At 68.4% G+C, this 54091-nt stretch carries 55 protein-coding genes (1 of these 55 cut by a window edge); 31 read left to right on the forward strand and 24 right to left on the reverse strand.

Annotation, left to right across the window (positions count from 1 at the left end):
* Nucleotides 1-197: 197 nt before the first annotated feature.
* From ACFQ4G_RS09720 to ygfZ, 5 genes are all read right to left on the reverse strand, one after another.
* Nucleotides 198-482: an exodeoxyribonuclease VII small subunit gene (locus tag ACFQ4G_RS09720; protein WP_238202187.1), complete on the reverse strand. Its 285-nt coding sequence runs from the start codon at nt 480-482 to the stop codon at nt 198-200.
* 163 nt (nt 483-645) lie between these two features.
* Complete coding sequence (locus tag ACFQ4G_RS09725; RefSeq protein WP_238202189.1) at nt 646-1158, reverse strand: tyrosine phosphatase family protein; 513 nt, start codon at nt 1156-1158, stop codon at nt 646-648.
* Complete coding sequence (locus ACFQ4G_RS09730) at nt 1109-1723, reverse strand: HD family hydrolase (protein WP_238202531.1); 615 nt, start codon at nt 1721-1723, stop codon at nt 1109-1111. Before ACFQ4G_RS09730 ends, ACFQ4G_RS09725 begins: the two co-directional genes overlap by 50 nt.
* Nucleotides 1724-1752: 29 nt before the next feature.
* On the reverse strand, nt 1753-2373 hold the full coding sequence (locus ACFQ4G_RS09735; protein ID WP_238202191.1) for a DNA-3-methyladenine glycosylase I: 621 nt from the start codon (nt 2371-2373) through the stop codon (nt 1753-1755).
* A 45-nt stretch (nt 2374-2418) separates the two neighbouring features.
* Complete coding sequence (gene ygfZ, locus ACFQ4G_RS09740) at nt 2419-3270, reverse strand: CAF17-like 4Fe-4S cluster assembly/insertion protein YgfZ (RefSeq protein WP_238202193.1); 852 nt, start codon at nt 3268-3270, stop codon at nt 2419-2421.
* Between the two features lie 88 nt (nt 3271-3358).
* Between ygfZ and ACFQ4G_RS09745 the strand changes: the two genes are divergently transcribed.
* Nucleotides 3359-4693 (forward strand): dihydroorotase, encoded by a 1335-nt coding sequence (locus tag ACFQ4G_RS09745; protein ID WP_238202194.1) that lies wholly within the window; start codon nt 3359-3361, stop codon nt 4691-4693.
* 114 nt (nt 4694-4807) lie between these two features.
* On the opposite strand, the gene ACFQ4G_RS09750 is transcribed toward ACFQ4G_RS09745, so the two are convergent.
* From ACFQ4G_RS09750 to ACFQ4G_RS09775, 6 genes are all read right to left on the reverse strand, one after another.
* Entirely contained in the window at nt 4808-5062 is a 255-nt protein-coding gene (locus ACFQ4G_RS09750; protein WP_019903771.1) for a hypothetical protein, read from the reverse strand.
* Between the two features lie 167 nt (nt 5063-5229).
* Nucleotides 5230-5664, reverse strand: coding sequence for a TIGR02301 family protein (locus ACFQ4G_RS09755; RefSeq protein WP_238202532.1), 435 nt, complete (start codon nt 5662-5664; stop codon nt 5230-5232).
* A gap of 68 nt (nt 5665-5732) precedes the next feature.
* On the reverse strand, nt 5733-6215 hold the full coding sequence (locus ACFQ4G_RS09760) for an NUDIX hydrolase (protein ID WP_238202196.1): 483 nt from the start codon (nt 6213-6215) through the stop codon (nt 5733-5735).
* A gap of 13 nt (nt 6216-6228) precedes the next feature.
* Nucleotides 6229-7455 (reverse strand): hypothetical protein, encoded by a 1227-nt coding sequence (locus tag ACFQ4G_RS09765; protein ID WP_238202198.1) that lies wholly within the window; start codon nt 7453-7455, stop codon nt 6229-6231.
* On the reverse strand, nt 7448-8170 hold the full coding sequence (locus tag ACFQ4G_RS09770; RefSeq protein WP_238202534.1) for an SDR family NAD(P)-dependent oxidoreductase: 723 nt from the start codon (nt 8168-8170) through the stop codon (nt 7448-7450). Before ACFQ4G_RS09770 ends, ACFQ4G_RS09765 begins: the two co-directional genes overlap by 8 nt.
* A gap of 327 nt (nt 8171-8497) precedes the next feature.
* Nucleotides 8498-8884, reverse strand: coding sequence for a winged helix-turn-helix transcriptional regulator (locus ACFQ4G_RS09775; RefSeq protein WP_238202200.1), 387 nt, complete (start codon nt 8882-8884; stop codon nt 8498-8500).
* A gap of 154 nt (nt 8885-9038) precedes the next feature.
* Here ACFQ4G_RS09775 and ACFQ4G_RS09780 point away from each other — a divergent pair, with 154 nt between their 5' ends.
* Genes ACFQ4G_RS09780 through ACFQ4G_RS09790 form a run of 3 tightly spaced genes read left to right on the forward strand, consistent with a single transcriptional unit; the run spans nt 9039 to nt 10398 of the window.
* Nucleotides 9039-9428, forward strand: coding sequence for a DoxX family protein (locus ACFQ4G_RS09780; protein ID WP_238202203.1), 390 nt, complete (start codon nt 9039-9041; stop codon nt 9426-9428).
* A gap of 35 nt (nt 9429-9463) precedes the next feature.
* Nucleotides 9464-10207 carry an SDR family NAD(P)-dependent oxidoreductase gene (locus ACFQ4G_RS09785; protein WP_238202210.1) on the forward strand — a complete coding sequence of 248 codons (744 nt, stop codon included), beginning with the start codon at nt 9464-9466 and terminating at the stop codon, nt 10205-10207.
* Between the two features lie 5 nt (nt 10208-10212).
* Nucleotides 10213-10398, forward strand: a complete 186-nt coding sequence (locus tag ACFQ4G_RS09790; protein WP_238202212.1) for a hypothetical protein — start codon at nt 10213-10215, stop codon at nt 10396-10398.
* Here ACFQ4G_RS09790 and pdxH read toward each other — a convergent pair.
* Nucleotides 10389-10931, reverse strand: a complete 543-nt coding sequence (gene pdxH / locus ACFQ4G_RS09795) for a pyridoxamine 5'-phosphate oxidase (RefSeq protein ID WP_238202536.1) — start codon at nt 10929-10931, stop codon at nt 10389-10391. The two genes, ACFQ4G_RS09790 and pdxH, sit on opposite strands and share 10 nt — an antisense overlap.
* 285 nt (nt 10932-11216) lie before the next feature.
* Here pdxH and ACFQ4G_RS09800 point away from each other — a divergent pair, with 285 nt between their 5' ends.
* The 4 genes from ACFQ4G_RS09800 to ACFQ4G_RS09815 all read left to right on the forward strand — a co-directional run bounded on the left by ACFQ4G_RS09800 (nt 11217) and on the right by ACFQ4G_RS09815 (nt 14863).
* Entirely contained in the window at nt 11217-11672 is a 456-nt protein-coding gene (locus ACFQ4G_RS09800; RefSeq protein ID WP_379040133.1) for an RT0821/Lpp0805 family surface protein, read from the forward strand.
* A 180-nt stretch (nt 11673-11852) separates the two neighbouring features.
* Nucleotides 11853-12776 carry a DnaJ C-terminal domain-containing protein gene (locus ACFQ4G_RS09805; protein WP_238202539.1) on the forward strand — a complete coding sequence of 308 codons (924 nt, stop codon included), beginning with the start codon at nt 11853-11855 and terminating at the stop codon, nt 12774-12776.
* Between the two features lie 114 nt (nt 12777-12890).
* Nucleotides 12891-13736 carry an enoyl-ACP reductase FabI gene (fabI, locus tag ACFQ4G_RS09810; protein ID WP_238202216.1) on the forward strand — a complete coding sequence of 282 codons (846 nt, stop codon included), beginning with the start codon at nt 12891-12893 and terminating at the stop codon, nt 13734-13736.
* An 86-nt stretch (nt 13737-13822) separates the two neighbouring features.
* Nucleotides 13823-14863: a hypothetical protein gene (locus ACFQ4G_RS09815; protein ID WP_238202224.1), complete on the forward strand. Its 1041-nt coding sequence runs from the start codon at nt 13823-13825 to the stop codon at nt 14861-14863.
* Between the two features lie 9 nt (nt 14864-14872).
* Here ACFQ4G_RS09815 and ACFQ4G_RS09820 read toward each other — a convergent pair whose 3' ends face one another.
* Together ACFQ4G_RS09820 and ACFQ4G_RS09825 are read right to left on the reverse strand one after the other, a co-directional pair.
* Nucleotides 14873-16027, reverse strand: a complete 1155-nt coding sequence (locus ACFQ4G_RS09820; RefSeq protein WP_238202226.1) for an AAA family ATPase — start codon at nt 16025-16027, stop codon at nt 14873-14875.
* A 124-nt stretch (nt 16028-16151) separates the two neighbouring features.
* Nucleotides 16152-17171: a polyphosphate kinase 2 family protein gene (locus ACFQ4G_RS09825; protein ID WP_238202228.1), complete on the reverse strand. Its 1020-nt coding sequence runs from the start codon at nt 17169-17171 to the stop codon at nt 16152-16154.
* Nucleotides 17172-17351: 180 nt separating this feature from the next.
* On the opposite strand from ACFQ4G_RS09825, the gene ACFQ4G_RS09830 reads away from it, so the two are divergent.
* From ACFQ4G_RS09830 to ACFQ4G_RS09845, 4 genes are all read left to right on the forward strand, one after another.
* Entirely contained in the window at nt 17352-17936 is a 585-nt protein-coding gene (locus ACFQ4G_RS09830; RefSeq protein ID WP_238202230.1) for a histidine phosphatase family protein, read from the forward strand.
* A 154-nt stretch (nt 17937-18090) separates the two neighbouring features.
* Nucleotides 18091-22242 carry a Pls/PosA family non-ribosomal peptide synthetase gene (locus ACFQ4G_RS09835; RefSeq protein WP_238202232.1) on the forward strand — a complete coding sequence of 1384 codons (4152 nt, stop codon included), beginning with the start codon at nt 18091-18093 and terminating at the stop codon, nt 22240-22242.
* A 64-nt stretch (nt 22243-22306) separates the two neighbouring features.
* Nucleotides 22307-22519, forward strand: a complete 213-nt coding sequence (locus tag ACFQ4G_RS09840) for a DUF5397 family protein (protein WP_238202234.1) — start codon at nt 22307-22309, stop codon at nt 22517-22519.
* A complete protein-coding gene (locus ACFQ4G_RS09845) occupies nt 22516-22797 on the forward strand; it encodes a virulence factor (protein ID WP_379040129.1) in 282 nt (93 codons plus the stop codon). The genes ACFQ4G_RS09840 and ACFQ4G_RS09845 overlap by 4 nt, the downstream gene beginning before the upstream one ends.
* Nucleotides 22798-22929: 132 nt before the next feature.
* Here ACFQ4G_RS09845 and ACFQ4G_RS09850 read toward each other — a convergent pair whose 3' ends face one another.
* Entirely contained in the window at nt 22930-23586 is a 657-nt protein-coding gene (locus ACFQ4G_RS09850; protein ID WP_238202236.1) for an alpha/beta hydrolase, read from the reverse strand.
* A 266-nt stretch (nt 23587-23852) separates the two neighbouring features.
* Here ACFQ4G_RS09850 and ACFQ4G_RS09855 point away from each other — a divergent pair, with 266 nt between their 5' ends.
* The 7 genes from ACFQ4G_RS09855 (at nt 23853) to ACFQ4G_RS09885 (ending at nt 30993) form a co-directional block, all read left to right on the forward strand.
* On the forward strand, nt 23853-25028 hold the full coding sequence (locus tag ACFQ4G_RS09855; protein ID WP_238202238.1) for a cysteine desulfurase family protein: 1176 nt from the start codon (nt 23853-23855) through the stop codon (nt 25026-25028).
* Between the two features lie 74 nt (nt 25029-25102).
* Entirely contained in the window at nt 25103-26572 is a 1470-nt protein-coding gene (gene sufB / locus ACFQ4G_RS09860; protein WP_238202240.1) for a Fe-S cluster assembly protein SufB, read from the forward strand.
* A 38-nt stretch (nt 26573-26610) separates the two neighbouring features.
* The gene (locus tag ACFQ4G_RS09865) at nt 26611-26871 is read left to right on the forward strand and encodes a DUF1640 domain-containing protein (protein WP_238202241.1); all 261 of its coding nucleotides are present in this window, start codon (nt 26611-26613) and stop codon (nt 26869-26871) included.
* Between the two features lie 56 nt (nt 26872-26927).
* Nucleotides 26928-27680, forward strand: coding sequence for a Fe-S cluster assembly ATPase SufC (gene sufC, locus ACFQ4G_RS09870; protein WP_238202243.1), 753 nt, complete (start codon nt 26928-26930; stop codon nt 27678-27680).
* Between the two features lies 1 nt (nt 27681).
* Nucleotides 27682-29004 (forward strand): Fe-S cluster assembly protein SufD, encoded by a 1323-nt coding sequence (sufD, locus tag ACFQ4G_RS09875; RefSeq protein ID WP_238202245.1) that lies wholly within the window; start codon nt 27682-27684, stop codon nt 29002-29004.
* A gap of 217 nt (nt 29005-29221) precedes the next feature.
* Entirely contained in the window at nt 29222-30511 is a 1290-nt protein-coding gene (locus tag ACFQ4G_RS09880) for a cysteine desulfurase (RefSeq protein ID WP_238202246.1), read from the forward strand.
* Nucleotides 30512-30612: 101 nt separating this feature from the next.
* Nucleotides 30613-30993 (forward strand): SUF system Fe-S cluster assembly protein, encoded by a 381-nt coding sequence (locus ACFQ4G_RS09885; RefSeq protein ID WP_238202248.1) that lies wholly within the window; start codon nt 30613-30615, stop codon nt 30991-30993.
* A 7-nt stretch (nt 30994-31000) separates the two neighbouring features.
* Here the strand turns inward: ACFQ4G_RS09885 and ACFQ4G_RS09890 are convergent, their stop codons facing one another.
* Nucleotides 31001-31594 (reverse strand): Uma2 family endonuclease, encoded by a 594-nt coding sequence (locus ACFQ4G_RS09890; RefSeq protein ID WP_238202256.1) that lies wholly within the window; start codon nt 31592-31594, stop codon nt 31001-31003.
* Nucleotides 31595-31753: 159 nt separating this feature from the next.
* On the opposite strand from ACFQ4G_RS09890, the gene ACFQ4G_RS09895 reads away from it, so the two are divergent.
* Nucleotides 31754-32131, forward strand: coding sequence for a HesB/IscA family protein (locus tag ACFQ4G_RS09895; RefSeq protein WP_238202258.1), 378 nt, complete (start codon nt 31754-31756; stop codon nt 32129-32131).
* A 30-nt stretch (nt 32132-32161) separates the two neighbouring features.
* Here ACFQ4G_RS09895 and ACFQ4G_RS09900 read toward each other — a convergent pair whose 3' ends face one another.
* Nucleotides 32162-33223, reverse strand: coding sequence for a GGDEF domain-containing protein (locus ACFQ4G_RS09900; protein ID WP_238202259.1), 1062 nt, complete (start codon nt 33221-33223; stop codon nt 32162-32164).
* 115 nt (nt 33224-33338) lie between these two features.
* Nucleotides 33339-34940, reverse strand: coding sequence for a DEAD/DEAH box helicase (locus ACFQ4G_RS09905; protein ID WP_238202261.1), 1602 nt, complete (start codon nt 34938-34940; stop codon nt 33339-33341).
* A gap of 322 nt (nt 34941-35262) precedes the next feature.
* Between ACFQ4G_RS09905 and ACFQ4G_RS09910 the strand changes: the two genes are divergently transcribed.
* From ACFQ4G_RS09910 to bchE, 6 genes are all read left to right on the forward strand, one after another.
* Entirely contained in the window at nt 35263-36765 is a 1503-nt protein-coding gene (locus ACFQ4G_RS09910; RefSeq protein WP_238202263.1) for an NCS1 family nucleobase:cation symporter-1, read from the forward strand.
* A gap of 17 nt (nt 36766-36782) precedes the next feature.
* The gene (locus ACFQ4G_RS09915; RefSeq protein ID WP_238202265.1) at nt 36783-37511 is read left to right on the forward strand and encodes an aspartate/glutamate racemase family protein; all 729 of its coding nucleotides are present in this window, start codon (nt 36783-36785) and stop codon (nt 37509-37511) included.
* A 100-nt stretch (nt 37512-37611) separates the two neighbouring features.
* Complete coding sequence (locus ACFQ4G_RS09920; protein ID WP_238202267.1) at nt 37612-38223, forward strand: hypothetical protein; 612 nt, start codon at nt 37612-37614, stop codon at nt 38221-38223.
* The gene (locus tag ACFQ4G_RS09925) at nt 38216-38599 is read left to right on the forward strand and encodes a transcriptional regulator (RefSeq protein WP_238202269.1); all 384 of its coding nucleotides are present in this window, start codon (nt 38216-38218) and stop codon (nt 38597-38599) included. Before ACFQ4G_RS09920 ends, ACFQ4G_RS09925 begins: the two co-directional genes overlap by 8 nt.
* A 38-nt stretch (nt 38600-38637) precedes the next feature.
* Nucleotides 38638-39342: a di-trans,poly-cis-decaprenylcistransferase gene (locus ACFQ4G_RS09930; RefSeq protein ID WP_238202272.1), complete on the forward strand. Its 705-nt coding sequence runs from the start codon at nt 38638-38640 to the stop codon at nt 39340-39342.
* A 27-nt stretch (nt 39343-39369) separates the two neighbouring features.
* Nucleotides 39370-40908: a magnesium-protoporphyrin IX monomethyl ester anaerobic oxidative cyclase gene (bchE, locus tag ACFQ4G_RS09935; protein ID WP_238202274.1), complete on the forward strand. Its 1539-nt coding sequence runs from the start codon at nt 39370-39372 to the stop codon at nt 40906-40908.
* A 9-nt stretch (nt 40909-40917) separates the two neighbouring features.
* On the opposite strand, the gene ACFQ4G_RS09940 is transcribed toward bchE, so the two are convergent.
* Nucleotides 40918-41115 carry a hypothetical protein gene (locus ACFQ4G_RS09940; protein ID WP_238202276.1) on the reverse strand — a complete coding sequence of 66 codons (198 nt, stop codon included), beginning with the start codon at nt 41113-41115 and terminating at the stop codon, nt 40918-40920.
* A 134-nt stretch (nt 41116-41249) separates the two neighbouring features.
* Between ACFQ4G_RS09940 and ACFQ4G_RS09945 the strand changes: the two genes are divergently transcribed.
* Nucleotides 41250-43238 carry a PhoX family protein gene (locus tag ACFQ4G_RS09945; RefSeq protein ID WP_238202278.1) on the forward strand — a complete coding sequence of 663 codons (1989 nt, stop codon included), beginning with the start codon at nt 41250-41252 and terminating at the stop codon, nt 43236-43238.
* 429 nt (nt 43239-43667) lie between these two features.
* Nucleotides 43668-45773, forward strand: coding sequence for a DNA topoisomerase IV subunit B (gene parE, locus ACFQ4G_RS09950; RefSeq protein ID WP_238202280.1), 2106 nt, complete (start codon nt 43668-43670; stop codon nt 45771-45773).
* Between the two features lie 233 nt (nt 45774-46006).
* Here the strand turns inward: parE and ACFQ4G_RS09955 are convergent, their stop codons facing one another.
* Nucleotides 46007-46834, reverse strand: a complete 828-nt coding sequence (locus ACFQ4G_RS09955; RefSeq protein ID WP_238202282.1) for an outer membrane protein — start codon at nt 46832-46834, stop codon at nt 46007-46009.
* A gap of 512 nt (nt 46835-47346) precedes the next feature.
* Between ACFQ4G_RS09955 and ACFQ4G_RS09960 the strand changes: the two genes are divergently transcribed.
* Entirely contained in the window at nt 47347-47667 is a 321-nt protein-coding gene (locus ACFQ4G_RS09960) for a hypothetical protein (protein WP_238202283.1), read from the forward strand.
* 81 nt (nt 47668-47748) lie between these two features.
* Here ACFQ4G_RS09960 and ACFQ4G_RS09965 read toward each other — a convergent pair whose 3' ends face one another.
* The 4 genes from ACFQ4G_RS09965 to ACFQ4G_RS09980 are packed head-to-tail and all read right to left on the reverse strand — an operon-like array spanning nt 47749 to nt 52280.
* A complete protein-coding gene (locus tag ACFQ4G_RS09965; RefSeq protein WP_238202285.1) occupies nt 47749-48546 on the reverse strand; it encodes a formylmethanofuran dehydrogenase subunit C in 798 nt (265 codons plus the stop codon).
* The gene (gene fhcD / locus ACFQ4G_RS09970) at nt 48543-49499 is read right to left on the reverse strand and encodes a formylmethanofuran--tetrahydromethanopterin N-formyltransferase (protein ID WP_238202294.1); all 957 of its coding nucleotides are present in this window, start codon (nt 49497-49499) and stop codon (nt 48543-48545) included. The genes ACFQ4G_RS09965 and fhcD overlap by 4 nt, the downstream gene beginning before the upstream one ends.
* 52 nt (nt 49500-49551) lie before the next feature.
* Nucleotides 49552-51195 carry a formylmethanofuran dehydrogenase subunit A gene (locus ACFQ4G_RS09975; protein ID WP_238202296.1) on the reverse strand — a complete coding sequence of 548 codons (1644 nt, stop codon included), beginning with the start codon at nt 51193-51195 and terminating at the stop codon, nt 49552-49554.
* A complete protein-coding gene (locus ACFQ4G_RS09980) occupies nt 51195-52280 on the reverse strand; it encodes a formyltransferase (protein WP_238202297.1) in 1086 nt (361 codons plus the stop codon). The genes ACFQ4G_RS09975 and ACFQ4G_RS09980 overlap by 1 nt, the downstream gene beginning before the upstream one ends.
* Nucleotides 52281-52732: 452 nt before the next feature.
* Here ACFQ4G_RS09980 and ACFQ4G_RS09985 point away from each other — a divergent pair, with 452 nt between their 5' ends.
* Together ACFQ4G_RS09985 and ACFQ4G_RS09990 are read left to right on the forward strand one after the other, a co-directional pair.
* A complete protein-coding gene (locus ACFQ4G_RS09985; RefSeq protein WP_238202299.1) occupies nt 52733-53734 on the forward strand; it encodes a beta-ribofuranosylaminobenzene 5'-phosphate synthase family protein in 1002 nt (333 codons plus the stop codon).
* Between the two features lie 142 nt (nt 53735-53876).
* Nucleotides 53877-54091, forward strand: partial view of an NAD(P)-dependent methylenetetrahydromethanopterin dehydrogenase gene (locus tag ACFQ4G_RS09990; RefSeq protein ID WP_238202301.1) — the 5' portion only. 679 nt of this gene lie beyond the right edge of the window; only the first 215 of its 894 coding nucleotides appear in the window; it begins with the start codon at nt 53877-53879; the stop codon falls past the right edge of the window.

Raw genomic sequence — 54091 nt, forward strand, 5'->3', positions numbered from 1 at the left:
ACGGCGTCCGCAACACCCTGAAGCGCGCTCTCGGGAAGCAGACGAAGCGATGACGGTTCGTCAAGCCCGTCGAGGATCGAGGTTTCTATCCGTGACACCGAAGCAACCTCACGCCCGGAGATAAAGACATGCGCGCAAATCCCTGCGGCAGATGAATATTCTTGAGAAAATCAAGCCTCATCGCACCTCTCTACGACTCAGCCGACATCAAGGGGAGCGACACCTGAAGCACGCCCGTCGGGCCCCAGAGTGATCGTCTGGATCCGTGCCTCGGCCTTGCGCAGCAGGCCCTCGCAATGCCGCTTCAGAGCCTCGCCGCGCTCATAGATTGCGACTGATTCGTCGAGGGGTACATCCCCCTTCTCAAGACGTCGTACGATCTCTTCGAGCTGTTCGAGTGCCTTCTCGAACGGCAGGTCAAGGCTCTCCTCGGAAGCCTCTGAATCGGTTTTCGCCGCCACGGCAGATCGCGCTGCGGTCATCCCACGTTACCCCTCATTCTGCCGGTCTAAGCCTGCGCGCGCCTACCCGACAAGCCCAAGGGACCGTGGGCTGCCCCATCCATCAGCACTTCGTCAAGGGTGGCGTCGTTTCGGCCACACTGAACCCATCTTAATTATAACCTGCATTGCGTGGCCCGTAGCTTCACGCCAGCGCGAGCATGAATGGAGCTCCTTCGAACGCGTCGGCTCCGCGGCCGATCGCTGCGATCGCAGCGGTCATCCGCCCGTCGCGTCGGAGAAGTCGATCGGCTATGTCCACGAACAGCGCATTGGGCGTCGCCGAGGGCGATGCGGCCCGCAAGACGCGCGCGATCTCGGCTTCGCCCCGCTCGGGCGCCAAGGCGCAGGCGGCAATGAAGGCAGCAGCCGTCGAACGGCTGATCCCGGCATAGCAGTGGATCAGGAGCGGCCGGTCTCGGTCCCAAGCCTCGGCAAAATCGAGAATCCGGTGGACATGGACCTCCCCGGGCAGGACGTGGCCGTCGAGGGGGGAGACGATGTCACTGACCTCGACGACGCAGTGGTGCCCCTCGGCGATGGCATCCGGGCGACCGATCGCCGTCCCCACTTTCATGAGCGTCATCAAGTGACTTGCGCGGGTCCGCTCAAGCGTTGTGGGAAGTTGTGATAGGGGACAGACATGGATGGTCGGCATGCAGGCGTCCGGAGATGAGGGCGTGAAAGCGGACGAGAAACCGGGTCTGCGCCTCAGCGGTGGACCAGGGCTCAATCAAGCTCAAGGCGTGACGTCCCACGGCATCCGGCACGCCGAAGATCGTGCCGGCCTCCTCTGTCTCGAAGCCGGCGAGCCGCGTCGCCTCGTGATAAGCCGCCATCGCGTCGGCGCGCTTGACGAAGTGGGCCTCCTCGTCGGACGGAGTCGGCAAGCCGAAACGCAGGCGTATCGCCGCCATCAGGCGCAGCTCCACCGCCTTGTACGACTGGCCGATCACCGCCTTGAACGGAGAGATGATGTCGCCGATCACGTATTCCGGTGCGTCGTGGAGCAGGAACTCGAGGCGCTGCGACCAGCTGGCCTCCGGAACGAGATCGGCACCGATCGCTTCGACTAGAAGCGCGTGTTGGGCAACGGAGAAGACGTGCGGTCCAGCCGTCTGACCGTTCCAGCGGGCGACTCTGGCGAGGCCGTGGGCGATGTCGGCAATCTCGATGTCCTGCGGCGAGGGATCGAGGAGATCGAGGCGGCGGCCCGACAGCATACGCTGCCAAGCGCGAGGAGCGGGCGGGCTCAACCTTCCGCTCCGAGTTCCGCGCACGGCGCGTGGCGGTGACAGCCCACCAAGTGATCGTTGATCATTCCCACCGCCTGCATGAAGGCGTGGACGATGATGGGGCCACAGAACGTGAATCCCTCCGCCTTGAGCGCCTTCGAGATCACCCGCGAGACGTCCGTCTCGGTGGCGATGCCGGACCGGTCCCGGGCGGTGCCCTGGATCGGCGCGCCGTCGACGAAGTCCCATAGGAACCGAGAGAAGCCCGGCCCCCGCTCCTCGATGGCGAGCCAGGCGCGGGCGCCGACGATGGCACCGACGATCTTGGCACGATTTCGGATGATCCCGGTGTCCTGCATCAGCCACTCGACATCCGCGTCGGTGAGGCGGGCCACTGCCTCCGGCTCGAATCCAAGGAAGGCGCGGCGAAAGCCTTCGCGGCGGCGCAGGATCGTGATCCAGGACAGGCCGGCCTGGAACCCGTCGAGGATCAGCTTTTCGTAGAGGGCCCGGCCGTCACGCTCGGGCACGCCCCATTCGGTATCGTGGTAAGCGACGTAGACCGGGTCGAGCCCGGCCCACCTGCAGCGTGGACAGCCGTCGGGATGGTGGATCAGGCCGGTCGGATCATCGGACATGACTGAAGTTTATCTGGAACAGATCAGGAACACCAGCGACCCCTCTCATCCGGCCGGCACCACTTCGGGAAAGGGGAAGGTGGCGTAGGACGGCTTCTCGACACCGAGGATCACGCTGTGTGCCCGCACCGGCTCGCCAGCGGCAACGGCATCTGCGAGCCGATCGAGCCGCAGCGTGGCGAGGCCACGCGATCCCGAGACGCTGCCGATGGTGCCGAGTCCGCGCGGGCCGGCAGTCACCTCTGAGCCGGACACCAAGGGCTCACCCCCGACCGAGACCACGGGAACGATGCGGGTCCGTGCGGTGCCGCGATGCTGCATGCGCGAGACCACCTCCTGGCCGACGTAGCAGCCCTTGCGGAAATCGATCCCCCCCAACTGGTCCATCATCGCCTCGTGCGGGAAGGCGTCGCCATAGGCGAAGTCACGTCCGCCCTCGGGGATGCCGTGAATGATTCGATGGGCATGATAGTCGGCCTCCGTAACGTCGGCCGAGAAGGCGCCTTCGATGAAGACGAGGCGCTCCCCCAGGGCCGGGAGGCGCCCGTCGCTCAGGCGCTCGGTCTCGGCGGCCGTTTCGGCCCCGTCCCAGGCGGCGGCGACGCCCAGGGCCGGATCGAGCGTGATCGTCACCTTGGCACGCAGGCGGTAGAGGGTGAGGCGCTTGGCCAGGGCAGAGGCATGCTCGGCCGGGCAGTCGAGGCGGAAGCCCTCATCCGCCCGCGAGATGAGAAAGTCGAACAGGATCTTGCCCTGGGGCGTGAGGAGGCAACCGAGACGCGCTTCGCCCGGCTCCAGCGTTTCGACGTTGCAGGTCACCACGCTCTGGAGAAAGTTCGTCGCGTCCTCGCCCGCGATGACGATGACGGCGCGGTCCGGCAGCAGGGCGATCGGCATGAGAACTCCTCGTTCGGCGTTGCGCGCCGCGAGACGCTGACATAAGCCGCCGCCACCCGCGTCTCAACGCTGATCAGGAGCGACCCCGATGGACCAGCCCTTCGATCTCCTCCTCACCGGCGGCAGGATCATCAACCACGACGGCGAGCACGCCGCCGACCTCGGCATCAGGAACGGGCGCATCGCCGCTATCGGTGACCTGTCCCGAGCCTCCGGACAGCGCCAGGATTGCACAGGCCTGCATCTGCTGCCAGGGGTCATCGATACCCAGGTCCATTTTCGCGAACCCGGACTTGACCATAAGGAAGACCTCGAATCGGGCTCCCGCGCGGCGGTGATGGGCGGCGTCACCGCCGTATTCGAGATGCCCAACACCAACCCGCTGACCACCAGCGCCGAGGCCCTAGCCGACAAGGTCGCGCGCGGGCACCACCGCATGCATTGTGACTTCGCCTTCTGGGTCGGCGGCACTCACGAGAATGCAACGCAGGTCGCCGAACTCGAGCGTCTGCCGGGGGCGGCCGGCATCAAGGTGTTCGTCGGCTCCTCCACCGGCTCACTGCTCGTCGAGGACGATGCCGGCGTCACCGAAATCCTCAAGCGCACCCGACGCCGAGCCGCCTTCCACGCCGAGGACGAGCCAATGCTGCGAGAGCGCAAAGATCTGCGGGTTCCTGGCGATCCGTCCTCGCACCCGGTCTGGCGCTCGCCGGAGGCCGCGCTGAAGGCGACGCAGCGCCTGGTAGGGATCGCGCGCGAGACCGGCGCACGGATCCACATTCTCCACATCTCCACCGCGGAGGAGATGGTCTATCTCGCCGATCACAAGGACGTCGCCAGCGTCGAGGTGACGCCGCACCACCTCACCCTCGACGGCAGCGAAGCCTATGCGCGCCTCGGCACTCTGGTTCAGATGAACCCGCCGGTGCGCGATGCCGGCCATCGGGACGGGATCTGGCATGGGCTCACTCAGGGCGTCGCCGACATCCTCGGTTCGGATCACGCACCGCATCTGTTGGAGGAGAAGGCCAAGCCCTATCCGGATTCGCCATCCGGCATGACCGGAGTGCAGACGCTGGTGCCGATCATGCTCGACCACGTCGCCAATGGGCGGCTGTCCCTCGCTCGGTTCGTCGACCTGACGAGCGCCGGGCCGAAGCGCCTGTTCGGCATCAGCCGAAAAGGGCGCCTCTCGGTGGGCTACGATGCCGACGTGACGGTGGTGGATCTCAAGCACCGCGAGACCATCCGCAACGAGTGGATCGCCTCGAAATGCGGGTGGACGCCGTATGACGGGGTCACCGTCACCGGCTGGCCGGTGGGGACCCTGGTGCGGGGCAAGCGCGTGATGTGGCAGGGCGAACTCGTTGGCCCGTCGAGCGGCGAAGCGGTGGTATTCGATGAGGCCCTGCCGTCACGGTGATCCCCACTCCAGCTCACAAAAACAGTGCTGAAAAGCAGCGAGCCGCCCGGAGACATCCGGACGGCTCGAGCGACAGATTCACGTCAAATGATCGTCAGGCGACGGCATCGAGCCTCAATGCTGGGGCGCGGTGGTGAACGCTCCGCCGCGAATGCGGTCGGGAAACCCCTCGGCGTAGCGCGCGGTGGCGTCCTCGCCATAGGTCATCACCAGTTCCTGGAAGGCGGCGAACAAAGCGGCCTGCGCCATGCAATCGCCGTCGAGCCCGTCGAGACAACCTTCGGCGAACGCTTCCGACACGTAGCCGAGGGCGGCACGCTTGTCGTCGAGATCGGCCTCGAAAGGCGCGGGAGCGGTGTCGATCTGCATGGCAAGAACATCGGTTGCGCCGAAGAATGGATCGGCGGAAGTCAGAAACATAGGCTGAGGCTGTCGCGTCGGGAAGCCAAGAATTGCGAAGCGGTTAATGCGGACCGTCGAATCCGATGAATTTCGTTCGCGTTCCCATCATGTCATCCGAGAGCAACACCCTCGTCTCACCCCCCGAACCGGCTGGCCAAGGCATGAGAAAGACGTTCGCCTTCCGCGACATAACGAGCGGCCGCTTCGTTCGCCGATGGCGTGCATGCTCGGTAGGTGAGGGAATAGCCGCGATAACCACGGTTATAGGCTCCGGCGAGCCGGTCCCGCCGCCCCGGCGTCACCCCTTCCGCATCCATCAGCGCCTTCATCCGGGTCGGCCATTCCGCGGCATCCGGGGCAGCGCACAGGCTGCGCAGGAAGGAGAGCGAGCCGATGATCTCCGAGAGCCGCATCAGGTCGCGATCGTAGGGGGCGGGGGGCGGCTCGGCCGGTGCGGGAGGTTCCTTATCCTTCTCGGGAGCCTTCGGCGCGGATCGCGCAGGTGCGGGGCGCTGCTGCGCCGTGGCGATATCGGGCAGGCCGATGGCCAGGGCGGCGAGCACCGCCATCAATATCTGTGGCCGGAACGGCTTCACACCCAGCACGATCACGCCTTGTTCCCTGCCATGCACAACGGTCACGTCGCAGGTTTATCGCTAATCCCGGCGATCTGCGAGAAGGCCTCGTCCACCGTCTCCTGCAATCCCGGCGTGGTGGCGAGGCCGGCGAGCTCCGCGGGCAGGGCCCAGCGCACGCCCAGGGCCTCGGGGCCGGGAGCCGGCTCGCCGGCGGTCCAAAGGGCGGCGTGGGGATGCACGACGTAGTGATGGCGCACGCGGCCGCCCTCGGCGCGCAGGATGATCTCCGTCGGGGTCAGGGAGCGGATGACGACGGCCGTAACGCCGACCTCCTCCTGCAGCTCGCGCAGCGCCGCCTCGGCCAGGGTCTCGCCCGCCTCCACCAGCCCGCCGGGCAGGGTCCAGACCCCGCGCAGGGGCTCGTTGGCGCGCGCGGCCAGCAGGACCCGCCCGTCGCGGACGACCGCGATGGAGGCGCCGACGAAGGGACGCGCCGGATAAAGCCGGACGTCGGAGCCGTCCCCGCTCGCTGATTCGCTCATGAATTACAATGGCTTACGGTTGAGGGGAGATGAGCGCGACACGCCCGTCGGCCAAGCCCACGAGGAGGCGCGTATGGGCGCCCTTGCCGATGGCGGCGACGCCGAAGGCCGCAAGGCCGGGGAGGGGAATGCGCCTCACTTCGCGGATGCCGTCCTTCAGGGAGAGGATCGCCAGGGCGCTCCGGTCGGAGACCGGCAGGGCCAGTTCCGGCACGCCGTCGCCATCGGCATCGAGGGTGGAGGCGAGCTCGGTCCCGCCCTCTCCGGGAGACAGATCGGTATAGCCCGGCGCTTCCCCGACGAGCCGAAAAGTCGCGGATTCCAGGGCCCATAACTGCAGGATTCCAGCCCCGTCCGGGGCGGATACCGTGGCGATTTGTGTTCCATTGGAGCCCGTGAAACCACCGATCGCGGCGGGTTTCATCGCCTGCCCGCCCGGTCCCGTGACCTGGACGGGACTCCGGGCGAGGATGGACCAGGCGGCGCCGGTCTCGCCGGAATTCGTGCCGGAGTTTTTGTCCAGATTCTTGCCGACCAGGACCAGGGCCGATCCGCCGCCCTGCGAGGTCACCGCCACGAAGACCGGCCGGCCGTCGACGAGGGCCGCGACCGGACGGCGGAGGGCGAAGGCGGCTCCGGGCCCGGCGGTGACGGCGGTGGTGACGATGGGGACGGGCTTCGGGTCGGCGCTCATCCCCACCGGCTGGCGCTCGCGGATGGTGAGGGTGCCGGCGCGCTCCGGCTCGTCGGCCCTGGCGCGGACGGGATCGGACAGATGGGCGCTGACCGGGCCGAGGGTCGCCCGGCGGGAGCCGGGAACGGCGCCGCGCGGGGTCTCGGATGCGGCGAGCCCCTCCACCGCCTCGGCTCCGAGCAGGGTGGTCGCGACCTTGCCGTCGGAAAGGGTCAGGGCGGCACCGCCCTCGTCGCCCCAGACGACGGCGATGGGCACCTCCTCCACCACCTCGCCCTTCAGGCCCTTGGGGCGGGCGAGGGGGAGGAGGCCGGACGTCGCCACCGCCAGGGACACCTCGCTGCCGGGGCCGCGCATGGCGCGGGCCGTGAACGGCAGATCGAGGATGGTCACCAGAAGTTCGGTTTTGGCAGGTTCGGCCTTGACCGATTCGGCTCGGACGGGCCGAGCGCCCAGGAGCGAGGACGCGAGGAGCGAGACTACGACGAGCTGGGCCGCGACGAACTGGACCGAGAGGAGCGCCGGGAGCGCACCCCGTTCAGACATGCTGGCCGCCGTTGATGTGCAGTTCGGCGCCGTTCACGTAGGAGGAGGCCTCGGTGCAGAGGAAGTAGATCGCCTTGGCGACCTCGTCCGGCGTGCCGAGGCGCCGCTGTGGGATGCCGGCCACGATCTTGTCGGTGCCCGGCGACAGGATCGCCGTGTCGATCTCGCCCGGCGAGATCGCGTTGACGCGGACGCCGAGGGGGCCGAAATCGCTGGCCATCTCCCGGGTGAGGCCGGCGAGCGCCGCCTTCGAGGTGCCGTAGGCGGCGCCCGCGAAGGGATGGACGCGGGACCCCGCGATCGAGGTGACGTTGACGATGGAGCCCTTGGCGCGGGTGAGTTCGTCGCACAGGCCGCGCGCCAGCAGGAGCGGCGCGAAGACGTTGACCTGGAACACCTTGCGCCAGTCGCCGAATTCCGTGGCGATGGCGCCGAGGCGCTCGCCGTTGCTGCCCTTGGGCGAGATGCCGGCATTGTTGACCAGGGCATGGAGCAGGCCGCCCTCGTCGGCTAGGCGCCCGGCCACCTCGGCGACGCCGCGCATGGTGTCCTCCGGGTCCGAGAGATCGACCTGGAGGTGATCCTCCGGCCCCATCTCCCACGGACAATTCTCGGGGAATGCGTGGCGCGAGCAGGTGATCACCCGCCACCCGGCCGCGGAGAAGCGTTTGACCGTCGCATGGCCGATGCCGCGGCTGGCGCCCGTCAGCAGCATGACGCGGCGGCGTTCGTTGCTCGTTGAGGCCAAGGCCGTTCCTTCAGGGTCCGGAGGCGGTGGACACTCGAGACGGTACCGCCGTGCCGTGCCCAGGTCTAAGCCGCGCCGGCCGGGAAATCCAGGGTCGATCCCGCGCCGCAGCAAGTCGCGATCGGCGGTCTCCGGGCGCAAGTCCGCGATAAGATCGCAGGGCGCATGACCGAGTTCGCCGCCGCTCGGCTCGCGACGTGTGACGTGTCGTCGATCCAGGACAAAGACATCGGGATCGTGTCGCGGTTCGACGTTTCGGTCCGAGGGCCCGACGCTGGTCGATATGGGGCGGATTCAGGTCTCGTTGCCGCTCGCCTTGCGTCCGCGCGAGGTCGGGCGCTGCGGCAGGCTACTTCCGTAAGTCTGCCACCATGCGCTCAGCGCCTCCATCGTCGGCCCCAGCCCGCGCGCCTTCTCGGTGATCGCGTACTCGACCCGCGGAGGCACCTCCGGAAACACGGTGCGATCCACTAGGCCGTCGGCCTCCAATTCGCGCAACTGCGCCGTCAGCATGTGCTGGGTGATGCCGGGGATGGCCTTCCGCAGCTCGCCGAAGCGGTAGATTCGCTGGTTGAGCAGCCACATGATCTCGAGCTTCCACTTGCCCGAGAGCAGGGCGAACGCGCGTCGCATCTCCTCATGCATGTTGATCGCCGGATCGGCCATACTCTGCTTTTCCATACTAGCCCCAGCTTATTCATCCTACTTGTCAGCATCCATCTTAGCTGACATTTCAAATCCGCGCGCCGGTCGCGCAAATAAAAACGAGCGTTTTCAAATCGTCTTCATCGACAATCGAAAGTCTTGCCGCTCTCGCGGCAAGAATGGACAGGTCATGCCTGAAATCTACATTTACTGGGCCAGCACCGCATTGCTGTGCGTGCTCTATCTGACGTCGGCATTGCTCTACCTTACGAAGGCTGCCTGGACACGGCAGGCGCTTGCCGACCTTGGCTATCCTGCCTACCTCGTGCCCGTCATGGCCGCCGTGAAGATCCTCGGCCCGGCCGCGATCCTCCTGCGGCTGGATGTTGCGCTCAGCGACCTCGCCTATGCCGGCTTGTTCTATCACCTCGTGCTGTCCGGTCTGGCCCATTTCGGGGTCCGCAAGCCCCTCGGGGCGCTCCCGGCCGCAATCGGGTTCGCGCTGCTGGCCGCGTCCTTCGCCACCCAGAACGCCGCCCGCGCCATCCCGTCGCCGTCCCCGCTGGCGGCCGCCTTCTGACGCCCTCACCGACCTCGAACCCCAAGGAGATCTCCATGAACCGACTCGATGGGAAAGTCGCCCTCGTGGCCGGCGCCGGCCGCGGCATCGGCCGTGCCACCGCCAAGCTGTTTGCCGCGGAAGGCGCGAAGGTGGCCGTTCTCTCGCGCACCGCCGCCAACGTGGATGCCGTGGTCGCCGATATCGAGGCCGCCGGCGGCACCGCGCTCGGCGTCGTCTGTGACATCGGCGATGCCGAGCAGATCAGGGCGGGCGTGGACAAGGTGGTCGCCGGCTATGGCCGGATCGACATCCTCGTGAACAACGCCTTCGACCCCTCCTCGGTGTATTCCTCGATCCTCGACCTCTCGGTCGACCAGTTGCAGCGCAATTTCGAGATGGGCCCGGTCGCGTATCTGCGGACCATGCAGGCCTGCCACCCCTATCTCAAGGCGAGCGGCGCGGGCCGCGTCATCAATTTCGGCTCGATGGCCGGCATCACCGGCCTTGCCGGCACGGGTCCCTACGGCATGGCCAAGGAGGCGGTGCGGGCCCTGACACGAACGGCCGCCCGCGAGTGGGGCGCCGACGGGATCACCGTGAACAACGTCCTGCCCGTCGCCGAGACCTGGGGCGCCGACGCCGACGTGCCGGCGCCGACCAATCCCCTCGGACGCTACGGCTCTCCGGAGGAGGACATCGCCCCCGTGGTCCTGTTCCTCGCGAGCAAGGATGCGCAGTTCCTGACGGGCTATTCCCTCACGCCGGACGGCGGGATGATCATCGACAGCGCGCGCTGAAAGCCATGACCGCGCTCCCCATCACCCCTCCGTTCGCGGCGGTCTTCGCCGTCGGCATGTATCGCGCCTCCGGGCCGGTGCGCGGCCTCGGGACCGTACCGGCCCATCTGGCTCTCGTGCTGGTCGCGGTCCGGCTCGGCGCGGATGCATGGCTTCGCGTGGCTGGGTACGACACCTCCAGTCACGGATAGAGCCTCGCCCCGCTCCAGCCGCCGCCGGCCCTGGTGAAGCGGACGCGGTCGTGGAGGCGGAAGGGTCCGTCCTGCCAGAACTCGATCGAGACCGGCGCGATGCGGAATCCCGTCCAGTTCTCGGGGCGCGGCACCGGCTGGTCCTCGTAGCGGGCAGCGAGGGTGGCGACTTCCGCTTCCAGGGTGGCGCGGTCGGCCAGCGGCCGCGACTGGCGGCTGGCATGGGCGCCGATCCGGCTTTCCCGGCGGCGGCTCGCGAAATAGGCGTCGGCCTCGTCGGCGGTCACGGGGCTCACGGGGCCGCGGGCGCGGACCTGCCGGCGCAGGCTCTTCCAGTGCAGGACCAGGGCGGCCTGCGGGTTCTGCGCCAGTTCCTCGCCCTTGGCGGACTCGACGTTGGTATAGAAGACGAAGCCGCCCTCATCGACGCCCTTGAGCAGGACCATGCGCACGTCCGGCAGGCCGTCCGAGCCCGCCGTGGCCAGCGCCATGGCGTTGGGATCCTCGGGCTCCGAGCGTTCGGCCTCGCCCATCCAGGCGGCGAACAGCGCCCAGGGATCGGTGCAGAGGGTGAAGTCTCCGCCGGGCCCGATCGGGCCGGCGGGGGGTGGGACAGTGCCGGCGGCGGCCGGCTCAGAGATCCTTAACCGATCCAAGGCGTAATCCTGCTGGTGAGATCCGGGTCGGGGGCACCGACGTGGGACACGATTTGTCGTCGTTCGAGTCACGTCGTGAGAACAGGTGTAATGCGTCGGAGCGAGAGTAAAGCCCCACCCGTCTCCTCCCGCGACGTCGTCGCACCCGTGACCGCCCGCCTTATGGGCGGCGCGCTGCCGGGTCTCGGTAGCGTGCTGGTGGCGCTGTCGCTCACCGGCTGCGGCATCCCGATCATCACGTTCCAGAGCGAGACCAAGGCGGAGCCGGCGGTGACGGTGCCGGAGCCCCTGGTCACGGGCAGCATCGACAAGCGCCCGAAGAGCTTCGGCGGGGAGATGTCCGACGAGGATTGGCGCCGGGCGCATGCGGCCCTGTCGGTGGCGCTCGATCCGCAGGGCAACGGCCGCCCGGTGAAATGGGACAACCCGGATTCCTCCCTGCGCGGCTCCGTCAACCCGACGGGCCTCCCCTACGTGGCCAACGACCTGATCTGCCGGGACTTCCTCGCCTCGGTGATCGCGCCCGCGCGCAGCCGCTTCGTCCGCGGCACCGGCTGCAAGCCCTCCGGCGGCGAGTGGGAGCTGACCCGCGTCCGCATGGCGAAATCGAAGGCCTGAGGCCGCGATCCTCCGCCGCACGGGATCGTCCGACGGACCTGCGGGTTGACGCGTCGATCGAACCGTCGAATCCTGCCGGACGACCGTTGCAAAGAAGCAACAGCCATTCCACATAGCGGGTGACATCGACAGGGAACGGGCATGAGCCCGGCCCCGTGCGGCACCGAGACATATCAGACGATGCGCAATCCCTACGACGTGCTGGGTGTGGCCAAGGGCGCCAGCGAGGCCGACATCAAGAAGGCCTACCGCAAGCTCGCCAAGGCCTACCACCCCGACACCAACAAGAACGACGCCAAGGCCAAGGACCGGTTCTCGGAGGCCAACAGCGCCTACGAGATCCTCGGCGACGCGACGAAGCGCGCCCAGTTCGACCGCGGCGAGATCGATGCCGACGGCAAGCCCCGCGCCACCGGATTCGAAGGGTTCGGCGGCTTCGGCGGCGGGCCCGGCGGCGCCCGCGCCTCGGGCTTCGACTTCGAGGGCGCGGCGCGCGGCCGAGCCGGCGGCGGCGGCATCGGCGACGACATCTTCTCGCACCTGTTCGGCGACACGATCCGCGGCGGGGCCGGCAGGGGACCGATGAAGGGCGAGGACCTCGCCGCCGAGCTCTCCGTGACCCTGGAACAGGTGGCGAGCGAGGAGAAGCTGCGCATCTCGCTGGGTTCCCGCGACGTGGACGTGGTGGTGCCCAAGGGCGTCGTGGACGGGCAGACCATCCGCCTGCGCGGGCTCGGCGCGGCCGGCGGCCCGCGCTCCTCGCCGGGCGACGCCCTCCTGACCATCCGCATCCTGCCGCATCCGCGCTTCTCCATGGACGGGGCGGACCTGCGCACCTCCGTCGACCTGCCGCTGGAGGATGCGATCCTCGGCGGCCCGATCCGGGTGCCGACGCTGACCGGAGCGGTGGAGATGCGGGTTCCCGCCATGACGAGTTCGGGGCGGACCTTCCGCCTCAAGGGCAAGGGCCTGCCGAAGAAGGACGGAACCCGCGGCGACCTGTTCGCCACCACCGCGATCGCGCTGCCCGCCAGCGAGGACGAGACCCTCGTCGCCTATGCCAGGGACCGCCGGGCGGCGCGCGCCGGCTCTGGACAGGCGTAGGCGCGGACTTCCGTCCCCGGCACACCTCCGCTAAGGATGCCTCGGCGCGAGCGCTTCCCCCCAGGTCCGGACGGGTCCGCTCCGGCGCGCGACGGCCTCTCGCTCAGGTGACCCATGGCGGATACGAACCCGGTACACGATCACGTCGGCGGCTTGCTCGCCGGGAAATGCGGTCTGGTGCTCGGTGTCGCCAACAACCGGTCCATCGCCTGGGGCATCGCCAAGAGCGCCCATGCGCACGGCGCCAAGCTCGCCTTCAGCTACCAGGGCGATGCCCTGAAGAAGCGGGTCGAGCCCCTGGCGCGCGAGCTCGACGCCCATGTGGTCGGGCATTGCGACGTCACCGACGGCGCCTCCATCGACGCCGTCTTCGCGGAAGCCGGCCGCGTCTTCCCGCAGGGGATCGACTTCGTCGTCCATTGCATCGCCTTCTCCGACAAGGACGAGCTGACCGGCCGCTACGTGGAGACCTCGGAGGCGAACTTCACCAAGTCGCTGATGATCTCGTGCTACTCGTTCACCGCGGTGGCCCAGCGGGCGGAGAAGTTGATGCCCAATGGCGGCTCGCTCCTCACGCTCACCTATTACGGCGCCGAGAAGTGGATGCCGCATTACAACGTCATGGGCGTCGCCAAGGCCGCGCTCGAAGCCTCGGTGCGCTACCTCGCCGCCGATCTCGGACCCTCGAAGATCCGCGTCAACGCGATCTCGGCCGGACCGATCAAGACGCTCGCCGCCTCCGGCATCGGCGATTTCCGCTACATTCTCAAATGGAACGAGTACAACGCGCCCCTGCGCCGGACCGTGACCATCGAGGAGGTCGGCGAGACCGCCTCCTACCTCATCTCCGACATGTCGCGCGGCATGACCGGCGAAATCCTCCATGTGGATGCCGGCTACCACGTGGTCGGCATGAAGAACCCCGAGGCTCCCGATCTGAGGCTCGACAGCCGGGAGTGAAGCGGGCCGCGTGCGGGGGCGCGCCGCGCAGGCGGCCCTCCCCAGGGTAGGCGGGGTGTCGATCCGCGCTCCGAGGTGACGCCCCGATGAAATCCAGGCCCGCCTTCGATGACGCCGCCGTCGCCGGCCTCATCACCGCCGAACAGGCGCGGGCGCTCGCCGCCTTCTACGGCGCGAATCCGGGGCGGGCCGTCTCCTTCGATCTCACCCATGTGCTCTGGTATGCCGGCGCCCTCGTGGTGATGGGCGCGATGGGCCTGTTCTCGACCCTCGCCTTCGGGCTGATGGGCGGACCGGCGCTGACGGCCACCGCGCTGATCTACGGCGCCGGTTTCGCCGCCGCCGGGCGGCATCTGCGCAACGTCCGCGACCTGCCGGTCCCCGGCGGCCTCCTCGTCGCCTGCGCCGTCGCCATGACGCCGCTCGCCGTCTACGGCCTGCAGGAGAGCTGGGGCTGGGGAGAGCAGGGCCGGCCGGGCGCCTATCGCGAGGTGTTCGCCTGGATCAAGGGCGGATGGGTGCCGATGGAGGTGGCGACGCTGGCGGCCTCGGCGGTCGCCCTGCGCGTCACCCGCTTCGGCTTCATCACCCTGATCGCGGCGATCTCGCTCTGGTTTCTGTCCATGGATATCGGCGCCTGGGTCGCGGGTCCGGACCTCGATTGGGAGACCCGCCGGACGATCTCGCTCTGGTTCGGCCTCGGCCTCATCGGATTCGCCTGGACGGTGGACCTGCGCCAGCGACGGGCGGATTACGCGTTCTGGCTCCATCTTTCCGGCATCCTCACCTTCTGGGGCGCGCTGACCTGGCACTATGCCGACGGCGAGGCGGCCAAGGCGCTCTACGCCGCCATCAACGTCGCCCTGATCGGCCTCGCCATCTTCCTGTCGCGGCGGATCTACGCGGTGTTCGGCGCCATCGGCGTGGCGCTCTATCTCGGCGACCTGGCGAGCCGGGTCTTCGCGGATTCCCTGCTGTTCCCCTTCGCCCTGTCGCTCATCGGCCTCGGCCTGATCGGGCTCGGCATCCTCTACCAGCGCAACGCTGGACGGATCGGCGGTGCGATGAGCCGGGCGCTGCCGGAGCCGCTGAGGCGCTGGCGGCCGGGGCATGCGCACCGCCCGTGAGCGCTGCGCTCAGTCCTCCTCGTCCCCGGCGAACTCGCCCGACAGCCTCAACCCGTCGATCCAGGTGGCGCCGTCCCGTTTGATCACCCGGCGAGGCGCTACGCCGCCCTGCTCGGCGATCGCTTGCGCCAGCCGCTCCGAATGGGTCACCAGCCAGACTTGCGTGCGCCGCGACGCGGTCACGATCATCCGCGCCAGGGGATCGAGCAGGTCCGGGTGCAGGCTGGTCTCGGGCTCGTTGAGGGCGATGAACGGCGGGAGCCGGTAGGCGAGCAGGGCGCCGGCGAGGGCGAGGTAGCGGAGCGTTCCATCGGAGAGTTCGGCGGCTTCGAAGACCCGCTTCGGATAGTCGGGGAAGACCATCCCGAAGCTCGCCTCGCGGCCCGGCGACGGGATCACGAGGCGCGCGCCGGGAAAGGCGTCGGCCACCGCCTCGTCGAGATCGAGCGTATCCTGGCGGATGTGCTTCAGGGTGGCGAACACGGCGGCGAGGTCCGATCCGTCCGAGGACAGGGTCGGCGTGGTGACCGCGAGGCAGGGGCGGCGGAGCGCCGAGGCCGAGTCTGTGCGGAAATCGTGGTGGAAGCGCCAGTCGAGCAGGGCGCGCCGGACGAGGTGCAGTTCCGGAAACGCCACCGCGTCCTGGAGTGCGGCGAGGGCGGTTTCGGTGGCGAGGAGGCGCGTGCCGAGGGATCGCTTGGCGCCGTCATCGCCGCGCACGAAGCCGGCGGGCCCGTCGCGCTCCAGCATGATCGCCGGCCGCCGGCCCGACTGGACGGTGAGCCGCTCCCGCTTGATCTGCGGTTCGAGCAGGAAGGCGGCCCCGCTGGGACCGTCCTCCGACCGGGGCACCAGTCCGACCTCGATCTCGTATCCGTAGGCGACGGCCGTCGCGTCGTCGCCGAGTTCGACGGACCATCCCACCCGGACCGGGCCCTTGCCGCTGCGGCGCCCGGCCCAGGTGATCGAATCCATGCCGCCTTCCGCCGCGAGATCGCGCACCAGAGTGCCGGCAGCGGCCGATTGCAGGCATTCGAGCGAGCGATAGAGGTTGGTCTTGCCTACGCCGTTGGCACCGATGAACACGGACAGGACATCCACCGGGAAGCCGATCTGTCTGAGTGAACGATAGCCGGTGGCGGAGACGTTGCGGACAGTGAGCATGCGGTCGGTCTCCGCGAGAGTGCGGGCCAGTCGAAGCGCATGCGGCGGCGGCGATCAAGCGCCGACGACGATGACGGCCTGCCGAACCGGCAGAGGCCGCGCATCGACATCGGTCCCCTCGCCCTCAATCCGGAACCGTCAGCTCCGCGATCCCCGGCTGCGCATCCGGATAGCGCGGGTCCATCGCCTCCAGGGTGTTGGCGATGGTCCGGGCGACGAGGAGGTTGCGGTACCATTTGCGGTTGGCCGGCACCACGTGCCACGGGGCGTGCGGGGTCGAGCAGCGGCTCAGGGCGTCGGTGAAGGCCTCCTGGTAGGCGTCCCAGGATTCGCGCTCGACGAGATCGGCCGGATCGAACTTCCAGTGCTTCTGCGGATCGGCGATGCGCGCCTCGAGGCGTTCCTTCTGCTCGTCCTTCGAGATGTGCAGGAAGAACTTGAGCACGGTGACGCCGGACAGGGTCAGCATCCGCTCGAAATCGTTGATCAGGTCGTAGCGCGGCCGCCACACGCCCTCCGGCTCAAGGGATTTCACCCGCACCACGAGCACGTCCTCGTAATGGCTGCGGTTGAACACCCCGATCATGCCGCGCCCGGGCACCTTGGCGTGGTAGCGCCAGAGGAAGTCATGGTCGCGCTCCTCGGCGCTCGGCACCTTGAACGACCAGACCCGGCAGCCCTGCGGGTTCACCCCCTCGAAGACCGAGCGGATGGTCCCGTCCTTGCCGCCGGTATCGATGGCCTGGAGCACGACGAGGAGGCCGCGCCGATGCTCGGCATAGAGCCGCTCCTGCAGGTCCTGGATGCGGCCGTGCTCGACGAGAAGGGCCTGTTTGGACGCCTCCTTGTCGAGACCGCCATCGGAATCCGCATCGATGGCGGAGAGGTCGAGGGACATCCCCGGCCCCACCGTGACGATGCCCTCGGCGGCGCAGGAGGCGAGGGATGCGCTGTCGACGGGCCCGGAACGCGCGGCATGGCGAACCGCCGATCTCGCCCAGGCGGCGGAGGAAGGCGGCCGGTCCGATTCCGAACGCGTGGCATCCGACTTGCCCCCGTCCGACCTGCGCCCGGCGGAACCCCGTCCGGCGACACCGCCCCTGACAACTTGGCCCGAATGCCGCTTGCCATGCTTTTTCGACATGATCAGACTTGACCTCATACGATATACCAACGTCACGGCGGTATTGGCGCGGGTCAACCGGAATCCGGTCGGCGCCCGTGGTGCGGGGAGCTACCTTGAGGGCGACAACGATCCGCAGCCTTGGCCGTTCCGGTCTCGCTCGGCGGGAAGCGGGGCGGTTCGCATGAGCGTTCCTGCCGCATGACGCTCTACTTCATCCGACACGGCCAGACCGACTGGAACGCCACCGGCCGACTGCAGGGACAGCGGGACGTGCCCCTCAACGCCACCGGCCTCGGCCAGGCCGAGAGCGTGGCCGAACGGCTGAGCGCCGCGGCGGGGACCGATCTCCACGAGGCCGAGTTCGTGGCGAGCCCGCTCTTGCGCACCCGGCAGACCATGGAAGCGATGCGTGCCCGCCTCGATCTCGCGCCGGCGGCCTACCGCGTCGACGATCGCCTGCAGGAGATCAATTTCGGTACCTGGGAAGGGTCGACCTGGGCCGAGATCCGCCGGCGCGACGGCGGCAGCGCCCTCGCGCGGGACCGGGACCGCTGGGGTTACCGTCCGCCCGGCGAGCGTTCCGAGAGCTATGCCATGCTGGTGGACCGGGTGAGACCGGCGGTGGCGGAGATGGGCCGGCCGGCGGTGATCGTCGCCCATGGCGGGGTCGCCCGCGCGATCCTGGTGATTCTCGGCTATGCCAGCATCCGCGAGGCGCCGCGGATGGGCATCCGTCAGGGCAGCGTGCTCGTCCTCGACCGGTCCCGCTGGCGCTGGGCGTAGAACACCTTTCTCCGCGAAGAGCGGTTCTAGGCGGCTCGGCAAACGTGCTAGACGGCGCGACCACATCAGGGGCGCCGCGATTTCGGCACGATCCGGGCGCCTACCCGGCCAAACGGACGGCCTCGCAGCATCGGGGCCGGCAGCGGAGCATCGGATGAGCAGTCTCGCCGAGACAACCCGGCCTCGGGCGGAGACGCTCCTGGACAAGACGGGCTTGGACATAACGGGCCAGGACATAACGGGCCAGGACAAGACCGGTCTGGACGAAGCCGGTTCGGGCGCCACCGGAGCGCCTGCGCAGCCGGCCGTGCTGCGCGGGGAGAGCCGGCCGGACTTCATCCGCGATGAAGTCCTGGGGGAGATCTTCGCCGACAGCGCGCGCCTGCGCCCCGACCATCCGGCCATCGTCGACGGCGCGACCCGGGACGCGGCCGGCCGCCATCCGAAATTCTCCTATGCCGAGGTCGAGGCCCGCGCGGGCGCCATCGCCCGCGGCCTCGCCCATCGCGGCATCGGCCCGGGCGACGTCGTCGGCCTCTGGATGGCGCGCGGACCGGACCTGCTGATCGCCCAGATCGGCATCACGATGTCGGGAGCGGCCTGGCTGCCCTTCGACGCCGAAGCCCCCGCGGACCGCGTCGCCGTCTGCCTCGGCGATGCCGAGGCGAAGGCGCTCCTGGTCTCGCCGGCGCTCGCGCCGCAGGCGCCCGCAGGAGCCCCGGCCCTGACGCCGGAGGCGCTCCTGGCCGGGACGCCCGAGGATGCGCCCCGCCCGGACCCGCGCAAGGCCGGGCTCACCCCGGCGCATCCGGCCTACCTGATCTACACCTCCGGCTCGACCGGATTGCCCAAGGGCATCGTCATCAGCCACGCCAATATCTGCCACTTCCTGCGCTCGGGGAACGCCCTCTACGGCATGCGGCCCGACGACGTGGTGTTCCAGGGCGCCTCGGTGGCGTTCGACCTCTCCATGGAGGAGATCTGGGTTCCCTACCTCGTCGGCGCGACGCTGTTCGTGGCGAGCCCGGCGATGATGGGCGACGTCGAGGCGCTGCCCGACATCCTGACGCGGAACCGCATCACCGTCCTCGACACGGTGCCGACGCTGCTCGCCATGCTGTCGCAGACGCTGCCGAGCGTCCGCCTCGTGCTGCTGGGCGGCGAGGCCCTGCCCGAGCCCCTGGTGGCCCGCTGGGCGACGTCGTCGCGCCAGTTGTTCAACACCTATGGGCCGACCGAGGCCACCGTGGTGGCCACCGCCGCCGAGATGCGGCCGGGAGAGCCGGTGACGATCGGCGGGCCGATCCCGAACTATTCCGTCTACGTCGCCAGCGAGGGGCTGGAACTGCTCGGCCCCGGCCAGCAGGGCGAACTCCTCATCGGCGGTCCCGGCGTCGCCCGTGGCTACCTCCAGCGGCCCGAGCTGACGGCGGAGAAGTTCGTCGCCAACCCGTTCGCGTCCGACGGGACCGACCCGGTGCTCTACCGTTCGGGCGATGCGGTCTCCCTCGATGCGCGAGGGCGGATCGTCTTCCACGGCCGCATCGACGATCAGGTCAAGATCCGCGGGTTCCGGGTGGAGCTCGGCGAGATCGAATCCCGCATCCAGGCCCAGGCCGGCATCAACCAGGCGGCGGTGGTCCTGCGCCAGGACGACGGCGTCGACCGGCTCGTCGCCTTCCTGATCCCAGAGCGCGGCACGGAATTCGACAAGGCCGCGCTCCGCCACACCCTCGCCGAACAGATGCCGCCCTACATGGTGCCGGGGCATTTCGAGGTGGTGGAGGTGCTGCCGCGCCTGACCTCGGGCAAGGTCGACCGCAAGGCCCTGCGCATCGCGACGCTCACCGTCGCCGACCTCTCCGGCGAACAGGAACTGCCGGAGAACGAGACCGAGGCGGCGATGCTGGCCGCGGCCAAGCAGGTGTTCGGCAACCAGCCGATCCCGTTCGGGGCAGATTTCTTCACCGATCTCGGCGGGCATTCGCTGCTCGCCGCCCGCTTCGTCGGGGCGGTGCGCGAGGCGCCGGCCCTGGCCGCCATCACCCTGCAGGACGTCTATGCCCGGCGCACGCTGAGGGCGATGTCGGAGGCGCTGATCGAGCGCACCGGCGGCGTCGGCACGCAGATGGCGGTGCGTGACCTCGGCTTTGCCGCGCCGCCGCTCCTGCGCCGCTTCCTCTGCGGCACCGCGCAGGCGCTGGCCCTGCCCTTCGTGATCGCGCTGGCGACCTCGCAATGGCTCGGCATCTTCGTCACCTACCTGCTGCTCACCGGCGGCTCGCTCGGCTTCTTCGGCGAGATGGCGGTGCTGCTCCTCGTCTATATCGGCATCAACGCCGTCACCGCCTCCATCGCGGTGGCCGCCAAATGGCTGATCCTCGGGCGGACGAAGCCCGGCCGCTACCCGCTCTGGGGCGTCTACTATTATCGCTGGTGGCTGACGCAGCGGCTGACCCCGCTCGTCCACGTGAAGTGGCTGCAGGGCTCGCCGGCCATCGCCATCTACCTGCGGTTGCTCGGCGCCAGGATCGGCGCCGACGCGCTCATCTCGGACATCGAGGTCGGGGCGCCCGACCTTCTCAGCGTCGGGGCGGGGGCCTCTCTGGGCGGCCGCCTCGTCATCGCCAATGCCGAGATCGTCGGCAACGAACTCGTCATCGGCCCCGTCAGCATCGGTGCGGACGTCGCCATCGGCACGTCCTGCGTCATCGGCCCCGAGACCACGATCGGCGATTTCGCCGAGATCGCCGATCTCACCACCATCCCCACCGGCACCGTGGTGGGGCGGGCCGAGCAATGGGACGGCTCGCCCGGCCGCAAGGTCGGCATGGCCGACCCGGCTGACCTGCCCGAGCCCGCGCAGGCCTCTCCCCGCCGGCGCGCCGGCTTCCTCGCCGCCTACGCCTTCCTGCTCGCGGCGATCCCGGCCGTCGGCCTGCTGCCGATCTTCCCGGCCTTCTACATCTTCGACCAGCTCAGCGATTCGCTCAGCGACATCACCGACATCGACTATCACTGGTACCTGCCGCTGCTGACCTGGCCCACCGCCATGCTGATGACGGCGGGCACCGTGCTCCTCATCGCCGGCATCCGCTGGCTCGTCCTGCCGCGGGTCTCGTCGGGCACCTACTCGATCCATAGCGGCTTCTACCTGCGCAAATGGGCGGTGGCACTCGCGGCCGAGGTGACCCTGGAGACGCTCTCCTCGCTCTTCGCCACGGTCTACATGCGGGCCTGGTACCGGCTGATGGGCGCACGGATGGGGCAGGGGGCCGAGATCTCCACCAACCTCGCCGGGCGCTACGATCTCGCCGATATCGGCGCGCGCAACTTCATCGCCGACGAGGTCGTGTTCGGCGAGGAGGAGGTCCGCCGCGGCTGGATGCACATGCATCCCGTGAGCACGGGCGCCCGCGTCTTCGTCGGCAACGACGCCGTGGTGCCGCCGGGCGCCGTCATCCCCGAGGACATGCTCGTCGGCATCAAGTCGAAACCGCCCGCCAACGAGCTCATGGCGCCGGGCGAGACCTGGTTCGGCTCGCCGCCGATCAAGCTGCCCTCGCGCCAGAAGGTCGATCTCGGCTCGGACGCGCAGACCTACGAGCCGGGCATGGGCCCGAAGCTCCGCCGCGGCATCTTCGAGGCATTCTCGACCTCGTTCTCGCCGATGCTGTTCATCACCCTGGCGATCTCGGCCATCGACTTCTACTTCTACCCCGCGATCCTGGCGCAAGACTGGACCGGTCTCGCCGTCAGCTTCGTGCTGGTGAGCGTCGCCATCGCCTTCATCCAGTCCTTCACCGTGATCGGGGTGAAATGGCTGCTGATGGGGGTCTACCAGCCCGGCATGCGGCCGATGTGGTCGTGGTGGGCCATGCGCACCGAGGCCGTGGCCGTCCTCTACTGGGGGCTCGCGGGCAAGGTGCTACTCGAACACCTCGTCGGCACGCCGTTCCTGCCCTGGATGCTGCGCCTGTTCGGCGCGAAGGTGGGCCGGGGCGTCTGCATGCTCACCACCGACATCACCGAGTTCGACTGCGTCACCATCGGCGACTATTCGGTGATCAACCGGACCTCGGCGCTCCAGACCCATCTCTACGAGGACCGGATCATGAAGGTCGGCCGGGTGGTGGTGGGCGAGGGCGTCTCGGTGGGGGCGTTCTCCACCGTCCTCTACGACACCAGGGTGGGCGACTACGCGCGGCTTCGCCCGCTCACCATCGTCATGAAGGGCGAATCGATCCCGAGCCATTCGGAATGGGAGGGGGCGCCGGCGGTGCCGGTGATTCATGCGAAAGGCTAGGGATCGCATGTCGGGTGTCGACCCTTCCGGTTGGAAGGCAAACGGAATCCTGTAGGATGGCGCGATGAACGACATGGCGCCCGTTTCCCTTCCAAACCCGCAGGGCCTCGTGGGGACGTGGCGCCGGTTCGGGCAGGTCGGTCCCGTCTACGAGATCGTCAGCGTGGGCGATGCGCGGCCGGATGGCGACTGGATGATGCGGGTCCGCGTGCTGGAGACCGGCGAAGAGATCGATTACCGCCTCGCCGATGTCCTGGACGATCCCAGGGAGCGATGATGTTCGCGATCGCGTTCGATCTCGTGGTCGCAGAGGCTCAGGTTCATCATCCCAAAGGCGTGTCGCAGGCCTATAGCGACATACGGACCACCCTCTCAGGGCATGGTTTCGACTGGGTGCAGGGCAGTCTCTACACCAGCAAGGACGAAGATCTGGCCAAGCTGTTCTCGGCCATCATGGCTTTGAAGAGCCTGACATGGTTTCCGCAATCGGTGCGCGACATCCGGGCCTTCCGCGTCGAGCAATGGTCGGATTTTACCCCCTCGATCAAGAGCTAGGGAAGCTCGCGCCCTTCCGGCCGAGCGCCGGGCATGACCTGCCCTCCGATCAACAAAAAGCCGGCGGAGCTTGGCGCTACGCCGGCTTTTGGAAGTAAGTCGCGGGCGACCTATCGACTTCGTTCGCCCGTCTCAGCCCGCCTGATCCTTCGGGCCGAGCCGCTTGTCGAGATAGGTGTCCACGGTCTGGGTCAGCTCGTCGACCTTGCCGTCGAAGAAGTGGTTGGCGCCCTCCACCATCTGGTGCTCGATGATGACGCCCTTCTGGGTCTTCACCTTCTCGATCACCGGCATGACCTCGCGGGCCGGGGCGACGCGGTCCTCTGAGCCGTGCACGAACAGGCCCGAGGACGGGCAGGGGGCCAGGAAGGTGAAGTCGTAGCGGTTGGCCATGGCGGCGATGGAGATGAAGCCCTCGATCTCCGGACGGCGCATCAGCAGCTGCATGCCGATCCACGAACCGAACGAGACGCCGGCGATCCAGCAGGCCCGCGCCTCGGGATTGACCGACTGCACCCAGTCGAGGGCCGAGGCCGCATCGGACAATTCGCCGGTGCCGTGGTCGAAATTGCCCTGGCTGCGGCCGACGCCGCGGAAATTGAAGCGCAGGGCCGCGAAGCCGCGATTGGCGAAGGTGTAGAAAAGATTGTACACGATCTGATTGTTCATCGTGCCCCCGAACTGGGGGTGCGGATGCAGCACGATCGCGATCGGCGCGCCTTTCTTCTTGGGCGCCTGGTAGCGCCCCTCGAGACGGCCGGCGGGACCGGTGAAGATGACTTCGGGCATGGTCTGTCCAAAACTCCTGGCGCCGCAGTGAGAGGGCAACCCATCCTTGTCGGCCAACGCGCCTTGACTCGCTGCGCCGCACTCTTAAAAACGCTCTTAGAATAATTCTAGGTCATTAGAACTATTCTAAACTAGATCGTTTCGAGGAACCTCGGATCGGTCGCCTCCCGAAGCTCGGCGCTTGGCGAAGACGTGTCGTTCCGGCGCCTTAGCATGATGACGGGGGGCAAAAGCAAGGAAATGTCGGTTCGGACCTTGACCAACGCATGAGTCTTTCGCGCGCCTATCTCGATCACAACGCGACATCTCCGGTTCGTCCGGAGGTGGTGGCCGCGGTCGTGCGCGCGCTGGAACTGCCGGGCAACCCCTCGTCGATCCACCGGGAAGGCCGCGCGGCCAAGGGGGCCCTGGAGGCGGCGCGCGCGCGTGTCGCCGCCCTGGTCGGTGCAGGCCGAGGCCGCGTGGTCTTCACCAGCGGCGGGACCGAGGCCGCCAATGCGGTGCTGTCAGGTGCGCTGACCAGGGTCGGATACCCTGCGCCGACGCGGCTCCTGATCGGCGCTACCGAACATCCCTGTGTCTCGGCGGGGCATCGCTTCCCGCCGGAAACCGTCGAGATCGTACCCGTCGACGGGACCGGCCTGATCGATCTCGCGGCCCTGGAACGGAGCCTGGAGCGCGCGGGAGATGAGGCCGTGCTGATCTCGGTCCACGCCGCCAACAACGAGACCGGCGTGATCCAGCCCCTCGCCGCGGTCGTCGCCCTCGCCAAGGCACATGGCCGCGCCCTCGTCCATAGCGACGCGGTGCAGGCGGTGGGGAAGATGCCCCTGGATGTGGAGGCGCTCGGCCTCGATGCCCTCACCCTGTCCGGACACAAATTCGCCGCGCCGAAGGGCACGGGCGCGATCGTACTGGCCGAGGGCGTCGTCCTCGACCGGGCCTTCATCCGCGGCGGCGGCCAGGAAGCGCGCCAGCGCTGCGGCACCGAGAACCTGCCCGGCCTCGCCGGCCTGGGCGAGGCCGCGCGAATCGCCCGTGCCCGCCTCGCCGGCATCGATGCAGGTCTTCGGGATTTAAGTCTTCGGGATTCCGTCGAGGCCGCCCTGCTCGCGATCGCCCCGGATGCCGTCGTGTTCGGGAGCGGCGCGCCGCGCCTTCCCAATACCCTGTGCTTTTCCGTGCCCGGTCTCGATGCGGCGACCGCCCTGATGGCGCTGGATCTTGCCGGCGTCGCGATCTCGTCCGGGTCGGCCTGCTCCTCGGGCAAGGTCGCCCGATCCTCGGTTCTGGCGGCGATGGGGGTGAGCCCCGCGCTGGCCGCGGGGGCGCTGCGCGTCAGTTTCGGGTGGAACAGCGAGGAAAGCGACGGTGCGCGCTTCCTCACGGCCTTCGAACGCCACGTGGCGACCCTATATCAACGGCGAGGGTACGCGGCCTGACGTGCCGCCCGTCCCAAGCCATCCTCTCGCGAAAACCCCCGGCCCTTGAATCCGGGGAGCCCAGGAGACGTATCATGCCTGCAGTGCAGGAAACCATCGACCGGGTCCGCTCGATCGACCTCGACCAGTACAAGTACGGGTTCGAGACCACGATCGAGATGGAGAAGTCCGAGAAGGGCATCTCCGAGGACGTGGTGCGCTTCATCTCGGCCAAGAAGGACGAGCCCGAATGGATGCTGGCCTGGCGCCTCGACGCCTACAAGCGCTGGCAGACCATGAAGGAGCCCGAATGGGCCCGCGTCGAGTACGACAAGGTCGATTACAAGGACATCTACTACTACGCGGCTCCGAAGCGCCCGGCCGCGATGTCCCTCGACGAGATCGATCCGGAGATCCTGAAGACCTACGAAAAGCTCGGCATTCCGCTTCGCGAGGTCGAGGTGCTGGAGGGCATCGCCCCCGAGCGCCGGGTCGCGGTCGACGCGGTGTTCGACTCGGTCTCGGTGGCCACCACCTTCAAGGCCGAGCTGTCGAAGGCCGGCGTGATCTTCATGCCGATCTCGGAGGCGATCCGCGAGTATCCGGACCTGGTGCGCAAGTATCTCGGCTCGGTCGTGCCCGTGACCGACAACTTCTTCGCGACCCTGAACTCGGCCGTCTTCTCCGACGGCTCGTTCGTCTACATCCCGCCGGGCGTGCGCTGCCCGATGGAGCTGTCGACCTATTTCCGCATCAACGAGCGCGATACCGGCCAGTTCGAGCGCACCCTCATCATCGCCGACAAGGGTAGCTACGTCTCGTATCTCGAGGGCTGCACCGCCCCGAAGCGCGACGACAACCAGCTCCACGCCGCCGTGGTCGAGCTCGTCGCCCTGGATGACGCCGAGATCAAGTACTCGACGGTGCAGAACTGGTACCCCGGGGACAACGAGGGCAAGGGCGGCATCTACAACTTCGTGACGAAGCGCGGCGATTGCCGCGGCGCCAACTCGAAGATCTCGTGGACGCAGGTGGAGACCGGCTCGGCGATCACCTGGAAGTACCCGTCCTGCATCCTGCGCGGCGACAATTCCCGCGGCGAGTTCTACTCGATCGCGGTGTCGAACGGCATGCAGCAGGTCGATTCCGGCACCAAGATGATCCATCTCGGCAAGAACACGACGAGCCGGATCATCTCGAAGGGCATCTCGGCCGGGCGCTCGCAGAACACCTACCGGGGCCTCGTCTCGGCGCACCGCAAGGCCACGGGCGCGCGCAACTTCACCAACTGCGACTCGCTCCTCATCGGCGACCAGTGCGGCGCGCACACCGTGCCGTATATCGAGTCGAAGAATTCCTCCGCGCAGTTCGAGCACGAGGCCACCACCTCGAAGATCTCCGAGGACCAGATGTTCTACTGTCAGCAGCGCGGCCTCTCCAACGAGGAGGCGACCGCGCTCATCGTCAACGGCTTCGTCCGCGACGTGCTGCAGCAGCTGCCGATGGAGTTCGCCGTCGAGGCCCAGAAGCTGATCTCGATCAGCCTCGAAGGCTCGGTGGGCTGAGAGGACGTCATGGCCTTCGCGTTCGACACCCTCAAGTTATGCAACGCCTCGAACAGGTCGGTGTCGGACGCGAGCAGGCCATCGCGCACGCCGAGTTGGCCAGAGACATGATCATCGCCGATTCTGCGACCAGGGCGGATTTGGTCGATCTGGAAAAGGTCCTGCGATCGGACCTCAAGTCTTTCAAATCCGAGATCGATAACTCGCTCCGCGAACTCGAACTCCGCATGACCGTGAGGCTCGGGGCGATCATCGGCGCTGCCGTCGCCGTCATCGCCGCACTTCAGAAATTCCTCTGACGCCCCGGCCCATCCCGGGGACCAACGTCAGGCATCGAAACCAGGACTACACTCAGATGATCGAAATCAAGAACCTCACCGTCGCCATCGAAGACAAGCAGATCCTCAACGGCCTCAACCTCACGGTGAACGACGGCGAGGTCGCCGCCATCATGGGGCCGAACGGCTCGGGCAAGTCGACCCTGTCCTACGTCATCGCCGGTAAGGAGGATTACGAGGTCACAAGCGGCGAGATCCTGCTCGACGGCGTGAACATCCTCGAAATGTCGCCGGACGAGCGCGCCGCGAGCGGCGTGTTCCTGGCCTTCCAGTACCCGCTGGAGATCCCGGGCGTCGGCACCATGACCTTCCTCAAGGCGACGCTCAACGCCCAGCGCCGGGCGCGCGGCGAGGGCGAGCTCTCCACCCCTGACTTCATCCGCAAGGTGAACGCGGCGGCCGAGAAGCTGGAGATCAACAAGGAGATGCTCAAGCGCGCGCTCAATGTCGGGTTTTCCGGCGGCGAGAAGAAGCGCATGGAGATCCTGCAGATGGCCCTGCTGGAGCCGAAGTTCTGCGTCCTCGACGAGACCGATTCCGGCCTCGACATCGATGCCCTGCGCATCGTCTCCGGCGGCGTGAACGCGCTGCGCGCGCAGGGGCGCTCGTTCCTCGTCATCACCCACTACCAGCGCCTGCTCGACTACATCGTGCCGGACGTGGTCCACGTGATGTCGCAGGGGCAGATCGTGAAGTCGGGCGACAAGGACCTCGCCAAGGCCCTCGAAGCCTCCGGCTACGCCGAGTACCGCACGAACGAGGCCGCCTGATATGGCCGACATCACTCCCCTGCGCACGGCGGCCGAGACCGGCCTGACCAAGCTCTTCGAAGCCACGAAGATGAAATACCCCACGGGCGTGTCCATCGCCCGCGAGGAGGCGTTCCGCTACTTCGAGGCCGTCGGCCTGCCGACCCGCCGCGTCGAGGCGTTCAAGTACACGGACCTGCGCTCGGCGTTCCGCGACGCGGCCCATCCGGCGGAGATGCCCTCGGCCGAGACCGCCAAGGCCGCCGTGGCCCAAGCCAAGGGCTTTGCCGGGATCGAGGCCGTGCGCCTCACCTTCGTCAACGGCCACCTGATCGAGGCCGAATCCGACCTCGGCCGCATCCCGGCCGGCGTCACGTTCACGCCGCTGACCCGGGCGCTCACCGAGGGCCACGCGCTCCTCGACCGGCTCACCCCCGTGCGCCAGGCCTCCGAGAACCCGATCTACCAGCTCAACACCGCCTTCCTGGCGGATGGCGCGCTGATCGCCGCGGAGGCCGGCGCCAAGGTCGAGGTTCCGCTGCACCTGCGCTTCATCGGCACCGGAACGGAGGCCTACTCCACCGCCACCCGTACCCTCGTGGTGCTGGGGGAGGGCGCCGAGATCACGGTGCTGGAGAGCCATGAGGGGCCGGACGGCGTCGCCTACCAGCCCAACGACGCCCTCGACGTGACGGTGGCCGACAACGCCACCTTCCGGCACGCCCGCCTCAACGCGGAAGGCCGCGAGGCCGTGGCGCTCTCGACTTTCTCCGTCAAGCTCGGCGCAGCGTCGGCGGTGGAGACCGTCAACGTCGTCGTCGGCGCCGTGCTCTCGCGCCATCAGGTCTACCTGAACTTCGCCGGGGCCGATGCCCGCGCGGTGGTAAACGGGGCGGCCATGCTCAACGGCCGGCAGCTCGCCGACACCACCTTCCTGGCCGACCACGCTGCCACCGGCGGGGTCAGCCGCGAGCTGTTCAAGACCGTGGTGGACGGCGAGGCCACGGGCGTGTTCCAGGGCAAGATCATCGTCCAGCAGGCGGCCCAGCAGACCGACGGCAAGATGATGTCGGCCTGCCTCATCCTGTCCGACGAGGGCCAGATGATGAACAAGCCCGAGCTGGAGATCTTCGCCGACGACGTCGCCTGCGGCCACGGCGCCACCTGCGGCGCCCTCGACGACGATCTGCTGTTCTACCTGATGCAGCGCGGGCTGCCGAAGGCGGAAGCCGAGAGCCTGCTGGTCCAGGCCTTCCTCGGCGCCGCCATCGAGTCGGTCGGCCACGACGGCGCTCGCGAGGCGCTGATCGCGACCGTCGAGGCGTGGCTGAAGGCGCGGAGCTAGACAAAGATGGATATCGGCCTCGAAGACGAGGCCGATATCCAAATGCCCGCCCCACCCCGCGACCTCATCCTGAGGTGCCGGAGCGCAGCGGAGGCCTCGAAGGAGGGCTCCAGTTCGCGTAGCGGGTTCTGGAGTCCTCCTTCGAGGCTGCTGCGCAGCACCTCAGGATGAGGAACAGGGTGGGTTCGTCACCCGACTCCTTTTGGAAAGTCGAGACATGAACGCACCCGTCCTCACCCAGTCACAAGATCTCCGGCCCCAAGATTCCTGGCCCCAAGATTCCCAGCCCTACGACGTCGCGGCGCTCCGGGCCCAGTTCCCGATCCTGTCGCAGAAGGTCTACGGCCGGCCGCTGGTCTATCTCGACAACGCGGCCTCGTCGCAGAAGCCGCGCGCGGTCATCGACGCGATGGTGAACTGCATGGAGACGGGCTACGCCAACGTCCATCGCGGGCTGCATTTCATGGCCAATGCCGCCACCGAAGGGTTCGAGGGCGCGCGCGAGACCACGCGGCAATTCCTCAACGCCGACTCCACCGACGAGATCATCTTCACCCGCAACGCCACCGAGGCCTATAACCTCGTGGCCTCGTCGATGGGACTGCTCGGCCAGATCGGGGAGGGGGACGAGATCATCCTCTCGATCATGGAACACCATTCCAACATCGTGCCCTGGCACTTTTTGCGCGAGCGGCGCGGCGCCGTCATCAAGTGGGCCCCCGTCGACGACGCGGGCAATTTCCTGGTCGACGAGTACGAAAAGCTCTTCACCGCGCGGACAAAAATGGTGGCGATCACCCACATGTCGAATGTGCTCGGCACGGTGACGCCGGCCGCCGAGATCGTGCGCATCGCCCATGCGCACGGGGTGCCGGTGCTCCTCGACGGGGCGCAGAGCGCGGTGCACCAGCCCATCGACGTGAAGGCGCTCGATTGCGACTTCTTCGTCTTCACCGGCCACAAGGTCTACGGTCCCACCGGGATCGGCGTGCTCTACGGCAAGAAGGAGTGGCTGGAGCGCCTGCCCCCCTACCAGGGCGGCGGCGAGATGATCCGCACCGTCTCCGAGGACACGATCACCTATAACGACCCGCCCCACCGGTTCGAGGCCGGCACCCCGGCGATCGTCGAGGCAGTGGGCCTCGGCGCCGCGCTGGAATTCATGATGGGTGTCGGCCGCGACCGGATCGCCGCGCACGAGGCGTCCCTCCTCGCCTACGCGCAGGAACGGCTCGGCGCCATGAATTCCGTGCGGATGATCGGCACCGCCAAGGGCAAGGGCGGCGTCATCGCCTTCGAGATGAAGGGGGCCCATGCCCACGACATCGCGACCATCATCGACCGCTACGGCGTCGCCATCCGGGCCGGTACCCATTGCGCCATGCCGCTGCTCACGCGATTCGGCGCGACATCCACCTGTCGCGCGTCGTTCGGCCTGTATAATACCCATGACGAAGTGGACGCCCTCGCCGAGGCCCTGGCCAAGGCCGAGATGATGTTCGCCTGACAACCGCATGAGCGGCGCTAGCGCGACCGCGCGCCGCCGCTCATGCGGCGGATCTCGCGGATCGAAGACGATCCGCGACACCGAACGACGAGGACAGCATCATGAGCGACGCCGCCATCACCGGAGGGGCCAACACCCCCGCCATCGCCAGCGACTCGGCGATCCCGCCGGAAGAGCTCGACCGCCTGACCGACGATATCGTCGCGGCGCTGAAGAGCGTCTACGACCCCGAAATCCCGGCCGACATCTACGAGCTCGGCCTGATCTACAAGGTCGACATCGCCGACGACCGCAAGGTCGCCATCGACATGACGCTGACCGCTCCCGGCTGTCCCGTGGCCGGCGAGATGCCGGGCTGGGTCGAGACGGCGGTGGCCGCCGTGCCGGGCGTGCAGGCCTGCGCCGTCACCATGGTGTTCGACCCGCCGTGGGACCAGAGCCGCATGTCCGACGAGGCCCGCGTCGCGCTGGACATGTGGTAGGGCGCCCTCAGCCGATCGGTGCCTCCCGGTGCGGAGCGAACGTCATGCCGTCGTACACATCCGACATCAACAGACGTGCTCCGATGATCGGCAGATCGATGATCTCATCTCTCGCCTCGAAGGCCTGCGTCACCCACGCCTCGCCGTCGCGTCGATACAGTGTCGCGCTGGGCCACCGGGTCTCCACGAGCAGGATGTAGGCGATCGTCGGATGACGCTTGTACTCCTCCAGCTTCCGGAAACGATCGATGGTGCTCGTCGAGGGTGACAGCACCTCGACGACGAGCCGGGGTGAACGGCTCTCGTAGCTGTCCAGGATCAGCTCGCCGCATTCCACGGTCACGTCCGGCCGGCGCAATGTCGCGATGCCCGTGCGCAGACCGATATCGTCCGTCATCGGCCGACACCCCGTTCCGCGAAGCTGGCCATGGAGGGCGGCGATGATATTCACGGTCGCACGGTCGTGTTGCGCGCTGGCCCCCGTCATCATCTTCACGTGCGGGACCGGCACGCCGTCGACGAGTTCATAGAGGACATCCTGGCGTTGCTGCCAGTCGAAGAATTCTTCCACGCTCATCAAGCGTCGTGCCGTCTGTGCCATGAAACCCGCCCTCGGCCGGCCATGACGATAGCATAGTCCGAAGACCGCCGGCCGGTGCCGCATGACGACAGTGGACCGCGGCCTCCGCCATCCTTATCTTAACGACGTACCATCATCCTCAACCGCCCGGGCCTTGAACCCGGCTGCCGGAGAGATCTCATGCTCAAGAGTTTCAAGGTCTTGTCGCTGACCGACGCGGCGGCGGACCGGATCAAGTCCATCATCGCGGATGCGGAGAAGCCGATCGCCGGCCTCAGGGTCGGCGTGAAGAACGGCGGCTGCGCCGGCATGTCCTACACGATGGAATATGCCGAAGGGCGCAACCCCGGCGAGGACATGGTGGAGGATCGCGGCGTGACGGTCTTCGTCGACCCCAAGGCGGTCCTGTTCCTCCTCGGCACCGAGATGGACTTCAAGACGACGAAGCTGTCGTCGCAGTTCGTGTTCAACAACCCGAACCAGACCTCGTCCTGCGGCTGCGGCGAATCCGTCGCGATCACGCCGGCCAATCCCGAAGTGCTGCGCGCCTCCGCCTGACGCGGGGACGGCCCTATCGGCCCGGAGCGCTCACGCGACCGCCGTGAGCGCCTCCGTCGTGACGCCGGAATCGTCCACGGTCCGGTTGCGGCCGTCGCGCTTGGCCATGAACATGCACTGGTCGGCGCGTTCGAGGAGGGACACGGCGGTGTCGCCCCGGCGCGACGTGGCGACGCCGAGCGAGATCGTCACCTTGCCGAGGGACTCGCCCGTCGTCCGCTTCACCAGCTCGCGACCCATGACACTGGCACGGACCTTCTCGGCGATCGCTACGGCGGCGGCCCGGTCGGTCTCGGGCAGGAGGATGCCGAATTCCTCGCCGCCGAAACGGGCGAGGGTGGCGCGCGCCTTGAGATGCTCGCGCATGACGATGGCCACGAGACGCAGCACCTGATCGCCCGTGAGATGGCCGTAGACGTCGTTGAAGCGCTTGAAGAAATCGACGTCGATGACGATCAGGCTGGAGGGTGACGCCTGACCCGCGGCACCGTCCACCATCTTGCGCAGGCTCTCCTCGAAATGCTTGCGGTTCGACAGGCCGGTGAGGGGATCGGTGAGGCTCTCCAGCCGGGTTGCCTCGAGGGTCTCGCGCAGGCTCTCGATCTCGCTGCGGCTCTCCCGCATGCGCGCTTCGAGGGTGCGGTTGTTGGCGGTGATCTCCCGGGTCGTCGAGACCAGAGTCATGATGATCTCGCGGACGCGGTTCTGGTCCGACACGTCGAGATCGCGCGACAGGGCCTGCAGCGACTCGCCGTATTGCGTGGTCGAGCCGAGCGAGAGGTCCATCACCTCCATGATGCCCTCGATCTCGACCAGCATGTTCGTGCTCATCCGCTCGGTCTCGGCGACGAGGCGGCGACTGTCGACATAGGTCTCGTACAGGGAATCGATGTCGGCGTCGGAGAGGCAGCCATTCTCCGCGGTCAGCCGCTTGATCGCGTCGTTCATCAGCGGCAGCACACCCGAAACGTAGGTGTACCAGACGGTGTAGGCCTGGGGCGTCGCGGAGGAACCGTAGTCACGCATCAGCACGTTGGCGCGGTCGGCCAGAGCGAACGTCCGCTCCCTGTCACCGTGGCTTCCGTGGTTCATCGTCCGGCCCGTCCCCTGATCCGGCACCGAGGACATCGAACGCCGGAAGGGTAAGCTATCGTACCGATGATGGAGATGCGGTTAAGGTGACGGGAACGGCTCGCCGGTCGGCGCGCTACTTCGCCTTCTTGATCACCGCCGGGCGCAGGAGGAAGGCCGGCACGTGCTCGCCGAGGCCGAGCGGCGTCTCGCCGTCGTCGGAATCCCCGCGCCGGGCCGAATGACGGGATTCGTCGCGGTTCCGGTCGGGAGACGCCCTGCGGGAATCCTGATTACGGGAATCCTGGCTACGAGAATCTTGGCTACGGGAATCCTGGGGCGGACGCGACGGCTCGCGCCGGCGCGGAGCCTCCCGCTGGGGCTCGGCGACTTTTTCGGGAACCACCGCCTCGGCGACCGCAGCGGCCGCTGCCGGCTCGGCACGCCGGGAGGGCTGGCGCTCACGGGACGGAGAGCGGCGTCCCTCGGGCTTGGCCGCTTCCGAACGGCCACCCTCGCCGCCGCGGGCGCGGCGCGTGGCATCTCCGCCGCGTCCGCGATGGCGCGTCCGGGTCTCCTCGCCGGCATCCGGCGAAGGCTCGGGGACGGTGCCGAGGTCGCCCTCGGCCCAGGGGATCGGCTGGCCGATCAGGCTCTCGATGGCGGTCACCGAGCGCTCGTCGGAGCGGGTCACCAGGGTGAAGGCATGTCCGGCGCGACCGGCGCGGCCGGTACGGCCGATCCGGTGCACGTAGTCCTCCGGGTGATGCGGCACGTCGAAATTGAAGACGTGGCTCACCGCCGGGATGTCGAGGCCGCGGGCGGCCACGTCGGAGGCCACCAGAAGCGGAACCTCGCCCGAGCGGAACCCGTCGAGGGCGATCGTACGCGCGCGCTGGTCCATGTCGCCGTGGAGCGCCGCCACGTTGAATCCGTGGCTCGCCAGCGATTTCTGCAGCAGCGCCACGTCGCGCTTGCGGTTGCAGAAGATGATGCCGTTGTTCAGCTCGGCCTCGCCCCGGATCAGCCGGCGCAGGAGATCGCGCTTCTCGTGGCCTTCCGAGCCGGTCGCCACCAGCTTCTGCACAATCGTCGCTGCGGTGGAGGCTGGCCGTGCCACCTCGATCCGCTGGGGATTGTGCAGGAACACCTCCGCCAGCCGTTCGATCTCCGGCGGCATGGTGGCGGAGAAGAACAGGGTCTGGCGCGTGAACGGCACCATCTTCACGATGCGCTCGATATCGGGGATGAAGCCCATGTCGAGCATGCGGTCGGCCTCGTCGATGACGAGGAGCTCGACGCCGGTGAGCAGGAGCTTGCCGCGCTCGAAATGGTCGAGCAGGCGGCCGGGGGTCGCGATCAGCACGTCGGCGCCGCGCATCAGCTTGGCGTCCTGCTCGGCGAAGGAGACGCCGCCGATGATGAGGGCCACGTTGAGCTTGTGGTTGATGCCGTAGCGGTCGAAATTCTCCACCACCTGGGCGGCGAGCTCGCGGGTCGGCTCCAGGATCAGCGTGCGCGGCATGCGGGCGCGGGCCCGGCCGTTCTCCAGCAGGGTGAGCATCGGCAGGGTGAAGGCGGCGGTCTTGCCGGTCCCGGTCTGGGCGATGCCGAGCACGTCGCGGCGCGCCAGCACGTGCGGGATGGCCTGAGCCTGGATCGGCGTCGGGTCCGTGTAGCCCGCGGCCGTGACGGCCTGGAGGACCTTGTCGCTCAATCCGAGGTCGGCAAAAGACATATGCTGATGAGAACCGTTGCGCGCAGGAACGTGTCGCGATCCGCGCGGAGAAGATCGTCGTGGGCAAGGCTTCGAGGTCGGTTCGAACACACGACCCGCCGCGCACACGCGTTGCGCGGACACTTAGAGCCTTGAGGTGTCTTGTCAATCGACCACTTGGCCGCCATCGTCGCTTATCCGGCCCGATCGGGACCGCCGCCAGGCGCGCGACCAAGACTCTAACACGGGGCCTGATGGCACATGCCCTGCTTGGTCCATGCCCTGCTTGGTCCCGGGCGGATCGGAACGGGACCAGGCCCTCTCGCCACGGAGACGCGGATCGATGTCACACAGCGCCTCGATTGCCGAACCGGCCGCGTCTGGAGGCGCCGTACCCGACGCCCATTCCGCCGTGGTGATCAAGCCCGGCTACGACGACCGCCTCACCAACGAGGATCTGGCGCCGCTGCGCAAGCAGACCTGGGGCAGCTACAATTTCTTCGCCTTCTGGATGTCGGACGTCCACAGCGTCGGCGGCTACATCACGGCGGGCAGCCTCTTCTCCCTCGGCCTCGTGAGCTGGCAGGTGCTGATCTCGCTCCTCGTCGGCATCCTCATCGTGCAGTTCTTCTGCAACCTCGTCGCCAAGCCGAGCCAGCTGACGGGCACGCCCTATCCGGTTATCTGCCGCGCCTCCTTCGGCGTGAAGGGCGCCAATATCCCCGCCATCATCCGCGGCCTCATCGCGGTGGCCTGGTACGGCATCCAGACCTACCTCGCCTCCAGCGCCTTCATGATCGTGGCTTTGCGCTTCTACCCCGAGCTGAAGCCCTATGCCGACGTGACCCAGCACGGCTTCGTCGGCCTGTCGAGCCTCGGCTGGGCCGCCTTCATGACCCTGTGGGTGATCCAGGCGCTGGTGTTCTGGCGCGGCATGGAGGCGATCCGCAAGTTCATCGACTGGGCCGGACCCGCCGTCTACGTGGTGATGATCGCGCTCGCCGTCTATCTCGTGGCCAAGGCCGGCATCTCCAATGTCGGCCTCACCCTCGGCGAGGTGAAGTACCAGGGCTGGGACGCCCTGCCGGTGATGATCAACGCGGTCGCCCTCGTCGTCTCCTACTTCTCCGGGCCGATGCTGAATTTCGGCGACTTCTCACGCTACGGAAAGTCGTTCCCGGCGGTGAAGAGCGGCAATTTCTGGGGCCTGCCGGTGAACTTCATCGGCTTCTCGCTGCTCACAGTCATCACCACGTCGTCGACCCTGCCGGTCTTCGGCCACCTCATCATCGATCCGGTGGAGACGGTGAGCAAAATCGACAACACCTACGCCGTGGTGCTCGGCGCCTTCACCTTCATGACGGCGACGATCGGCATCAACATCGTGGCGAACTTCGTCTCGCCGGCCTTCGACTTCTCGAACGTGGCGCCGCAGCACATCAGCTGGCGCATGGGCGGGATGATCGCGGCCGTCGGCTCGATCTTCATCACCCCGTGGAACCTCTACAACAACCCGGCGGTGATCCACTACACGCTCGACATCCTCGGCGCGTTCATCGGCCCGCTCTTCGGCATCCTGATCGCCGACTTCTTCGTGGTGCGAAAGCAGCACGTGGTGGTGGACGACCTCTACACGATGAGCCCCACCGGTACCTACTGGTACGATGGCGGCTACAACCGCGCCGCCGTGATGAGCGTCATCCCCTCCGCCCTGGTGCCGGCCCTCTGCGCCGTTATTCCGGCCCTCGGGAGCCTCGCGAATTTCAGCTGGTTCATCGGCGTGGCCCTGGGCTTCTCGATCTATCTCGTCCTGATGCGTAAGAACCCGGTCACGGCCACGGCCTGACCGGAGATCGATCCCCGTTGCGCATCCTGCTGATCAATCCGAACACGACCTCGTCCGTCACCGATCTCGTCGCCTCGCACGTGCGCCGCGTGGCGGGCGACGCCGCGGAGTTCGTCCCCGTCACCGGGCGTTTCGGCGCCCGCTACATCGCCAGCCGGGCCGCGTCTGCGATCGCGGCGCATGCGGCCCTCGACGTCCTGGCGGAGCATGCGGAGGGCTGCGACGCGGTCTATCTCGCCTGTTTCGGCGATCCGGGCCTCGGGGCTCTGCGCGAGATCTCGCCCCTGCCCGTGGTGGGAATGGCGGAAGCCTCGTGCCTCGCCGCCACGGCGCGGGGAGGGCGCTTCGCCATCGTCACCGGGGGGGCCCTGTGGGGGCCGATGCTGGAGGAGTTCGTGGCCGGGCTCGGCCTCTCCGACAGGCTCGCCGCCATCCGCACCATCGCCCCCACCGGAGACCGCATCGCGCGCGACCCCGACGCGGCCCTGGCCGATCTCGCCGCCGCCTGCACCACCTGTGCGGAGAAGGACGGGGCCGACGTGGTGATCCTCGGCGGCGCGGCTCTGGCCGGCCTCGCCGAGCGGATCCAGCCGCAGGTGCCCGTCCCCGTCCTGTGCTCGGTGGAAGTGGGCACCCGCGCGGTCCTCGCCGCCGCGATCTGCGGATTGCCGCCGGGCCAGCCGGCGCCCTCGCTCGCGAGCATCGGCCTGTCGCCGGCCCTGACGGAGCGCCTGGCGCAGGAGTGACGGGCACGCCGGCCGATCCCGGCCCGCGTGACGAACGGCACTTGCAAACCGACTCCCGATCGGCTTACTTTGCGATACAAAGTCGATCCGGGAGCGTCGGATGTCCGATCTCGACAAGGCCCTCGCCGATATCGTGGCGATCAGAACGCAGCTCGCCCGCGGCAATGCCTTCTGCGGGTTCGGGCCGTCGGCCCTCGCCGCGACGGGACTCCTCGCCCTCGGCACCGCCCTCGCGCAGCACGTCTGGCTCGACGACCCGACGGGGCAGCCGCTGGCGTTCCTCGGCGGCTGGATTGCCGCCGCCGTCGTCTCGGCGATCCTCATCGGCGCCGAGATGTGGGCTCGTACCAGACGAGAGCATGCGGGCCTCGCCGACACGATGCTCATGAACGCGGTGGAGCAGTTTTTGCCGGCGGGGGCGGCGGGGGCGCTCCTCGCCCTGGTGCTGGTGCGGGTCTCGCCGGAGAATCTCTGGATGCTGCCCGGCCTGTGGCAGGTGCTGGTGAGCCTCGGCCTCTTCGCCTCGGTGCGCTCGCTGCCGAAGGGCGTGGCGCTGCCCGGCGCCTGGTACATGGTGGCCGGCCTCGCCGTCCTGATGCTGGGAAGCGCCGACCATGCCCTCTCGCCCTGGACCATGGGCCTGCCCTTCGCCGTCGGCCAGCTCATGATGGCGGCCATCCTCTACCGGGCCAAGGAGGAGAGCGATGTCTGAGGCGCCCTTCGCTTATGACGGTCTCGACCGGGTGATCCACGAGAAGGCCCGCCTCGGACTCCTCACCTCACTGATGACGGCGCCCAAGGGCCTCGCCTTCGGCGACCTGAAGCAGCTCTGCGGCCTCACCGACGGCAATCTCAGCCGCCACCTCCAGGTGCTGCAGGAGGCCGGCCTGGTGGAGATCCGCAAGGGTCAGGTCTCCGGCAATGGCCTCGGCGGCGCCCGCCCGCTGACCACCTGCCACCTGACGCCGGCCGGGCGCCAGCGCTTCCTCGATTACCTCGCGGTCCTCGAACAGGTGGTGCGGGACGCAGCCTCGGCCGCCGCGAGCGCCGACACCGCCATTCCTCCCCTCGTCGCCCGTCCGGCCTGACACCCGGATTCCGTCTTTTTTTGCCAAGGAACTTTGTCATGCAAAGTGAACGTATGTCCGGACACCATGTCGGGATCATCATGGACGGCAACGGGCGCTGGGCGACGGCGCGCGGCCTGCCTCGGGCTCTCGGCCACAAGGCGGGGGTGGAGGCGATCCGCCGGGTGGTGGAGGCGGCGCCTCCGCAGGGGGTCGGCACCCTCACCCTCTATGCCTTCTCCTGCGACAACTGGAAGAGGCCGGAGGCGGAGATCGCGGCCCTGATGGGGCTGCTCCGGCTCTATCTCCGCACCGAGATCGCCCGCTTGGTGGAGAACGGCGTGCGGCTCAGCGTGATCGGCCGGCGCGACCGCCTGCCCGAGGGCCTCGCCGCCGCCATCGGCCGGGCGGAGGCCGCGACGCAGGGAGGACACGCGCTGCATCTGCGGATCGCCATCGACTACTCCGCCCGCGACGCCATCCTCGCCGCCGTGATGGCCAGCGGGCCGGGCATGACCCGCGAGGCCTTCTCGGCCCTGGTCACGGGCGATGCATCGGTCCCCGACGTCGATCTCGTGATCCGCACCAGCGGCGAGCAGCGCCTCTCGGACTTCCTGCTCTGGGAAAGCGCCTATGCCGAGCTGCATTTCACCCAGCGCCACTGGCCGGATTTCGACGCCGCCGACCTCGCCGAGGCGCTCATCGCCTTCCAAGGCCGCGACCGCCGCTTCGGCGGCCTCTCCGCCCCCTCCGTCGCCGCCTGAAACCCCCCTCACACGGGAGGAAAAGCCATGCGCATCGTCCTCGTCAACGTGCCCCACCCGGCCATCGGCAGCCGGATTCCCGACGACCACCTGCCGCCGCTCGGCCTTCTGGCGGTGGGCGGTCCGCTCATCGACGACCGGCACGCGGTGCGCCTCGTCGACGGCGAGTTCGGCCCGATGCAGCCCGGCGCCCTCGTCGCGCAGGTCATGGCCTTCCATCCCGATGCCGTCCTGTTCGGCCATTCCGGTTCGACCTCGGGACATCCGGTCATCGCCGACATCGCCTCGCGCCTGGCGAGGGCACGGCCGGATCTCGCCATCGTCTATGGCGGCGTGTTCCCGACCTATCACTGGCGGGAGATCCTGAAGGACGAGCCCTACGTCACCGCCATCGTCCGCGGGGAGGGCGAGGAGACCGCGCGGCGCCTCATGGCGGCCCTCGCAGCCGGGACGCCCTTTGCCTCCGTGCCGGGCATCGCCTTTCGCGGCGGCGACGGCCCCCATGCCACGCAGCCCGCGCCGGTGATCCGCGATCTCGACGCCTACCGGGTCGGCTGGGAGCTGATCGACCACGCCCGCTACAGCTACTGGGGCGGGTTGCGGGCGGTGGTCGTGCAATTCTCGCGCGGCTGTCCGCATCTCTGCAATTATTGCGGCCAGCGCGGCTTCTGGACCCGCTGGCGCCACCGCGATCCCGTAACGTTCGCGCGGGAACTCGCCCGGCTCCACCGCGAGCACGGGGTGCAGGTCATCAACTTCGCCGACGAGAATCCCACCGTCTCGAAGAAGGCGTGGCGGGTCTTCCTCGAAACGCTGATCGCCGAGAAGGTCGACCTCATCCTCGTCGGCTCGACCCGCGCCGACGACATCGTGCGCGATGCCGATATCCTGCCGCTCTACAAGCAGGCCGGCTGGGCACGCTTCCTCCTCGGGTTGGAGAGTACCGACGAGGCGACCCTGGCGAAGATCCGCAAGGGAGGAGCCACCACCACAGACCGGGAGGCGATCCGGCTGCTGCGCGAGCACGGCATCCTGTCCATGGCGACCTGGGTGGTCGGGTTCGAGGAGGAGACGGACCGGGATTACTGGCGCGGCCTGCGCCAGCTCCTGTCCTACGATCCCGACCAGATCCAGATGCTCTACGTGACGCCCCACCGTTGGACGCCGTATTTCGGCCTCGCGGCAGGGCGTCGGGTGATCCAGACCGACCGACGGCGCTGGGACTACAAGCATCAGGTTTTGGCGACCCGGCACATGGCGCCGTGGCGGGTGCTGCTGTGGTTCAAGCTGATCGAGGTGGCGGTCCAGGCGCGCCCGCGCGCGCTCGCGCGGGTGCTCTTCCATCGCGATGCCGGACTGCGCCATGCCATGCGCTGGTACACGCGGATGGGACGCCGGGTCTGGCCCTACGAGATCGCGAATTTCCTGCGCGATCCCCTGGTCGGGAACGGGCCGACCGTCGCGGAATTCTGGGGTGCGCCCCAGGACGACGAGGAAGAATCGATGTCGGCGACGCGCGCGGAGCGGCGCGTCGGGACAGCTTTACCCCGCGCGGATGCGGCTTAGCGCAGGGCCTCAGACGAACACGAGGAACATGCCGCAGCTCGCGACGAAGCCCGCGAGCGACATCGCCGAGAGGGTGAGAAACCGAGAGGGTGCCGGCCGGGCATCGTCCTGCCCGTCGTCGATCAGGGAAAAGGCATGGCCCGCGGCCTTAGACGCGCGGATCAGATCGTCGTGACGCACCATGCTCAGAGCTGCGGACGGTGCCATGTCGATCTCCCAATCGAACCGAATTTAGTGCGAAAACGCACAGGACTACGATCGGGTTCCGGAGCGTCGTCGTCATCCGCCCGCCATGTCCGGGCCCTAGGCTGCTTCGATCGATTCCAAGGAAGAACTTGACCATGACCGAGCCGCTGCGCACCCGCTCGCAGGCCGCGGAAGACGGCGAGGATGCCGGCTCCAACCCGAGCCGCAACGCCACGTTCGGCGACGTGGTCGCCGCCCGGTTCGACCGGCGCGACCTGCTGCGCGGCTTGCTCGGCGTCGGCGCCATCGCGGCGGTGGTGACGCCCCGCGCGCTCGCCGCCGGCCCGGCCGCGGCGGCGCAGGGACAGGCGGCACCGTTCCCGTTCAGGGAGATCGAAGCGGGGTCGGACGCGCACCATCACGTGGCGGAGGGGCACGATGCCGACATCCTGATCCGCTGGGGCGATCCGGTCCTGCCCGGCGCCCCCGCCTTCGATCCGCTGAACCAGAGCGCTGCGGCGCAGGCCCGGCAATTCGGCTACAACAACGACTTCGTCGGCTATTTCCCGATGCCCGGCGCCGCCGACCCGGCCGGGCACGGCCTGCTCGTGGTCAACCACGAATACACCAACGAGGAGCTGATGTTCCCCGGCCTCGGCCGCCAGGACATCAAGACCGTCGCCTTCAAGGGCATGAACCGCGACCTCGTCGAGATCGAGATGGCCGCCCATGGCGGCTCGGTGATCGAGGTGAAGCGTAACGACGGCAAATGGGCCGTGGTGCCGGAGTCCCGCTACGCCCGCCGCATCACCGCCGAGACGCCGATGGCGCTTTCCGGCCCGGCGGCGGGCTCCGCGCGGCTGCAGACCGGCGCCGATCCGACCGGCCGTGCGGTGAAGGGCATGATCAACAATTGCGCAGGCGGAACAACGCCCTGGGGGACGTGGCTCACCTGCGAGGAGAACATCAACTACTACTTCTCCGGCGCTCTGGCCGAGGGGTCGGCCGAGGCGGCCAACCACAAGCGCCTCGGCCTGCCCGGCAACGCCTATGCCTGGGGCCGCTTCCACGAGCGGTTCGACCTCTCCAAGGAGCCGAACGAGCCCAACCGCTTCGGCTGGGTGGTGGAGATCGACCCGTTCGATCCGGCCTCCGTCCCGACGAAGCGCACCGCCATGGGCCGGTTCAAGCACGAGGGTGCGGCCGGCATCGTCTCGAAAGGCGGGGCCTACGTCGTCTACCAGGGCGACGACGAGCGTTTCGACTACGTCTACAAATTCGTGACGGAGGCGGCCGTGAACCTCTCCGACCGGGCCGCCAACCGCGACATCCTCGATTCCGGGACGCTCCACGTCGCCCGTTTCGATGCGGACGGGCGCGGCGCCTGGATGCCGCTGGTCTTCGGCCAGGGAAAGCTGACCCCCGAACACGGGTTCGCGTCCCAGGCTGACGTGCTGGTCGAGGCAAGGCGCGCCGGCGACCTCCTCGGCGCCACCAAGATGGACCGTCCCGAGGATGTCGAGGCCAACCCGAAGACCGACAAGGTCTACGTGATGCTCACCAACAACGTGAAGCGCAAGGCCGAGGACGTGAACGCCGCCAATCCGCGGCCCGATAACCGCTTCGGCCACATCGTCGAACTCACCCCGGACGGGGGCGACCACGCGGCCCCGGGCTTCGCCTGGGAAATCCTCGTCAAATGCGGCGATCCCGCCATCGCCTCCGTGGGCGCCACCTTCTCCTCGGCGACGACGAAGGACGGCTGGTTCGGCATGCCGGACAATTGCTCGGTGGACGGGCAGGGCCGGCTCTGGGTCGCCACCGACGGGAATTCGCCGTCGAAGACCGGGCGCAACGACGGCATCTGGGCGATGGAGACGGACGGGCAGGGGCGGGGCACGGGCAAGCACTTCTTCAGGGTGCCGAACGGCGCCGAGATGTGCGGCCCCTACTTCACCCCCGACGACACCACCTTCTTCGTCGCCGTTCAGCATCCCGGCGAGGCCGACGAGGAGGATCCCAAGGCCGTGCCCGCCACGTTCGAGGCGCCCTCCACCCGCTGGCCGGATTTCAAGGACGGGATGCCGCCTCGCCCGGCCATCGTCGCGATCACCAAACGCGGGGGCGGCCGGGTCGGAAGCTGAGGTCGGCCACGCTTATCCGGACGCTTCGCGGCTCTTGCCCCTGGTCCCCGGATCACCCTCCGCTGCCGCTACGAGCGGCCGGGGAAGGGGCGGTGAATGACAATCGGGACGAGCCGGCGCCGATGAACAGGCTCAAGCCTGCCACGTCTCCCCTTTCCCGGACGCCTGCAGCGAAGCGGAAGGCGATCCAGGAGCCAGCGCAGGGAGGGCCGCGCCAGCGGCTCATGCCGAGCGAGTGGAGGCATGGTTCGCGGCGTCCTTCGCTGGCCCCAAGGTGAGCGGACCATGGTCTTGGCGGCGGCACCTCCGGTACCCCGACGACACAGCGTTAACGGAATCGGCGCAAGCTGTGCAGGAACACGGGGAGAGCGCCCGCCGGCAACGGCGCCGTCGCTTCACGTTTCCGTTTCGTTCCTGTATGGTTGGCCCATGACTCAGCGCGAGACCTCACGCCAGGCCGTTCCGGCCCCCGCCGGCGGCCGGCCGAGCGACCTGTTCGCGGGCGGTCAGGCGCCCGTGCGCGGCGCGAAGGCCTCCTCCGCCGCGCGCGCTCCCCTCGACAAGGCTTCGGTCGACAAGGCTCCGATCGATACGGCCGAAGCCGGCTACGACGCGTCGTCGATCGAGGTGCTGGAAGGCCTCGAGCCGGTCCGGCGCCGGCCGGGCATGTATATCGGCGGCACCGACGAGCGCGCCCTGCACCACCTCTTCGCCGAGGTGGTCGACAATTCCATGGACGAGGCCGTGGCCGGCCATGCCAGCTACATCGAGGTGGAGCTCGAGGCGACGGGCCACCTCGTCATCACCGACAATGGCCGCGGCATCCCGGTTGACCCGCACCCGAAATTCCCGGGCAAATCCGCCCTCGAAGTCATCATGACCACCCTGCATGCGGGCGGGAAGTTCGACTCGAAGGTCTACGAGACCTCCGGCGGCCTGCACGGCGTCGGCATCTCGGTGGTCAACGCCCTCTCGGACCACCTCGAAGTCGAGGTCGCCCGCAGCCAGGTCCTCTATCGCCAGATCTTCTCGCGCGGCCATGCGCAGGGACCCCTGGTGGAGGTCGGCCGGGTGCAGAACCGGCGCGGCACGCGGGTGCGCTTCCATCCCGATGCCGAGATCTTCGGGGCGCTGAAATTCGACCCGCGCCGTCTGTTCAAGATGGCGCGCTCCAAAGCCTACCTGTTCGGCGGCGTCGAGATCCGCTGGCGCTGCGCGCCGTCGCTGCTGGAGGGGCTGGAGGACGTGCCGGCCGAGACCGTGCACCGTTTCCCCGGCGGCCTGCGCGACTATCTCGCCCGCGATCTCGACGGCAAGGAGCTCGTCACCGACGCGGTCTTCTCGGGCAAGGTGACGAAGCCCGGCGGCCACGGCTCCCTCGAATGGGCCGTCGCCTGGATGGTGGTGGAGGACGGGGTCTCGCACTCCTACTGCAACACCATTCCCACCGCCGAGGGCGGCACCCACGAGAGCGGCCTGCGCGTCGCCCTGCTGCGGGCCCTGCGCGAGCATGCCGAGCGCGTCGGCCAGGCCAAGCGCATGACCTCCGTCACCACCGACGACGTGATGGCGACCTGCGCCTCGATGCTCTCGGTCTTCATCCGCGAGCCGGAATTCCAGGGCCAGACCAAGGACAAGCTCGCCACGGTGGAAGCCTCGCGCATCGTCGAGACGGCGATCCGCGACGCCTTCGACCATTGGCTCGCCGCCTCCCCGGCCCAGGCCAACAAGCTCCTCGACTGGGTGATCGACCGGGCCGAGGAACGCCTGCGCCGACGCCAGGAGAAGGAAGTCGCGCGCAAATCCGCGACCCGCAAGCTGCGGCTGCCGGGCAAGCTCGCAGACTGCTCCAAGGCCGGCACGGCGGGCTCGGAAATCTTCATCGTCGAGGGCGATTCCGCTGGCGGCTCGGCCAAACAGGCGCGCGACCGCGCCAGTCAGGCGATCCTGCCGTTGCGCGGCAAGATCCTCAACGTGGCCTCGGCCAGCCGGGACAAGATGGGCGCCAACCAGCTCATCTCAGACCTGACCCAGGCGCTCGGCTGCGGCACGGGCAACGGCTACAAGGGCGAGGACCTCCGCTACGAGAAGGTCATCATCATGACCGACGCGGACGTGGACGGCGCCCATATCGCCTCGCTGCTGATCACCTTCTTCTACCGGCAGATGCCCAAGCTCATCGACAAGGGCCATCTCTACCTGGCGATTCCGCCGCTCTACCGCCTCCAGCACGGCGCGAAGACGGCCTATGCCCGCGACGATGCCGACAAGGAGCGGATCATCAAGTCGGTCTTCAAGGGCGCCAAGGTCGAGATCAGCCGGTTCAAGGGGCTTGGCGAGATGATGCCGGCGCAGCTGAAGGAGACCACGATGGACCCCAAGAAGCGCACGCTCCTGCGCGTGGCGATCCTCGACGAGGCACGGGATTCCACCGGTGACGCCGTGGAGCGCCTGATGGGCAACAAGCCCGAGGCCCGCTTCGCTTTCATCTCCGAGCGCGCGGCCTTCGCCGACGAAGCGGTTCTCGACATCTGAGGGCGTGCGAAAGGGAGCTGCCCTGTCCGGAACCGGCTCCGTCCTCGCAAAAGTGGATCACCGTCGGAACCCGATCCGGCCGGCGCGGAAAATCCCGCAGCGTGCGTGGCACGGCGATCCGCGAAAGGCGGTCACAGACGCGAAAAGCCCGGCCTCGCGGCCGGGCTTTTCGTTTTGGACGATCCCGATGCCGCGCGATCCTCAAGGGACCGCGCGGCGATCAATGGACGATCCTAGTAGGTGCCGAACTTGTAGTTCAGGCCGGCGCGGACGACGGCGAACTCGTCGTCGCGGCGACCGGTGCTGACCGAGCGAACGACGTCGCCGGTCGCCGTGTTGACGACCAGAGCGCCCGTGCTGCGGTTGCCGCGATCCAGGTTCACGTACAGGCCTTCGACCTTCAGCGTCACAGCCGACGACTTGAAGAAGTTGAAGAACGAGTCGGTCGGGAGAGCGTATTCGATACCACCGCCGACGGCGTAGCCGGTGCGGAAGTCGTCGTTGCCGCGGAAGCCGCCGAAATCACGCTCGGCGCTGCCGGCGCCATAGGCGAAACCACCGGTGCCGTACACGAGGGTGCGGTCGAAGGCGTAGCCGAGACGGCCGCGGACGGTGCCGAAGTAGTCGAGGCTGGAGAGGCCGCGCGGATCGTTGATGACGAGGCCCGGAGCGGCGAGGATGCCCGAGTCACGACGCTTGGCGCCGAAATCGAGGTACTGCGCATCGGCTTCGACACCGACCACGACGCCCGAACCCGGGGTGAACTGGTAGTTGTAGCCGATCTGCGCGCCGCCGGTGAAGCCGTTCTGGTCGTTCTTGCTGAACGTGGCGGTCTGGGCGACGCCGGAATTCGTGAAGGCGCCGGGAACGACGAAGGAGCGGGTACCCTCGCTGCCGGTGTTGAAGGCGTAACCGGCGTTGATACCGAAGTAAGCGCCCGTCCACGTGAAGACCGGCACCGGAACGAAGACCGGCGGGGCAGCGCGACGGGGAAGGTCGGCGGCCGAAGCGACGGCGGTCATGCCGGCGAGAACGGTCGTGGCGAGAAGCAGTCTTTTCATTGTGTCTCTGGTCCTGATGGGCATTGAGCCAAGGGCGCTTGTAGTCCGGGTCGGGCTTGGGGTCTGTCGCATTCCTGCAACAACAACCTCCGAATACGAGGCTAGCCGTCAATGAAGGGTAAAGGTTAGGCGCAGATGAGGATCGAGAGACCAGTGACGTGCTCTGGCGCACCTCAGACCCTTTTCAGACACAATTGCGTGACGGTGCCATTCTGTCGCTGGGATATCGGCCCTCCACTTGAGACAACCATTTGTTAAGCGGAACAATTCTGCAGATCGTCGAGTTGATCCGGATTTTTATCACGCGACACATTGCGAGAGTTGCCCTGCCATGAAAGCTGGGCGAGCCCGATGCGGGAAAGGAAGCACGGCGAGCGGCCATTCGGCAGCACTTCTCCTCATGCCGCTAAGCCGGGATTAACCCTGATCGGCGATCCTGCGCTCGGACGGGCGGAGACGGCATCGGGCCGACACGGCACCCTGCGGACGCTCCGTCGAGGGTCGAGCTCGTCATGATCAGGTCGTTCGTTCCCGCCGAACCGGGATATGCCGAAAAGAACCGCGAAGAGAGCCTCGACGAGGACCGTGTCGCCGCGCCGACCTTGCTGCCCTGGGCGATCAAGGTGTCCCTGATCCTGACGGCGATCGGAGTCGGGACGAGCTTCTACCTCGCACAGAACCTGCCCGGAGCGATGACGGCGAAGCGGGATGCGCAGATGGCGGCCGCAGCCGGCGACCCGATGACGACGGGCTCCATACCGGGCGACCGCCGACAGAATGGTGAAGCCGGGCGCCGTTCTTCCGGCGGAACCATGGATTTCAGGCTGCGCTGATCGCTGCGAAGGGGCTCGCCCGAGCGGCGACGCCTCTCCCTCACCGCCGGGATCGATCCGACGGCGAGGAAGCCGGTCGCGTCAGCCGGCGGCGACCCAGACCTCGCCCTTGCCGAGGGTGGCGAGGTCGCCCGAATAGCGCTTGAGTGCCCCGGCGGCGAGATCGGCATGGGCCGGGCTCAGAGCGCGAAGCGAGCGGGCCAGCAGCCGCAGGAACACGAGGTCGTGCGTTCCCGTCTCGACGAAGCTCGGGCTCAGGGCACCGTGCCCACCGGCGAGGATCGTGCCGCGGCGCATGCCGTAGCCGGGGTGGTCACCCACGGAGAGGGCCGCGATGGTGCCCGCGATCATCCGCGATCCGGCATGGGCACCGGCGGCGCCGACCAGGATCGTCCCGCGCCGCATGCGGTCGCCGAGGTAGTCGCCGGCCGATCCGCGGATCACCAGCGTGGCGCCGTCGAGCCCGGCCTTGGCGGCGTAGACCGCGCCGCCGGCATGATCCCCGGCATCGCCCTCGATCGTGATCGTCCCGCCGGTGGCGCCCGAACCGGCATAGGGACCGGCCGATCCCGTCACCGTGACGGAGCCCGACGCCATGCCGGCACCGAGGCGCTGGCCGACATCGCCGACCACGCGGATGGCGCCGCCGCCGAGCGAGGCGCCGACGCGGTCGAGCCGGGACGAGCCGCCCTCGATGGTCAGGGTGTCGGAGCCGTCGAGGGACACCGTAAAGCAATCGCCGAGGGTCAACCCGCGCCGGCTGGTGCCGACCGGAAGTCTGGCCGCCTCGGCCTCGGACAGCCCTTTCAGCGAAAGCGGCGTGACGTGGAGGAGATCGAGCCGCTCCGGCGGCTCCTGGCGCAGGGTGAGGGTGCTCATGCCGCTCCAGCCTCGCTCGCCGGCTCCTTCGAGAGCAGGTCCTTCAGGTGATAATGGTGGCGGCCGAGATTGCCGCCGTAATTGCCCGCCGTCACCGCCACGAGCCCGTGCGCGGCGCCGGCCGCCGTCGAGGCGTGCAGAGCCGCCCGCATGGATTCGGCCACACCGGCCGAGGTCAGGGCGTCGATCACGATCTCCAGCACCACGCCGACCTCGGCCGAGAGCTCGGAGCCGGCCCGGCCCTTCAGGGTCGGGCAATAGGCGTCGTTGGTCGAGGCCATCATGCCCTTGGTGCGCGCGCCCACCTTCGAGCCGGAACGGACGATGCCGCCGGGGAAGGGCAGGATCGCGCCCGACACGGTGCGGGCCGCGTCCACGGCGATCTCGGCGACCTTCAGGGTCTCGGCATGGTTGCGGCCGAGGAACAGCAGGTTGCCGCCGCCCACCGCGCCGTCCACCGCGCGGACGAAATCCTCGCAGAGGAACTCGCCGTCCATCACCGGGATGCGCCAGTAGCGACGCGCCTTGCCGGTGACCGGGTCGGTCAGCCGCTTGGCCACCGCGAAGCCGTCGCCGAAATAGCGGATGGCGCCGCCGAGCTTTATTTTCGTGGGGCCCTCCACACCGGCGTAGCACGCCGTGCCCGGGCAGGTGAGGATGCACTGGCCGACGCGCTTCAGGAGCTGGTCCTTGAGGCCGTTCGGCTCGAAACCGAACAGCAGCACGCGCACGCCGGGGCGGCCGTCCGGCGTCTCCTCGGGGGACAATTCGCAATCGATCCCGGCCTCGGCGCCGCAGCCGATCACCGAGGTGGCGAAGCCGGTCATGGTGACGGCCGCGATCATCGCCCATTTGGCGGTGTCGTTGGTGATGATGATCGCCGTGCCGGCGACGTCGAACGCCTCGGCGAAGGTGTCGATCACCGGGATGCCGTTGAGGGTGAGGTCAGCCATGGTCAGTCACCCGTCCTCACGCGACGCGTCGTCATCGAGCCCGACATCGTTCTCAAGCCCGGCATGCCACGTCCTCGAACACATCGCTCACGAGGAAGGCCTCGTCCGGCACGGTGAAGCTGTCGAGGCCGGCGCCGAAACGGGCGTCGAGATAGGCGTCGGTGCGCGTCTCCATCGCCTTGTCGGATTCCACCGTCAGTTCGAGGGTGCGGCCGCTGCGCCAATTCACGATCTCACCGTCCTCGACGATGACGTGGCCGTCCTTCAGGACGAGGCGGGCGCGGGCGAACATCGCCGTGCGGTTCCTGTCGTCGCGATAGATCGCGACATCGGCCCGCGCGCCCTCGCGTAGGTGACCGCGATCGGCGAGGCCGAGGAGCTTGGCCGGGCCGGAACGGGTCAGCTGGGCGATCTCGGAGAAGGAATATTCCCGCTCGATCCCGCACAGGCCGGAGCGCTCGGCGATGACCTTGTGCAGGCCGGCGATCTCGCGGTCGCGCTCCTCCTTGTCCATCAGCAGGTGGATGATGCGGGGATATTCGGTGAAGGGGCCGCCATTCGGGTGGTCGGTGGTGAGGATGGTGCGCTCGGGGTCCCCCGACAGCAGCATCAGCTCGAGACCGATCGCCCATTGCAGGGAGCTCACCGGGCCGCGCGGCTTGTAGAGGAACGGCACGATGCCGCCGCCTTCCGCGTCGCCCGCCGTGATGATCCACTTCTTCGGGTTGGCGCCCTTGCGACCGGCGAACTGGCGGATCACGTCCAGCGAGATCGTCACCGTCTGGCCGAAGGCGATCTGACCCACGTCGAAGGTGGCGTTGGGGTGGCGCTCCATCGCCTCGGTGATGCGCTCGGCCGCCGAGCGGAAGCCGCCGGTGCCGGGATTGGCCGGATCGACCGCACCGTAGGCGTAGAACTGCGCATGGGCGAAGTGGATGCGGCGTCCCTCCGCCGCCTCCATCGTCGCCACGAAGGAATCGTCGGCGCCGGGAATGCCGAGATTGTTGGCATGGACGTGCAGCGGATGCGGCACGCCGATCTCCTCCACCGCGTCGAGGAGGGCGTTCATGATCTTGCGGGTGGTGAGCCCGTAGACCGGGATCTCCTCGTCGAGGCTGAGGTTGAGCATCCCGTCCTTGAAGGCCGAGGCGCCGCCCGCATTGATGCACTTGACGCCGAGCCCGCGCGATGTCGCCACCGAGAGGGCGACGAGGTCGCGAACCGCCGCCTTGCCCTCGCGCTGGCGCAGCAAGTCGAGGAGCTGGTCGTCGTTGCCCATCACGGTCAGCGCGCCGCGGTCGAGCAACGGGATGTCGGCGAGTTCGAGCTGGGTCGCCAGCGCGTTGGTCGGCGGCATCGCCGGCTCGACGGCGATGGTGTAGCCCATCCGCGCGTAATTCGCGCCGATCCAGGCGGCCGAGCCGCCGGCATGGGCGAAGGGATGGCCCTCGGGCGCGGCCTCGCTGGCATAGAGATCCGGCAGCAGCAGGCGGCTCATCACCACGTTGCCGCCGGCGATGTGCGAATGCACCTCGACGCCGCCCGCCATCACGACGCATCCGCCGGCGTCGATGGTCTTGTCGGGCTTCCGCTCCGACGGCGCGACGACGCGGCCGTACTCGATCCAGACGTCGCCGACGCCGTCGCGATTGGCGGTGGGATCGACGACCCGGCCGCCCTTGATCAGGATCAGCATCAGGCGCCCTTCTTCTGCGTGAGGCGGTCTTGCAAACGATCTTGGATAGCGGCGAGCACTCCGGCCGCCGTCAGGTCCGCCGGCTGGCCGGCGGCAGGCATGTAGGTGATCGCCGCGCGGCGCTCGTTCCACAGGGCGCCTCCGGCCGTCTCGCCGGGCACGCCCACCGCAATAACGATCTCGGCGACGTCGCCGGTGGCATCGGGACTGCCCTCGCCGACGATGGCGATGGTGGGCAGGGTGCCGAGCCAGTCCGGGCGCGGGGCGGGGAGGGAGGCGAGCCACAGGGCGGCATCGGCCTCGCCGGCCGCCACCTGCCGCGCACTGTCGAAGCGCCAGGGATCGTGTTCGGGCAGATCACGGCCGAAGCCGACCCGCGGCGGCTGCCCGGTGGTCCAGGAGGCGAGCTGCGTCACGGCCCGGCCCTGGAACCCGTCGGACACGGAGAGGGCGAAGAAGCGCGTCAGGTCGTTGAGGTCGCGCACCAGCCCCTGCAGCATTTCGACGCCGAGCTCGCCGATCTCGGCGGCATCGTAGAGGACGACGCCGTATTGCGCGGTCGTGAGGCGGCGGGCGAGATCGGCATGGGCCGCCTCGCCGGAGAGGTTGCCCTTCACGTAGGCGCGCAGATGCGCCACCGAGACGGCGAGACCGCCGGTATCGGCGGGGTAGGCCACGTGGCGGGTGGCGCCGTTGCCGGGGCCGCCGAGCGAGAGCAGCGTTCGCTCGGAACCGGCGGCGCGGCCGCGGCTCGGCGCGGAGGCGGCGATCTCCTGTACGATCGGCCGGTCCCAGGGACGGAAGCCGACGATCAGCACGGCATCGGCCCGGCCGATCGCCTCGGCCGGCGTCGTGTTCAGGTTGCCGAACTGGCTGAGAGGTCCGAGCTCCGCATAGAGGCCGTCGCCGCCCAGCGGGTCGACGGAGGCGCCGATGGCGCCGGCCAGATGATAGGCCGCGCGCACCGCGCTGGTATCCGCGCTCAGACCGGTCACGATCGGCGTCTTCGCTGCGGCGAGGAGCGTGGCAGCGGCCTCCACCGCCGCACTCACGTCCGCTGCACCACCCTTTATCCAGGCAGCCATGCCTTCACCTTGGAGAACGAGGGCCCGGCACGCGCTGTATTCAGCGTCGCGCACGGCGGGACTGCGCCAGTCCATTCCTAGTGGGGCGGCACGTTTGCATCGCCGAGGCGCTGCAAGCAAGCCCCAACCTTCTCCCCTCGCGACCCTCGCCCGGACGCGACGGCCTCGCTCGGCGCCGGACCGAATCCGATACTCGTCCCGACGAGCCGGGGTCGTGTCCCATGGCGGGGCCGCATGGATCGGCGCTCCTCGATCCCGGCATTTCAGACGAGCCGGGATGTCAGACGACTCGGGTTGTCCGGCAGCTCGGGACGTCCGGCAACTCTTGCGAGCGGTCGGCCCGCCGTGGGAGAAGCCCGCGAACGACCGATCGTCTCGAGCGCGGTCTTCCATCCCGGCGACGGCCGACGGGATCAGGATGCGCGTGACGCGCTCAGAGGGGGCTTTCCTTGATGAAAGAGATCGCCGTGGACCAGATCCCCGACGAACGGCCCGCAGGACGGGGCTCGACGGTTCCGGGCGCGGTGCGGGTCCGTGCCCCCGCGCGCCTGCATTTCGGCTTCCTCGACCTGCATGGCGGCCTCGGACGTCGGTTCGGCAGCATCGGTCTGGCAGTCGACGCACCCTCCGTGGACCTCACCGCACGGCCGGCGACGAGTCTTCGGGTGACCGGGGCCGAGGCGAAACGCACGCGCGCCTATGCGGAAGCGGCGGCGAGCCATCTCGGGATCGAGAGCCGTGCCGCGATCCAGGTGGACGAGGCCATCCCCGCCCATGCCGGCTTCGGCTCGGGCACGCAGCTCGCCCTCAGCGTCGCCGCGGCGCTCGCCGCCCTCGACGGGCGCGCCTTCTCGCCCGATGCCTTCGCCGACGCCCTCGACCGGGGCAACCGCTCCGGCGTGGGGCTCGCGGCCTTCACCCAGGGCGGCCTCATCGTCGATGGCGGCCGCGACGCCAGCAACGGCCCGCCGCCGCTGATTGCGCGCCTCGCCTATCCGGAGGCGTGGCGCATCCTGCTGATCCTCGACGAGGCCATGACCGGGGTGCATGGCACCCGTGAGGTCGAGGCGTTCCGCGATCTGCCGCGCTTCCCCGAGGCGCAGGCGGCCGAGATCTGCCGGATCGTGCTGATGCAGGTGCTCCCCGCCATCGCCACCGCCGAGGCCGAAGGATTCGGCGCCGGCATCACCACGATCCAGCGGCTGATCGGCGATCATTTCGCGCCCCATCAGGGCGGGCGCTACGCGAGCCCCGCGGTGGCGGAGGCGCTGGCGGCGATCGCCGCGCAGGGGGTCGCCGGCTACGGCCAGAGCTCGTGGGGGCCGACCGGCTTCGCCCTGGTCGCCTCGGAGGCCGAGGCCCTGGCCCTCAAGGCCTCCCTCGAACGCCCCGGTTCCCTGCGCTTCGTGATCGCCCGCGGACGCAACAGCGGCGCCTCGGTGACCCGGCTTTAAGGGAAGCCGGCGCATCAGCGACGCTTGACCATCCCGGCCCAGCCGGCTTTGGAAGAAGACTAGAAAGAAACGAAGCCCCGGAAGAAACCATGCAGGTGACGACCCCGCCAGGGTGTCGGACACCTGCGGAGGGAGAGACACGATGGCCCGCTCGATTCTGCATATGCTCACGCCCCTCAAGCACATGAGCCCGTTCGACGTGAACATGGCCGTGGATGCGGGTTTCGAGACCATCGCGACCTATACCGACGTGACCCTGCCGGACGTGACGTCGCTGGTGCAGGATTCGATCTTCTCCCGCTCCCCGCAGGACGGCACCCGCACGACCATCTTCATCGGCGGCAAGAACGCCGAGGA

The sequence above is a fragment of the Methylobacterium marchantiae genome (genome assembly GCF_042679825.1).
GTDB lineage: Bacteria > Pseudomonadota > Alphaproteobacteria > Rhizobiales > Beijerinckiaceae > Methylobacterium > Methylobacterium marchantiae.

What these genes read in the sequence shown, in the direction of transcription:
- ACFQ4G_RS09780 (WP_238202203.1), top strand. Translation starts at nt 9,039, where the DNA reads ATGCCTGAAATCTACATTTACTGGGCCAGCACCGCATTGCTGTGCGTG.
- ACFQ4G_RS09805 (WP_238202539.1), top strand. Translation starts at nt 11,853, where the DNA reads ATGCGCAATCCCTACGACGTGCTGGGTGTGGCCAAGGGCGCCAGCGAG.
- ACFQ4G_RS09920 (WP_238202267.1), top strand. Translation starts at nt 37,612, where the DNA reads ATGTCCGATCTCGACAAGGCCCTCGCCGATATCGTGGCGATCAGAACG.
- ACFQ4G_RS09850 (WP_238202236.1), bottom strand. Translation starts at nt 23,586, where the DNA reads ATGCCCGAAGTCATCTTCACCGGTCCCGCCGGCCGTCTCGAGGGGCGC.
- ACFQ4G_RS09890 (WP_238202256.1), bottom strand. Translation starts at nt 31,594, where the DNA reads ATGGCACAGACGGCACGACGCTTGATGAGCGTGGAAGAATTCTTCGAC.
- ACFQ4G_RS09880 (WP_238202246.1), top strand. Translation starts at nt 29,222, where the DNA reads ATGAACGCACCCGTCCTCACCCAGTCACAAGATCTCCGGCCCCAAGAT.
- ACFQ4G_RS09930 (WP_238202272.1), top strand. Translation starts at nt 38,638, where the DNA reads ATGCAAAGTGAACGTATGTCCGGACACCATGTCGGGATCATCATGGAC.
- ACFQ4G_RS09775 (WP_238202200.1), bottom strand. Translation starts at nt 8,884, where the DNA reads ATGGAAAAGCAGAGTATGGCCGATCCGGCGATCAACATGCATGAGGAG.
- ACFQ4G_RS09765 (WP_238202198.1), bottom strand. Translation starts at nt 7,455, where the DNA reads ATGTCTGAACGGGGTGCGCTCCCGGCGCTCCTCTCGGTCCAGTTCGTC.
- ACFQ4G_RS09790 (WP_238202212.1), top strand. Translation starts at nt 10,213, where the DNA reads ATGACCGCGCTCCCCATCACCCCTCCGTTCGCGGCGGTCTTCGCCGTC.
- ACFQ4G_RS09800 (WP_379040133.1), top strand. Translation starts at nt 11,217, where the DNA reads ATGGGCGGCGCGCTGCCGGGTCTCGGTAGCGTGCTGGTGGCGCTGTCG.
- ACFQ4G_RS09750 (WP_019903771.1), bottom strand. Translation starts at nt 5,062, where the DNA reads ATGCAGATCGACACCGCTCCCGCGCCTTTCGAGGCCGATCTCGACGAC.
- ACFQ4G_RS09900 (WP_238202259.1), bottom strand. Translation starts at nt 33,223, where the DNA reads ATGAACCACGGAAGCCACGGTGACAGGGAGCGGACGTTCGCTCTGGCC.
- ygfZ (WP_238202193.1), bottom strand. Translation starts at nt 3,270, where the DNA reads ATGCCGATCGCCCTGCTGCCGGACCGCGCCGTCATCGTCATCGCGGGC.
- ACFQ4G_RS09830 (WP_238202230.1), top strand. Translation starts at nt 17,352, where the DNA reads ATGACGCTCTACTTCATCCGACACGGCCAGACCGACTGGAACGCCACC.
- ACFQ4G_RS09965 (WP_238202285.1), bottom strand. Translation starts at nt 48,546, where the DNA reads ATGAGCACCCTCACCCTGCGCCAGGAGCCGCCGGAGCGGCTCGATCTC.
- ACFQ4G_RS09825 (WP_238202228.1), bottom strand. Translation starts at nt 17,171, where the DNA reads ATGTCGAAAAAGCATGGCAAGCGGCATTCGGGCCAAGTTGTCAGGGGC.
- ACFQ4G_RS09745 (WP_238202194.1), top strand. Translation starts at nt 3,359, where the DNA reads ATGGACCAGCCCTTCGATCTCCTCCTCACCGGCGGCAGGATCATCAAC.
- ACFQ4G_RS09840 (WP_238202234.1), top strand. Translation starts at nt 22,307, where the DNA reads ATGAACGACATGGCGCCCGTTTCCCTTCCAAACCCGCAGGGCCTCGTG.
- ACFQ4G_RS09985 (WP_238202299.1), top strand. Translation starts at nt 52,733, where the DNA reads ATGAAAGAGATCGCCGTGGACCAGATCCCCGACGAACGGCCCGCAGGA.
- ACFQ4G_RS09760 (WP_238202196.1), bottom strand. Translation starts at nt 6,215, where the DNA reads ATGAGCGAATCAGCGAGCGGGGACGGCTCCGACGTCCGGCTTTATCCG.
- ACFQ4G_RS09785 (WP_238202210.1), top strand. Translation starts at nt 9,464, where the DNA reads ATGAACCGACTCGATGGGAAAGTCGCCCTCGTGGCCGGCGCCGGCCGC.
- ACFQ4G_RS09905 (WP_238202261.1), bottom strand. Translation starts at nt 34,940, where the DNA reads ATGTCTTTTGCCGACCTCGGATTGAGCGACAAGGTCCTCCAGGCCGTC.
- ACFQ4G_RS09925 (WP_238202269.1), top strand. Translation starts at nt 38,216, where the DNA reads ATGTCTGAGGCGCCCTTCGCTTATGACGGTCTCGACCGGGTGATCCAC.
- ACFQ4G_RS09910 (WP_238202263.1), top strand. Translation starts at nt 35,263, where the DNA reads ATGTCACACAGCGCCTCGATTGCCGAACCGGCCGCGTCTGGAGGCGCC.
- ACFQ4G_RS09735 (WP_238202191.1), bottom strand. Translation starts at nt 2,373, where the DNA reads ATGTCCGATGATCCGACCGGCCTGATCCACCATCCCGACGGCTGTCCA.
- ACFQ4G_RS09895 (WP_238202258.1), top strand. Translation starts at nt 31,754, where the DNA reads ATGCTCAAGAGTTTCAAGGTCTTGTCGCTGACCGACGCGGCGGCGGAC.
- bchE (WP_238202274.1), top strand. Translation starts at nt 39,370, where the DNA reads ATGCGCATCGTCCTCGTCAACGTGCCCCACCCGGCCATCGGCAGCCGG.
- fhcD (WP_238202294.1), bottom strand. Translation starts at nt 49,499, where the DNA reads ATGGCTGACCTCACCCTCAACGGCATCCCGGTGATCGACACCTTCGCC.
- ACFQ4G_RS09955 (WP_238202282.1), bottom strand. Translation starts at nt 46,834, where the DNA reads ATGAAAAGACTGCTTCTCGCCACGACCGTTCTCGCCGGCATGACCGCC.
- sufD (WP_238202245.1), top strand. Translation starts at nt 27,682, where the DNA reads ATGGCCGACATCACTCCCCTGCGCACGGCGGCCGAGACCGGCCTGACC.
- ACFQ4G_RS09960 (WP_238202283.1), top strand. Translation starts at nt 47,347, where the DNA reads ATGATCAGGTCGTTCGTTCCCGCCGAACCGGGATATGCCGAAAAGAAC.
- ACFQ4G_RS09980 (WP_238202297.1), bottom strand. Translation starts at nt 52,280, where the DNA reads ATGGCTGCCTGGATAAAGGGTGGTGCAGCGGACGTGAGTGCGGCGGTG.
- fabI (WP_238202216.1), top strand. Translation starts at nt 12,891, where the DNA reads ATGGCGGATACGAACCCGGTACACGATCACGTCGGCGGCTTGCTCGCC.
- ACFQ4G_RS09820 (WP_238202226.1), bottom strand. Translation starts at nt 16,027, where the DNA reads ATGCTCACTGTCCGCAACGTCTCCGCCACCGGCTATCGTTCACTCAGA.
- pdxH (WP_238202536.1), bottom strand. Translation starts at nt 10,931, where the DNA reads ATGGGCGAGGCCGAACGCTCGGAGCCCGAGGATCCCAACGCCATGGCG.
- ACFQ4G_RS09815 (WP_238202224.1), top strand. Translation starts at nt 13,823, where the DNA reads ATGAAATCCAGGCCCGCCTTCGATGACGCCGCCGTCGCCGGCCTCATC.
- ACFQ4G_RS09725 (WP_238202189.1), bottom strand. Translation starts at nt 1,158, where the DNA reads ATGCCGACCATCCATGTCTGTCCCCTATCACAACTTCCCACAACGCTT.
- ACFQ4G_RS09720 (WP_238202187.1), bottom strand. Translation starts at nt 482, where the DNA reads ATGACCGCAGCGCGATCTGCCGTGGCGGCGAAAACCGATTCAGAGGCT.
- ACFQ4G_RS09975 (WP_238202296.1), bottom strand. Translation starts at nt 51,195, where the DNA reads ATGCTGATCCTGATCAAGGGCGGCCGGGTCGTCGATCCCACCGCCAAT.
- ACFQ4G_RS09845 (WP_379040129.1), top strand. Translation starts at nt 22,516, where the DNA reads ATGATGTTCGCGATCGCGTTCGATCTCGTGGTCGCAGAGGCTCAGGTT.
- ACFQ4G_RS09940 (WP_238202276.1), bottom strand. Translation starts at nt 41,115, where the DNA reads ATGGCACCGTCCGCAGCTCTGAGCATGGTGCGTCACGACGATCTGATC.
- ACFQ4G_RS09730 (WP_238202531.1), bottom strand. Translation starts at nt 1,723, where the DNA reads ATGCTGTCGGGCCGCCGCCTCGATCTCCTCGATCCCTCGCCGCAGGAC.
- ACFQ4G_RS09770 (WP_238202534.1), bottom strand. Translation starts at nt 8,170, where the DNA reads ATGCTGCTGACGGGCGCCAGCCGCGGCATCGGCCATGCGACGGTCAAA.
- parE (WP_238202280.1), top strand. Translation starts at nt 43,668, where the DNA reads ATGACTCAGCGCGAGACCTCACGCCAGGCCGTTCCGGCCCCCGCCGGC.
- ACFQ4G_RS09885 (WP_238202248.1), top strand. Translation starts at nt 30,613, where the DNA reads ATGAGCGACGCCGCCATCACCGGAGGGGCCAACACCCCCGCCATCGCC.
- ACFQ4G_RS09755 (WP_238202532.1), bottom strand. Translation starts at nt 5,664, where the DNA reads ATGGCGGTGCTCGCCGCCCTGGCCATCGGCCTGCCCGATATCGCCACG.
- ACFQ4G_RS09945 (WP_238202278.1), top strand. Translation starts at nt 41,250, where the DNA reads ATGACCGAGCCGCTGCGCACCCGCTCGCAGGCCGCGGAAGACGGCGAG.
- sufB (WP_238202240.1), top strand. Translation starts at nt 25,103, where the DNA reads ATGCCTGCAGTGCAGGAAACCATCGACCGGGTCCGCTCGATCGACCTC.
- sufC (WP_238202243.1), top strand. Translation starts at nt 26,928, where the DNA reads ATGATCGAAATCAAGAACCTCACCGTCGCCATCGAAGACAAGCAGATC.
- ACFQ4G_RS09835 (WP_238202232.1), top strand. Translation starts at nt 18,091, where the DNA reads ATGAGCAGTCTCGCCGAGACAACCCGGCCTCGGGCGGAGACGCTCCTG.
- ACFQ4G_RS09865 (WP_238202241.1), top strand. Translation starts at nt 26,611, where the DNA reads ATGCAACGCCTCGAACAGGTCGGTGTCGGACGCGAGCAGGCCATCGCG.
- ACFQ4G_RS09855 (WP_238202238.1), top strand. Translation starts at nt 23,853, where the DNA reads ATGAGTCTTTCGCGCGCCTATCTCGATCACAACGCGACATCTCCGGTT.